33 protein-coding genes and 2 pseudogenes (2 of these 35 cut by a window edge) are annotated in these 57,671 nt (G+C 59.4%); 21 read left to right on the plus strand and 14 right to left on the minus strand.

Annotated features, from left to right (window positions below; translation table 11 throughout):
• The 4 genes from ACIX9_RS27505 to ACIX9_RS20615 form a co-directional block, all read right to left on the minus strand.
• A protein-coding gene (locus ACIX9_RS27505) for a glycoside hydrolase domain-containing protein (protein WP_013582133.1) crosses the window boundary here: on the minus strand, positions 1 to 2,884 show its 5' portion. Its footprint begins 74 nt before the window's first position; only the first 2,884 of its 2,958 coding nucleotides appear in the window; it begins with the start codon at positions 2,882 to 2,884; the stop codon falls past the left edge of the window.
• Between the two features lie 84 nt (positions 2,885 to 2,968).
• Positions 2,969 to 6,364: a TonB-dependent receptor gene (locus ACIX9_RS20605; protein ID WP_013582134.1), complete on the minus strand. Its 3,396-nt coding sequence runs from the start codon at positions 6,362 to 6,364 to the stop codon at positions 2,969 to 2,971.
• A 381-nt stretch (positions 6,365 to 6,745) separates the two neighbouring features.
• The gene (locus ACIX9_RS20610) at positions 6,746 to 10,117 is read right to left on the minus strand and encodes an FG-GAP-like repeat-containing protein (protein ID WP_013582135.1); all 3,372 of its coding nucleotides are present in this window, start codon (positions 10,115 to 10,117) and stop codon (positions 6,746 to 6,748) included.
• A gap of 110 nt (positions 10,118 to 10,227) precedes the next feature.
• Positions 10,228 to 13,782 carry an Ig-like domain repeat protein gene (locus ACIX9_RS20615; protein ID WP_198152242.1) on the minus strand — a complete coding sequence of 1,185 codons (3,555 nt, stop codon included), beginning with the start codon at positions 13,780 to 13,782 and terminating at the stop codon, positions 10,228 to 10,230.
• A 359-nt stretch (positions 13,783 to 14,141) separates the two neighbouring features.
• On the opposite strand from ACIX9_RS20615, the gene ACIX9_RS20620 reads away from it, so the two are divergent.
• The 6 genes from ACIX9_RS20620 (at position 14,142) to ACIX9_RS20645 (ending at position 24,920) form a co-directional block, all read left to right on the plus strand.
• A complete protein-coding gene (locus ACIX9_RS20620; RefSeq protein WP_198152243.1) occupies positions 14,142 to 16,151 on the plus strand; it encodes a winged helix-turn-helix domain-containing protein in 2,010 nt (669 codons plus the stop codon).
• Positions 16,152 to 16,380: 229 nt separating this feature from the next.
• The gene (locus ACIX9_RS20625; protein ID WP_157478226.1) at positions 16,381 to 17,841 is read left to right on the plus strand and encodes an amidohydrolase family protein; all 1,461 of its coding nucleotides are present in this window, start codon (positions 16,381 to 16,383) and stop codon (positions 17,839 to 17,841) included.
• A 10-nt stretch (positions 17,842 to 17,851) separates the two neighbouring features.
• Entirely contained in the window at positions 17,852 to 19,201 is a 1,350-nt protein-coding gene (locus ACIX9_RS20630; protein ID WP_013582139.1) for an acetamidase/formamidase family protein, read from the plus strand.
• Positions 19,202 to 19,530: 329 nt separating this feature from the next.
• On the plus strand, positions 19,531 to 23,013 hold the full coding sequence (locus ACIX9_RS20635; protein ID WP_232298939.1) for a TonB-dependent receptor: 3,483 nt from the start codon (positions 19,531 to 19,533) through the stop codon (positions 23,011 to 23,013).
• A gap of 169 nt (positions 23,014 to 23,182) precedes the next feature.
• Positions 23,183 to 24,277 (plus strand): PAS domain-containing sensor histidine kinase, encoded by a 1,095-nt coding sequence (locus ACIX9_RS20640; protein ID WP_013582141.1) that lies wholly within the window; start codon positions 23,183 to 23,185, stop codon positions 24,275 to 24,277.
• The gene (locus ACIX9_RS20645; RefSeq protein WP_013582142.1) at positions 24,270 to 24,920 is read left to right on the plus strand and encodes a response regulator; all 651 of its coding nucleotides are present in this window, start codon (positions 24,270 to 24,272) and stop codon (positions 24,918 to 24,920) included. Before ACIX9_RS20640 ends, ACIX9_RS20645 begins: the two co-directional genes overlap by 8 nt.
• A gap of 13 nt (positions 24,921 to 24,933) precedes the next feature.
• On the opposite strand, the gene ACIX9_RS20650 is transcribed toward ACIX9_RS20645, so the two are convergent.
• Positions 24,934 to 28,329 (minus strand): DUF4450 domain-containing protein, encoded by a 3,396-nt coding sequence (locus ACIX9_RS20650; protein ID WP_049789467.1) that lies wholly within the window; start codon positions 28,327 to 28,329, stop codon positions 24,934 to 24,936.
• Positions 28,330 to 28,396: 67 nt separating this feature from the next.
• Positions 28,397 to 32,092: a TonB-dependent receptor gene (locus ACIX9_RS20655; protein WP_013582144.1), complete on the minus strand. Its 3,696-nt coding sequence runs from the start codon at positions 32,090 to 32,092 to the stop codon at positions 28,397 to 28,399.
• Between the two features lie 287 nt (positions 32,093 to 32,379).
• Between ACIX9_RS20655 and ACIX9_RS20660 the strand changes: the two genes are divergently transcribed.
• Together ACIX9_RS20660 and ACIX9_RS20665 are read left to right on the plus strand one after the other, a co-directional pair.
• Entirely contained in the window at positions 32,380 to 33,783 is a 1,404-nt protein-coding gene (locus ACIX9_RS20660; RefSeq protein ID WP_013582145.1) for a glycoside hydrolase family 28 protein, read from the plus strand.
• Position 33,784: 1 nt separating this feature from the next.
• The gene (locus ACIX9_RS20665) at positions 33,785 to 34,654 is read left to right on the plus strand and encodes an IclR family transcriptional regulator (protein ID WP_013582146.1); all 870 of its coding nucleotides are present in this window, start codon (positions 33,785 to 33,787) and stop codon (positions 34,652 to 34,654) included.
• An 11-nt stretch (positions 34,655 to 34,665) separates the two neighbouring features.
• Here the strand turns inward: ACIX9_RS20665 and ACIX9_RS20670 are convergent, their stop codons facing one another.
• Positions 34,666 to 35,478, minus strand: coding sequence for a fumarylacetoacetate hydrolase family protein (locus ACIX9_RS20670; RefSeq protein ID WP_013582147.1), 813 nt, complete (start codon positions 35,476 to 35,478; stop codon positions 34,666 to 34,668).
• Positions 35,453 to 36,796 (minus strand): enolase C-terminal domain-like protein, encoded by a 1,344-nt coding sequence (locus tag ACIX9_RS20675; protein WP_013582148.1) that lies wholly within the window; start codon positions 36,794 to 36,796, stop codon positions 35,453 to 35,455. Before ACIX9_RS20675 ends, ACIX9_RS20670 begins: the two co-directional genes overlap by 26 nt.
• Before the next feature lie 217 nt (positions 36,797 to 37,013).
• Between ACIX9_RS20675 and ACIX9_RS20680 the strand changes: the two genes are divergently transcribed.
• The 4 genes and pseudogenes from ACIX9_RS20680 to ACIX9_RS25075 all read left to right on the plus strand — a co-directional run.
• Positions 37,014 to 37,766, plus strand: coding sequence for an SDR family NAD(P)-dependent oxidoreductase (locus tag ACIX9_RS20680; RefSeq protein WP_013582149.1), 753 nt, complete (start codon positions 37,014 to 37,016; stop codon positions 37,764 to 37,766).
• A 20-nt stretch (positions 37,767 to 37,786) separates the two neighbouring features.
• Complete coding sequence (locus ACIX9_RS20685; protein WP_013582150.1) at positions 37,787 to 38,569, plus strand: L-fucose dehydrogenase; 783 nt, start codon at positions 37,787 to 37,789, stop codon at positions 38,567 to 38,569.
• The gene (locus ACIX9_RS20690; protein WP_013582151.1) at positions 38,566 to 39,432 is read left to right on the plus strand and encodes an amidohydrolase family protein; all 867 of its coding nucleotides are present in this window, start codon (positions 38,566 to 38,568) and stop codon (positions 39,430 to 39,432) included. Before ACIX9_RS20685 ends, ACIX9_RS20690 begins: the two co-directional genes overlap by 4 nt.
• A 103-nt stretch (positions 39,433 to 39,535) precedes the next feature.
• A pseudogene (locus ACIX9_RS25075) lies at positions 39,536 to 40,629 on the plus strand (IS3 family transposase); the annotation flags it as partial.
• Between the two features lie 236 nt (positions 40,630 to 40,865).
• Here ACIX9_RS25075 and ACIX9_RS24205 read toward each other — a convergent pair.
• Together ACIX9_RS24205 and ACIX9_RS20710 are read right to left on the minus strand one after the other, a co-directional pair.
• Positions 40,866 to 42,335, minus strand: coding sequence for an alpha-amylase family glycosyl hydrolase (locus ACIX9_RS24205; RefSeq protein WP_013582154.1), 1,470 nt, complete (start codon positions 42,333 to 42,335; stop codon positions 40,866 to 40,868).
• A gap of 98 nt (positions 42,336 to 42,433) precedes the next feature.
• A complete protein-coding gene (locus ACIX9_RS20710) occupies positions 42,434 to 45,844 on the minus strand; it encodes an outer membrane beta-barrel protein (RefSeq protein WP_013582155.1) in 3,411 nt (1,136 codons plus the stop codon).
• A gap of 244 nt (positions 45,845 to 46,088) precedes the next feature.
• Here ACIX9_RS20710 and ACIX9_RS20715 point away from each other — a divergent pair, with 244 nt between their 5' ends.
• Positions 46,089 to 47,594 (plus strand): winged helix-turn-helix domain-containing protein, encoded by a 1,506-nt coding sequence (locus ACIX9_RS20715; RefSeq protein WP_013582156.1) that lies wholly within the window; start codon positions 46,089 to 46,091, stop codon positions 47,592 to 47,594.
• A 19-nt stretch (positions 47,595 to 47,613) separates the two neighbouring features.
• Entirely contained in the window at positions 47,614 to 48,354 is a 741-nt protein-coding gene (locus ACIX9_RS24210; protein ID WP_013582157.1) for a TolB family protein, read from the plus strand.
• 399 nt (positions 48,355 to 48,753) lie between these two features.
• On the opposite strand, the gene ACIX9_RS25080 is transcribed toward ACIX9_RS24210, so the two are convergent.
• Both ACIX9_RS25080 and ACIX9_RS20725 read right to left on the minus strand, forming a co-directional pair.
• A complete protein-coding gene (locus ACIX9_RS25080) occupies positions 48,754 to 50,337 on the minus strand; it encodes an ISL3 family transposase (RefSeq protein WP_013572755.1) in 1,584 nt (527 codons plus the stop codon).
• Between the two features lie 220 nt (positions 50,338 to 50,557).
• Entirely contained in the window at positions 50,558 to 50,986 is a 429-nt protein-coding gene (locus ACIX9_RS20725; RefSeq protein WP_157478230.1) for a hypothetical protein, read from the minus strand.
• A 281-nt stretch (positions 50,987 to 51,267) separates the two neighbouring features.
• Here ACIX9_RS20725 and ACIX9_RS27165 point away from each other — a divergent pair, with 281 nt between their 5' ends.
• The 4 genes and pseudogenes from ACIX9_RS27165 to ACIX9_RS20740 all read left to right on the plus strand — a co-directional run bounded on the left by ACIX9_RS27165 (position 51,268) and on the right by ACIX9_RS20740 (position 54,198).
• Positions 51,268 to 51,564, plus strand: a complete 297-nt coding sequence (locus tag ACIX9_RS27165; protein WP_232298947.1) for a transposase family protein — start codon at positions 51,268 to 51,270, stop codon at positions 51,562 to 51,564.
• Between the two features lie 85 nt (positions 51,565 to 51,649).
• The gene (locus tag ACIX9_RS27170; RefSeq protein ID WP_049789469.1) at positions 51,650 to 52,153 is read left to right on the plus strand and encodes a transposase; all 504 of its coding nucleotides are present in this window, start codon (positions 51,650 to 51,652) and stop codon (positions 52,151 to 52,153) included.
• The gene (locus tag ACIX9_RS27175) at positions 52,150 to 52,770 is read left to right on the plus strand and encodes a transposase (protein WP_041598084.1); all 621 of its coding nucleotides are present in this window, start codon (positions 52,150 to 52,152) and stop codon (positions 52,768 to 52,770) included. The genes ACIX9_RS27170 and ACIX9_RS27175 overlap by 4 nt, the downstream gene beginning before the upstream one ends.
• Positions 52,771 to 52,878: 108 nt before the next feature.
• Positions 52,879 to 54,198, plus strand: a pseudogene (locus tag ACIX9_RS20740) (ISNCY family transposase).
• Positions 54,199 to 54,348: 150 nt separating this feature from the next.
• Here the strand turns inward: ACIX9_RS20740 and ACIX9_RS27180 are convergent.
• Positions 54,349 to 54,789, minus strand: a complete 441-nt coding sequence (locus ACIX9_RS27180; protein ID WP_041598085.1) for a hypothetical protein — start codon at positions 54,787 to 54,789, stop codon at positions 54,349 to 54,351.
• Between ACIX9_RS27180 and ACIX9_RS27805 the strand changes: the two genes are divergently transcribed.
• From ACIX9_RS27805 to ACIX9_RS20755, 3 genes are all read left to right on the plus strand, one after another.
• Positions 54,718 to 54,888, plus strand: a complete 171-nt coding sequence (locus ACIX9_RS27805) for a transposase (protein WP_408609739.1) — start codon at positions 54,718 to 54,720, stop codon at positions 54,886 to 54,888. The genes ACIX9_RS27180 and ACIX9_RS27805 overlap by 72 nt on opposite strands.
• Positions 54,889 to 55,229: 341 nt before the next feature.
• Positions 55,230 to 55,418: a hypothetical protein gene (locus tag ACIX9_RS20750; RefSeq protein WP_041598124.1), complete on the plus strand. Its 189-nt coding sequence runs from the start codon at positions 55,230 to 55,232 to the stop codon at positions 55,416 to 55,418.
• A 269-nt stretch (positions 55,419 to 55,687) separates the two neighbouring features.
• Positions 55,688 to 56,695 (plus strand): glycosyltransferase family 2 protein, encoded by a 1,008-nt coding sequence (locus ACIX9_RS20755; protein WP_157478232.1) that lies wholly within the window; start codon positions 55,688 to 55,690, stop codon positions 56,693 to 56,695.
• A gap of 396 nt (positions 56,696 to 57,091) precedes the next feature.
• Here the strand turns inward: ACIX9_RS20755 and ACIX9_RS20760 are convergent, their stop codons facing one another.
• Positions 57,092 to 57,671 carry the final stretch of an O-antigen ligase family protein gene (locus ACIX9_RS20760; RefSeq protein ID WP_041598086.1) on the minus strand. Its footprint extends 713 nt past the window's final position, so the window shows 580 of its 1,293 coding nt (coding positions 714-1,293); its start codon lies off the right edge, out of view; its stop codon occupies positions 57,092 to 57,094.

Raw genomic sequence — 57,671 nt, forward strand, 5'->3', positions numbered from 1 at the left:
TGCCGCTGAAGGGAACGCCTGGGGGGACGGTGGAGTACGGAGCCGGGTTACCGGGGGTGCAGCCGGTGAGGAACTGCGATGCCCCAAGAGCCAGGACGCAGATGCTCAGAAGGATAAAACGCCGAAGCTTCTGTGCCGATTGACGGATGAAGCAAAACGGGAGGAACAGCGCGGGAAAGAGCAGGCCGGCCATGACGAGCTTTGTGGGCTCAGCGATGGAGGCTGTGAAGACAGGGATGGTCGTGATGGTCAGGGTCGAGGTGAGTTTGGCTCCATCCCCGGCTGCGGTGAGGGTGGTGGGGCTGAAGGTGCAGGTGGCGGAGGTGGGGAGTCCGGAGCAGGCGAGCGGGCTGAAGGTGCCGGTGTAGCCGACCTGGGGGCTGATGGTGAGGGTGTCGGTTGCGCTCTGGCCGCCGACGATGGCGAGTGTGGTGGTCGAGAGCGCGGCGGCGAAGGTGGGTGCCGGATTGAAGGTTGCGGTGACTGTGGATGCGGCGGTTCCGGTGGTGACGCTGCAGGTCGTGCCTGAGGTGCTGGTGCAACCGGCCCAGTTGCCAAAGAGGGAGCCCGTGCCCGGGGTCACGGTGAGGGTTACGGAGGTGCCGGCGATGTACGAGGCCGAGCATGTGGTTCCGCAGGAGATGAAATTATCGCTGCTTTTGACGGTGCCCGTGCCGGTACCTGCCTTGGCTACGGTGAGGGCGAAGGTGGGGGCGGCGTTGAAGGTTGCAGTGACTGTTATGGCAGCGGTTGTGGCGACTGTGCAAGTGGTGCCGGAGACAGAGGTGCAGCCAGACCAACTGGCGAAGACGGAGTTGGTGGCGGGTGTGGCCGTGAGCGTCACTGTATCGGTGGGGGCGAAGCTGGCGGTGGCGGAGGTGCAGCCGGTTCCGCAGGAGATGGCGGTATCGATGCTGGTGTCGAGCGAGTTGTTGATGGTGGCGGTGGCGATGGTGCCGCAGCCTGCCCCAGTCTTTTTGGCGGTGAGGACGACGTTGGTGGCGACTTCAAAGGCTGCGTCTGTGTAGTCCTCATCGATGTTCAGGGTGAGGCCTCCGTAGGTGCTGTTGAAGGAGCTGGAGGTCTGGCGGGAGCGGTGGTGGTTGAGCCAGTAGTTGGCGGGTAGATCGATGGTGGTGGGGTAGACGGTATTGCAGGTGGTGCCGCAAGTGACGCCGCTGCTGAAGAAGTAAGTGAACCAGATGGTGTCGATGGCAGGCGTGACCGTGGTGGCGGTCCAGGTGTCGAACTCATTGTGGCCGCTGTAGACGGCGGCGAGATAGCCTTTGGCGTGGAGCTCTGAATCCCATCCCTGGATGAAAGCCTGGGTGGTCGCGACGTTGGCGGCGACTGTGTAGGAGTACGCCTCCATGTCGTACGCGATGGTGGAGCCCTGGTTCATGCCGAGCGAGATCATCTGGGCTACGGCCGAGTCCGCCTCCGCTACTCCCTGAGCGGTTGCGGTGGCGGGGGTGGTGCTGATGCTATAGGTGAAGGTTCCGCCGGGTGCCTGCGGTCCGACCCAGATGGGAACGATCTCCCAGCCTTGCGTGAGGACGCTTGAGACGTAAGCGGGAGTGAGGTTGGAGAGGCCACTGGCGCAGGCGAACTCATTGCCGCCGATATAGGTTCCAACGGTCTTGTATGGGCTGCCGGTCCACCAGGTTTGAAGCTGCGCGACGGTGGGGAGGGTGCAGGCGTCGAAGCCGAGGACGCCGGTGACGGGGAACGATGAGGCGGGGGTTGGCGCGGCGGCGCTTGATGAGATCTTCTTTGGAACGTTGGTCTGCTGGGTGGACTCCAGTTCAAGGCCGGGGATGCGGCCGAGCGAGAGGAAGGTGTGGCCGCCATCCTGCGTGGCCATGAGGGACCTGGATTGAGTGCAGACGCCGGTCTGCGGGATGCATGTGCCGGCGGAGAAGAGAACCCAACCGTTTGCCTCCGTGCTGAAGCTGGAATGCAGGGGCGTGAGGGTGGCTGGCGTGGAGGTGAGACCGGTTTGCTTCGAAAGGGCGATGGTTGGGAGGCTTTGCGAGAGAGGCGCGAGTGTTGCGAAGGTTGTGGAGGCGGGCAGGACGGTGGGCTGCCATGTGGCTCCGGCGTCCGTAGTGTCGTAGCGGATGACGGTGGTGCCGGTATCGCCGAGGTAGGTGCGGAGGAGAGAACCGTGAGCGGCATCCGTGAAGATGGGCAGGGTGATGGTGCTATTGGTGTGGGCTAAGGCGGCTGAGGGCTTGGGCAGATTGGAGGCGTGCCAGGTTTGTCCTGCGTCCGCGGTGGCGAAGAGTTCGTCGCCGTTGGGCCCGGGGCCGGTCCAGCCGTGGGTGGTGTCCGTGAAGAGGAGGTCTGCGCCTACGGGTGGGTTGGGAGTGGGGGTCCAGTGGAGGCCGCCGTCTGTGGTGTGGAGCAGGAGGCCGCGGCGGAAGGCGGAGCTGGATTGGATCGAAAGCGAGATCCAACCGTTGCGGCTGTCTGCGAAGAATGGATGAGAGATGCCGTTGAAGACTGAGGCCTCCGTGAAGGGGGAGGCGATGGAGGAGTAAGACCAGTGAGCGCCCTTGTCTGGTGTGTGGGCGATGGTGAGGGCGGTTCCGTCAGCGGCGGATTCTACGGTCCAACCTTCGCCCTGCTGCGAGAAAAAGGCTCCGCTGACGAGAGGTGCGTTGGGCTGGGTTAGCGTGATTTCAGACCACTCGGCACCGAGAGAGTCTGTCCAGAAGAGGCGGTTATCGGCGAGCAGCCAACCAGATCGCGGGGCTACGAGCTTCAGGGCCTGGATCGTGTCCGCGGACGCGGTCTGGGCGAGAGCAGGCTGGAAAACAGCGAGAGACGACAGGGCAGCGACAAGGACCTGGAGCAGCTTTACGTGAGCAGGCTTTTGCATCTTGGGTCTCCGTTACGGGTAACGACTGTTTTCATTTCAGCGATTGCAGGTAAGAAACAGAAGCGCGTACTAAGCGTAGGCAGACTAGAAGCGGTATTTAGCCGCAAACTGGAACTGCCGGGCAGGAGACAAGGTGCTGGTGATGAGGCCGAAGGTGCTGGTACTTACGGAGTTTCCGGGAGCTGCGTAGCTTGCCATGTTGAAGGCGTTGAAGGCGTCTGCGCGGAAGACGAAAGCCTGCTCGCGGAAGGTGCGGAACTCCTTGAAGACGGACATGTCAATGATGCGGTAGCCGGGTGCGCGCTCCGTGTTGACGTGTGCGGTGCCGAACTGCAGGCTGGTTCCCGGGCCGTAGGCGCAGGTGCCGTTGGAGGCGCCGGTGCAAGGCAGCGCGGACTTGTCATTGCCGAACCAGTTGGTGAGTGTACGGTTCTTTATGATGAGGGGGAGATACTGATTGGCGCGAGCTGTGCCGTTGTTGGCGTTGGCGACATTGGTGGCGATGATGGTGATGGGGAAGCCGGAGTAGAGGATGGCGTCGCCGGAGATCTTCCAGCCGCCGAGCGCTCCATCGACGAGGCGGTTCCAGTTGCCGCCGAAGTCGCGACCGTGGCCGAAGGGAAGGGCGTAGACGGCGGTGAAGTTGACGGCGTTGCGGGAGTCAGTGGCGGCTACGCCGTAGTCTCCGTGGGGGTTATAGATGTTCTGTGGGAAGACGCTGGCTCCGTCCACTCCGCTGACTCCGTAGAAGCCGGGGTTGTTGGTCATGGACTTCGACCAGGTGTAGTTGAAGGTGTACTCGAGGCCGTGACTTTCACGTTGGCGGATGGTGACCTGCATCGCGTTGTAGTTGGAGAGGCCTTCCGACTGGGTGAGATAGACGAGGCCGCCGGTGCCTACGAGCTTGGCGTAAGGCGCGGTGGAGGCGACGCCGTTGGTGGTGTACTGGTTGACGTTCTCAGGGACGATCAGGTGCTGACCGACCTCGCCGACGTAGCCGATCTGGAAGGTCGTCTTGTGGTTCAACTCCACCTGGCTGGCCAAGTTGTACTGCTGGATAAGTGCCGGCCGCAGGTTGTGGGACCAAGCCTGGTAGCGGGTGCTGGCTACGCTCACGTTTCCAGGTGCCTGGGCGAAGCCATTTTCAACCGGCACGGGCGTTCCGCCTGAGGTGGCCGTGGGGGTAAGGCTGGTGTTCGCGAACTGGAAGATGAACGGTGCGTTCTGCGACATGCGGAGATTGGCTCCGGTGCCTTCAAGATCATCGGTGATGCCGTACCCTCCGCGGATGACGACGCCGGGATTGAGCTGATAGGCAAAGCCTACGCGCGGCATGAACTCTTTGTAGTAGGGCTTGTAGAGGGCTTCGCTATTGCCGTTTTGTCCGGCGAACTGGAGACATACGGGACAGGTGGAGGGGTTATCGGTGTCCACGTTGACTTGCTTGTTGTTCACTTCGGTGATGGGCTGGTCAAAGCCATACCGCAGGCCGATGTTCAGGGTGAGATTGGAGCGAAGCTTCCAGTCATCCTGAGCGTAGAAGGCGAGGCGATACTGGCGCTGACCGACCGGGCCTGAGACTCCGCCAACGGCCTGCGAGGACGACTGGTCGAGCACGAAGTCGGCAAAGCCGTAGCCGGCAACCTTGGTGCCGGTGGGGACGGTGCTGGCGGCCGAGGTATCGGCGGTGAAGGTGCCGTTGTAGGAGAAGAGGCCCATTGCTCCGTTTGCGCTGGGGTAAAAGTTATTTTCCTGGTAGCGGAGTGCCTGTGCGCCGAACTTGAGGATGTGCTTGCCGCGCAGCCAGGTGACGTCGTCGCCGTAGTCGAAGATGTTGTCGTGGTAGGTTGTCGCTGCGCCACGGGTTCCAATGTTGCTTTCTACGCTGGAGAGGTTGACCTGGCTGAAGCCTGAGTAGGGTTGATTCGGGAAGGGAAGGCCAAGCATCGAGTCGCCGGAGCGGCCGAACTGTCCTGTCGCGTCCACGGGCTCGCCCTGCAGCCAGCCGATGCGGGAGAATCCGGCACGGAATGCGTTCTGGAGGGCACTTGAAAAGGTGTGGACCTCATTGATGACGCCGCCAGCGAAGGGATACTCGCTACCGCCGGGGAAGGTGATCAAGAGGACAGGCTGGGGAGTCGCGTCCCAGGCGTCGCCCATTGAGAAGCGGGCGTTGATGGCGTCATGGGTGCCCAGGGTGTAGTCGCCGCGGACGTCGCCCTGATTGTTGACGATCACCGACTTGGTGTTGCTCTGGTAGTTGGACGAGTCGGGCGAGGTGGTGGGGTTTACGCCTACCCGGTTGGGCAGAGGATAGACCTCGGGGTGAGCGAAGAGATATTTGGCAACCGGGTTGGTGATCGGGATTTGATTGTTTGCGTAGGGGGTGGCGGGAGAGAGACCGTTGTGATCGTTGAACAACTGAATGTGCGTCGTCACGGTGGAGTTCACGCCGAGGAACTCCGAGAAGTCTCCGGTCCGCATTCTTGCCGTTGGAACGCTGGCGATTCCGGTGCCCGCCGCGGTATTGCGGAAGCCTTCAAAGTCCGCAAAGAAGAAGAGCTTGTCATGCAGGATGGGACCGCCGATGGTGGCACCGAACTGGTTTTGGTGGAAGATACCCTTCGCGACGTGGTTGTAGTTGTTGCTCCAGAGGTTGGCGGTCAGGTCCTGATTTTCATAGTAGGAGTAAAGGCTGCCATGGAAATGGTTTGTGCCACCCTTGGTGACCATGATGATCTCGCCACCGTTGACGTTGCCGTACTCGGCGTTCGCGTTGCCGGTGATGACGCGGATCTGCTGGAGGGCCTCCGGTGCGGGGTTATAGCCGATGACGTTGTTGATGACTTCGTTGATGTCCGCGCCATCCAGGATGTAATTGTTGGTCTGCTGGCGATTGCCATTGAATGACGGGATTGTGGAGGCGGAGGTATCGCGTTCAGATCCGTTGGCGCCGCCCATGGCGCTGTAGGTGGGGTCGACTGCGCCGGGCACGAAGAGCGTGGCCGAGGAGAAGTTCTGGCCGCTGAGCGGCATGTTCTCCAGCGTGTTGGCGGTGATGGTCGTGCCAAGGGTCGAGTCTTCGGTCTGCAGGAGCGAGCCGCTATCCGTGACCTCAACCGATGTCGTTACCTCCCCCACGGCCAGGCTGAGGTTAACACGGGCGATCTGATCGATTTCAAGCGAGAAGGGCTTATCCGTGGTGACGCTGAAGCCTGGCTTGGTCGCAGAGACTACATAAGTGCCGATGGAAAGAGTCTGCAGATTGTAAGTGCCGCTGCGATCCGTGATGGTTGTTTTGATGACGCCCGTGGCTACATCCCGTGCGGCGACGGTCGCTCCGGATACCACGGCTCCGCTTTGGTCGACGATCGTTCCGCGGATCGAGCCTGTGACGGTTTGAGCGAAGACTATAGAAGCGTATGAAGAGAGGATCAGCAGAAAAATGAAGACAGGGAAGCGGCGGCAGAGCATCGACATGAAAGGACTCCCAAGTAGCCTCTAGACAAAAGCGATGTCACCAAGTTTGCTTGTCTCGGGCATCATCAACGCTTTGGAGACGGGGAGGTCCGTGAGAGCAGGCATTAAGTGGTGTTTGAAGTTGTGTGAATTGTTGCGAAAGTAATTCACTGTCTCTTCAGTGTCAAGGTACGAGGTGGCCGCGAGTGCTAAATCGTTGACTCTTATAGAGCGCCTGTATTCGACGCACGCTAATGAGCATTTACGGGAATCTATTTCAAACTGGTGGTTCAGAAGCTGGAATCTGACGATAAAACATGCTTCCAGCAGGCGGATCTAGATTCGCAAATGGCGCGCGGCCCCCAGCGAAAATTTCGCTGGGGGCCGTTGCGCCTGTTGGAGTTACCTGTTTGCGACTGTGACTGCGACGAGGATGGAGTTGACTACCTGAGTTGTACCCGAGACGCCGGTTGCAGTGATGGTGACGAGGGCCGTGCCGGTTGGTGTTCCGGAGTTGCCTGAGCCCCCGCAGCCGGAGAGTGAGGCAGCGCCGGCCAGCGTTACAAGAAGCATCATGAGGCTGTAAAGCTTCTTCCTGGAACGTCCCGTTGGCAGCAGCAGAGCGAAGAGACCGGCGAGCGAAACTCCGGTGCCGATGCTGAGTGGACCAAGCGTTTGCAGTGAGGCCGAACCCGTGGTGGCGATCGTCACCTTTGTGGCTGCGCTTGCGCCTGCTGCAAGTGTGAGGGTTTGCGAATCGAAGGTGCAGGTTGCACCGGCAGGCAGGTTGGTGCAGGCGAAGGTCACTGGCCCTGCGAAGCCGGCGTTTGCCTGCAGGGTGAGGGCTACGGATGCTGAGCTTCCCTGGGTAACGCTGACGCTCTGCACGGCTCCTGTGAGGCTGAACGCGGCAGGTGGAGCGGTGATGGTGACCGTGATTGGAGCGGCACTTGCGGCAGCATGCGTGCCGTCCCCGGGGAAGGTTGCTGTGATCTTGTTGGCTCCGAGAGGGAGTGAGGATGTGCTCAAGAGGGCTACGTTGGAGTTCCAGGATGCGGTGCCGATGGAGGCGCCGTTGGAGGCGAAGGTTACGGTTCCGCTGAGATTGCCGGTGCTGAGCAGGTTCGGTTCCACGAAGAGATTGACTGGAGTTCCCTGAACGACCGAGGTTGAGGTTGCGCCCAAGGTGAGGCTCAGACCTGCGTTGTTGAGGAAGAGCATGCTGGGGACGAGACCTGCGCCGCCGCCCAGGATGATGTCCTGTGCGCCATCGCCATTGAAGTCTCCGGCGAAGATGAGCTTATCGCGATCGAAGAGGACGTCCAACGGCTGGGTGTAGAGGATGGGAGCGTTGAAGGCTCCGCCGCCCGCGTTGATCAGCACGGTTACGCCGGAGATGAGGGTGGTCTGCGTGCTGAGCGGGATGATGTAGTCCGGCAGTCCGTCGCCGTTGACGTCCGAGAGGACGGCGGTCTGTCCAGCTACGCCCTGGAGCGCGTATACGGGTGACTTGAAGGTGAAGTCCCCATTTCCGAGGAGATTGAGAACCCCGGACGGAGCGGTGGTGCTGGCGATCGACTGCCCGGCGTAAGCCATCATGAGATCCAAAGAGCCGTCGCCGTTGGTGTCAGCGATCTGCACGTCCGAGACGCGGTAGATGCCGGTCCATACAACGTGCGCGGCTGTCGTGTTGAAGGTGCCATCTCCGTTACCCGGGATGACGGTGATGACGTTCTTTCCGCTGGCGAGGTCGTTGAGAACGAGGTCAAGCTTGCCGTCCTTATTGATATCCGCGAGGCTGGCCTGATAAAGATCCCCGCCAAACGCGGTGAAGAGCGAGGAGGTGAAGCCGCCTTTGCCGTTGCCCAACAGGACGGCGAAGCCAGAGGGTGTGGTTCCGGTGGCGTAGCAGGAGGCGTTGCCGCCATAGGCGATAACCAGATCGGCGAATCCATCGCCGTTGAGATCGCCGGCTGAGGCGAGGTTGAGTGTGCAGCCAAGGCTGATGGGAATGGTCGTATTGACGGGCGTGCTGAGGGTTCCATCTCCCTTGGAGAGGAAGACACGAACGCCGGTGAGGGTTGCCATGACGATGTCGTCTTTACCGTCACCGTTCAGGTCTACGTGGAGCGGCTCGACGAAGTCTACGCTGGTGAGGTTCTGGCTATCGAGGCTACGCGTGAAGACGAAGCCGCCCTTGCGATCGCTGAGACCGATATCGACATATCCCGACTCCTCAGCGAAGATGTCGGTGCTGCCGTCTCCGTTGTAATCGCCAACGGCGAGGACCTGAAAGCCGAATGCGGATTGGGTGTTGTTGGGTAGCGTTGCGGTGGTGTTGGCGGGAGCGATTGCGGGTGCGCCGCGAAAGGTTCCGTCGCCTTTTCCGAGGAAGATGTTGATGGAGTTGTAGAACGGATCGACCCAAAAGAAGTCCAGATTTCCGTCACTGTCAAAGTCCACGGCGCTTTCCACCTGATTGCCGCCCTGGCTGCCTGCGTATTGTGCGGTGGGTGTCTGCTTGAAGCTGCCGCTGCCGGTTCCAAGGTAGACCTGTGCTGCTCCACCACGGAAGGTGATGATATCCAGGACGCCATCTTTGTTGAAGTCGCCGGCGGTAAGACTGGAGACGCCTACATTGGCAATGGCGCTGACCGCGGGTTGCAAGGTGCCATCGCCAACGCCATAGCAGATATCAACGGTGGTGTAAGCATCCGCGAAGAGTACGTCCGGGTTACCGTCATTGTTGAAGTCCCGGACCAGCAGGCTACCGCGTCCATACTGAGTGCTCGCAATGCTTTTGGCGGCAAAGACGAGGGGACCGAAGGTGCCATCGCCGTTTCCTTTAACGGTGGCAATGTCGAAGAAGTAGTTGGTTACGCCTGGAGGTGGTTGATACATTTCAAGGACCGCATCCAGTGCGCCGTGGTGGCTCAGATCCGAGAGCGCGATGGAACGACCTCCCTGGAAAATGTAATACCCCGGGATTGTGTAGAGGGTGGATTTGGGGACTGCTGCGAAGGTGCCATCGCCATTCCCCGTGTACGAATACAGGACCATGGTGGTGGTGTAACCAACCGAGCCGCTGCCGGAGATGTAGCTGATGGGGAGAACGAGGTCTGCCTTTCCATCACCGTTCACATCGCCGACAGTCATCGCACCCATGATGGGCCGTACGGTGATGCCAGTTGGCGCTGTGATGGCGACCTTGGTGACGGTGCCGAAGACTCCATTGCCCTGGTTCATCCAGACGAAGTAGCCGGGTAGGGTATTGCTGGTCGCTACTATATCCGGAAGGCCATCTCCATTCAAATCCTGTACGAATGCCTGGACGATGTTTGCTCCCGATCCGGAGGTATTGAGCGACGCCTGTGAGAGGTTGCCTTTGCCATCATTGAGGTCAACGGTGAGGATGCCATCGCCCTGGATGGTGACGACGTCGATCCCATTCTTCCCATCGATGTCCGCCGACAGCACACCGCCAAAGGTCTCGGAGCCGTCACCGTTTCCAATGCCTGTGCGAAGCGGAGCTACGAATCCCGGGAAGGTGTATCCATTCACGGCTTTGGGCTGAGGCGCCATGGGATAGGCGGTTGCCGAGGTGCGATCCACGAGAGCTTGAGTGGACGGCGTCTCCGTGGCCAGCCGCGTCCAGGGTGCGGGGCGACCAGAGAAGGGAGTCGCCGAAGTGGTCTGCTGCGCGGTTAGATTGCCGGCAAGGAGCAATGTAGCGAAGAGAGCTGCGAGTCCGTGGCGAGAGATTGTCTTGAACATAGAACCCCTTTGCGTAAAGGAAGAAGCTGAGTCACCTGATTGGCGGACGAGTGAGCCGGAGGACGGCTGCACCTCTCCGGAGACGATGGAGATCTGCCGAGGAAGACCGGTCATTGGATCACCACCGGGATGTTCAACGTGACGGCGTTGCCGTTGTTGTCCGTGGCGAGCACGGGCACGGTGAGGCTGTAGGTCACGGCGGCGGATGCAGCGGTCGAGGTAGCCGTTGCGAAGTTACTATCTCCTGAATAAACCGCAGTCACGCTATGCACGCCGACTGCCAGCCTGGTGGTCGTGAGGGTTGTGGTGCCGCCGCTCAGGCTCTGGGTTCCGAGCTGTTTGCCTCCGTCCACGAAGGAGATCTGTCCTGTGGCCGTAGGGGCGTTCGAGATGCTTGCGGTAAATGTCTCCGACTGACCGTAGGCGACCGTTGGCGCGCTGGCGGTCAAGGCGACAGATGAGGTTGCGGGGCTTCCTTTTCCAGCGCAGCCCGAGAGCGATAGCAGGCCGAGGCAGATGGTGAAGGCGACTAGGAAGACGAGACCTCTTGAAAGCTTGCGAAGCCCAAAGCTAAGACCGAAGAACAAGCCGGCCAGGGCGATGCCCGCGATGGCGGAACCCGGTACCGGCGGTGCCGTCACCGAGGCCTGCGCCATGGGAGCTGCGTAGAGGGTCAGAGTCGTTGTTGTGGTCTTGGTTCCGACAGGAAGGACGGCGGGGCTGAAGCTGCAGGACAGGAACGCGGGCAGGGTTGTGGGGCACGAGAACTGCACGGCCGAGGTGAGCGCAGTGCCTGAAGGGGTGAGGGTGAGAGCGATGGATGCGGAGCTGTTGGTGGGGACCGCCAACTGCGTCTGCGCGGCTGTGAGGTTGAAGGCGGCGACGTAGGTGACTGTGACCGAGGAGGCAGAGGAACTCGTGTAGTTGCCGTCTCCGGCGTAGGTTGCCATGATGATGTTTTTACCGCTTACTAACTGGTTGGAGTTGAAGGTGAAGCCTGCGATGGCAGTCGTATGACCGGCTGTGTCGTAGGAGGACTGTGCGGTAGCGGTGCCGAGTGTGGCACCGGTGGTGGAGTTTGTGAAGGTGACGAGGCCGGTGGGTGAGCTGCTGGTGACCGCGGTGCCGATGGTCGAAGAGACCGTGATGAAGTCTCCGCTGGTGACGGAGGTGCGGGTCAAGGCCATGGAGAGGGTTGAGGCTGCTTTGCTTACGACGACGGAGACGGCGGCCGAGGTGCTGGGGAGGTAGGTTCCATCGCCCGCGTAACGAGCGGTGAAGGCGTGCGTCCCGGCTGGGAGCCCGGGGGCGGAGAAGGATGCGGTGCCTGAGGCGAGGGTGTATGGACCGTTGGCGTAGCTATCGGTCAGGACAGAGCTATCACCGGTGGGAGTGCCGGATGTGCTGGCGACGGTGATGGTTCCGCTGATGGGTGAGCCATAGCCAATGGTCGCCTGAGAGAGCTTGACGACACTGGTCGTTGCAAGGGTTCCGGTGGTGACAGCGCTCCAGTTGTTGACGAGGTTGCTGACGTTGAGGCTTCCAAGACCGGTTGCGAGGTCATACCCAGTGCCCGCATTCCAGCCGGACTGGATGCCGTAAGAGTTGGCGCCGATCGTGACGCAGTCTTTGGAACCCTTATAGCAAGGTGCCGCGTTGTTCGCCTTTGTCGTGTCGTAGAAGTAGCAGGAGTTTCCGGTTGCGGCGTTTTCAGCAGTGCAGCTTCCGCTGGTGGTTGAGTTGTTGTACTGCCTGGCCGCCAATTGATAGAGGACTGGATTGGGATTGCCCTGGAACGAGCTTTGCTTCTGATTGACAAGCGCCATGATGCCTGCGAAGGCCGGGGTGCCGAAGGAGGTGCCGCCCGCGGCAAGGTAGGCGACGTCAGCGGGATTGGTGAAGTCGCATGTGCCGTCGGGCGACTGATCGGACTCGCAGATGGCGTACGCGCTGCCCCATAGACCGGAGCCGGCGAAGAGGGATACGTCCGGGAGGTCGCGGACGCCGTCGGTTGGGATTCCGGGAACGGCGGTTTGCCAGGAAGGTTTGGCGACGCCGCTTGTGCAGGTGAAGTTGGAGGAGGAGACGTAGGTGGAGACCGTGCAGTTACTCGCGCCGCCGCTGCCACCTTCCACTTTGTGAAAGCCCGTGTAGTACTTGGAATCGTTGCAAAGCGCTGCCGTAGTTGCGTCCGTCACGCCCTCTGCCTGCAAGGCTGCGAGGATGAGAGGGTTACCGCAGCCGTCGTTCCAGGGAACCTCCGGGATGTAAGACTTTGCGGACTGCATGGTGCCGCTGGCGTTTGTGGTGTTCCAGTAGGGTGCGGGGTTGGTGTAGCTGACGTTGAGGTCTGTTCCTCCGAGTGCGACGTTATAGGGTGTCGACGCGAAGCCGTTGACTGAGAGTCCGTAGACGCCATAGGTTGAGCCTTGATCGCAGACGTCGGAGCCGGCGTCGCCGGTGGCGACGATGACGCTGACACCCTGAGCGGCGGCCTGCTGCCACAAGGTGTTCACATACTGAGCCTCCGAGGCTCCCATGCCCAGTTCGCACTCGCCCCAGCTCATGCTGAGGATGGGCGCGACGTTGTTATCGACGATGTATTGAGCTGAGAGGATGATGCCGTCGGTGGTTGCGCTGTCAGAGGCTACGACGAGGTCGATGGTGGCGTTCTTGGCGACAGCGCCCGACCACTCGACGTCAAGGACGGCTTCTACTTCAGAGGAGGCGAGTCCGGGGTTCTGGCCGCCTACATAGATATGGTTGAGCTTGGTTGCGGGAAGGCCGAAGCTGGAGCGGAAGCTATCCACGTCGGAGTTGAGGACGTCGCTCTTTGCGACGATTGCGATGGTCTGGCCGGTGCCATCGATACCGGCGTTCCAGAGCGGCGTCACGTTGTGCATGGTGGCGAAGTCTGCGGGAGCGATCACGTACGCGGGGCTGCCGGCGTTCGTCAGTTGAGGGACGGACGCCTGGTTCCCCTCGGCCTGGTCGCGGACGGCGGTGCTTTGTGCCACCAGGCGAGAAGCGCCGGTCGCACGATTACGGGAGACAACGCCAAGGGTCTTGTGCATCGCCTTCAGACGGAAGTCAGAGAGGCTGGCGATCCCCTGGACGACCGGAGTGAGAGCTTCCGGCATGGAGAGCTCGCTGTTGGCCGCATGATGACGTGTGCCATCCGTGGTCAGATATTGATGCATCTCCGTGCTGAAGGCACTCTTCAGTTGACCGGCGGTTCCGGAGAATGAGATGGACATGCGGCTTCTTGCGACAGAGTCAACTTTGAACCCTTTACTGCCCAGCCAGGAGCTGACGGTGGCGAGATCCTGATCCGCTACGCCGAAGCGTGCACCGAACTCGTCCGGTGTCAGCCAGTGGTGATATTCGGGAGAGGCGGGGGTCTGCTGTGCTGCCATCAAGGCCTGGAGCACCTGCTCCTGAGCGTCGGTGCGCTTCAGCATCAGGATGATGCCGTCTAGGGGTGCTCCGTCAGCCAGCGCGCCCTGATCCGTGGCGGTGGCCGTCTGAGCGGTGAGTCCACCGGAGATCCTGGCACGCTGAGACTCATCGACTGCGTGAGTGATCTGAGGAAGAGGCTTGGCGGCTGTCCGCTGCGACTGCGCGACCCCGAGGGTGGCCGTGGTGAGCAAAAGGGCTGCCTGCACGAGCCGAGTGTAAAAACCTGAAAGCAGTGCCATCGTCATCTCCTGGTGAAACTTTCCCCTCGCTTCGCATGGGAGTGGTCCGAATGCGAAACATTTACGATCTCGTCATCACAGGCAGAGACGCCTGCGGTACAAGTGGATTGAGGGTAGCGATTAGGACGATCATGAGACATGCTCCATCTCCGGTCAATTCCCGCGATCTCCTTTCGGCAATAAACAACATACCCGCTTATATCAATTAGAATGAACGAGTTGCATGGTATCCTCCTCCGGGAATGATTGGAGTGTGAGGGGTCCTTCAAGCCTCAAGCTGCTGAAGTCCGGGCCGGCGCCTGCTAAAATCTGCTCACAACACACAGATGATTCAAGCGAGGTCCTTCACGCAGATGGAAGGCATGAGCCAAGTTGCCAGATTCTCGATCTATTCGCTGGATCTTGTGACGCTGGAGCTGAGACGTAAAGGCCAGCGATGCGCGCTGCAGGAGCAGAGCGCTCGCGTGCTGGCGGTGCTACTGTCTCCGCCGGGCGACCTGGTCACCCGGGAGCGGCTCCGCGAGGAGCTGTGGCCGGATACGGCTTACTTCGACTACGAACATGCCATCAACAAGGCGATCAGTCAGATTCGCAAGGCTCTGGGAGACGACTCGCGCTCCTGCCGCTTCATTGAGACCGTGCCGCGCCAGGGATATCGCTTCTGTGGCGATGCACATATGGATGCTGCGGCGTCCGTGGAACGGACCGTTGAACCGATTTCCATGAAGGTGCTTTCAGGCACAGAGCACTCCGTGCCGGCGCGACTGGTTGTGGCCGAAGCGGTGCCTGTGGAGGGAACCGAGGTGTCGGTCGGGGCGACGTCTGCCTGGAAGAGATATGCCTTCTTGTCTGTCGCTATTTGTGTGCTGGTGCTGATTGGCTTGTTCGCGGCTCGGCACATTTGGCGAAGCCGAGCTGCTGTCAGCCCGGAGTCTCCGCTCATCCTGGGGATGCTCCCTTTCGAGACCGAGTCTGACGCAGCGAAGGCGATCGCTGAAAATCTTCGCTTCGATCTTTCCGACTCACTGGGGCAGGTGCCCGGACTGCAAGTTCGTGCGGCGCACAGTTTTACGACAGCCCCGCGCGACAACGCCAGTATGAGGTCGCTCGCTTCTACGGCCGGGTTGGATGTGATTCTGCTGGGGCGGCTCGAAGTGAATGGCACGAACTGTCTCTTACACTTCGAGGTCGTTCGGGCGAAGGATAATAGCCATATCGCGGATCTAAGCTTCGTGGGGAATGTGAATCAACTTCACTCCCTTCGTGATCGGGTACAGTATGCGGTCTACACCACGTTGGGAGGAAAGCCGGGCACGCTGCAGCACATTCAACAGCGGACTGCCAATCCGGAAGCCTATGAGGCCTATCTCGACGGCCGCCATTATCTCCAGGCTAGAACGGACGATTCACTGAATCATGCGATGGACCGATTTCAGCATGCGGCCGCGCTGGACCCAAAGTTTGCGAGCGCTTATGCGGGGATGGCCAACGTTTACCTGATCTTTGCCGATCGTGGCGAGATTCCGAATGGCTTCGATATGGCACAACGTTTAGCCAACAAGGCCCTCAGCATCGACCAAAGCTCGGCCCAGGCTCACGCCATTCTGGGCTGCACGGCGCAGTCCAGGGGCTGGGATAGTGTGACTGCCGAGCGTGAACTGCGGCTTGCCGTGGATCTGGACTCGGGTGAAGCTGTTTATCACATATGGTTGGCGACGCTGCTTTCCATCCAAGGCAAAGCAGACGAAAGCTTGCAGCAGATTGCGCTGGCTGAGAGCGACGATCCGTTCTGGCCACCGGTCTACCAGGCTGCGGCTTTTGTCGCTGCCAACGCAGGCAAGAATCAACTCATGCTGGCCGATGCAGGGAAGATGGTTGAGCTGACGCCTCGGTGGCCTATTGCGGCTGATCAGCTTGCGTGGGCTTTCTGGTACTCGCACCGTTACTCCGACGCCATTGCGGAGTGGCAGCGGATGGCGCAGCTTTCGAACGACGCCGACCGGTTGGCCCTTGAAGCTGCGGGAGAGCAAGCTTTCAGCAAGGGCGGAGCAACGGCGTATGCGAAGGTTCGGCTGGCCGCACTGAACACCAAGTCTGGCCATAATTATCACGACAAGACGATTGAACAAGCGGAGTGGAATGTTTACGCCGAGCAACCGGGGCGTGCGCTCGAGATACTTTCCGCTATGGTTCAAGAGCACGATCCAGCTGCCATTACCATGGCAGTGGACCCTGCCTTCGTATCGCTTCACACGGACGGACGCTTTCTCGATTTGCTTCAGCGAGTCGGACTTCCGAACGTGGTTCCGATCGAGTCGAAGCGGACCTCTCGTTAGCCTTTCGGTGATTTGGAAGTGGCGATGTTCCTCTCAGGTTTATCGACCTGTTGAGCCCAACGAGATGCAAGGGCTGTCAGGTTGCCAGGGAGAGGTCTCCGTATGGCTGCTTAGGTAGAAGTACGGAGGCATTCAGGATGCCTGGAGAATGGTCCGGGAGAGGCGTGGTTGCTGGGTTATAGTACATTCCATCCGGTTGCAAATCCTCGGTCTATTGAGCGTATCGTTCATGCGAAAGTCTCTTCTTCTTATGCTGGTTTGCCATGCCGCGCTTTCGAGCGCGCAGCGGACAAACTCAAGCCCGATCAGCACGAAGTATCTCTACGGTAAGAACTCGCAGATCAAGGTGTTTCAGCATGTGCGGGTGATCGACGGCACGGGCGGGGCGGTGCTGCAGGATCAGACGTTGATCGTTGATGGGACAAAGATCAAGAGCATGGGTCATGATGCGGCTGTGCCTGCGGGTGCGGAGGTGTTCGATCTGAGCGGGTACACGGTGCTTCCTGGACTGGTGGGGATGCACGATCATCTTTACTATCTTCAGCGGCCTAATGTGGATGCGAATGGATCTGAAGGGCCGACGCTGCTGCCGCAGATGACGTTCTCCGCTCCGCGGATGTACCTGGCGAATGGCGTTACGACGATTCGGACAGCGGGGTCGGTTGAGCCTTATGCGGATATCAATACGCGGCACTTGATCGAGGTGGGGACCTTGATAGGGCCGCATGTGGAGCCTACGGCTCCTTATCTGCAAGGGCCGAGCGATCTGTTCATGCAGATGCACTCTTTGAAGGGGCCTGAGGATGCGAAGAACTTTGTGAACTTCTGGGCGGACTCAGGCTCGACGAACTTCAAGGCTTACATGCACATTACGCGTGCGGAGCTGGGGGCGGCGATCGAGGCTGCCCATGCGCGGCACTTGAAGGTGACGGGGCACCTGTGTTCTGTGACGTATCCGGAGGCGGCTGAACTTGGCATCGACAATTTGGAGCATGGGTTCTTTGTGAACACGCAGCTCGATCCGGGTAAGGAGCCGGATCAGTGCTCGCGTGAGACGGGGAATGCGACGCTTGCGAAGATGACGCCGGATAGTCCGGAGGCTGCGGCTTTGATCAAGCTGCTGGTGGCGCATCATGTCGCGATTACGAGTACGCTGCCGGTGTTTGAGGCGAACCTTGCGGGCAAGCCTACGCTAAGGCCGAAGGCTCTGGCGACTTTGTCTCCGCAGGCGCTGGAGGCTTATCTGTATGGGCGCAACAGGCGCAATACGATGCCGGAGTCTGCTGCGACACAGCGAGGGGCGGCTAACTACAAGAACGATGTGGGACTGGAGCACAAGTTTGTGGAGGCCGGCGGGTTTCTGATGGCGGGGCTGGACCCTACGGGGAACGGCGCTACGTTGCCCGGCTTTGGCGATCAGCATGAGGTGGAGTTGCTGGTGACGGATGTGGGTTTCACTGCGGCTGAAGCGGTCAAGATTGCGACGTTGAATGGGGCGATCTATCTGGGGCAGCAGGATCGTATTGGGTCTGTGGTGGCGGGGAAGGATGCGGACCTGATGATCGTGAAGGGCGACCCTTCGACGCAGATTACGGATATCGAGAACGTCGAGATCGTGCTGAAGGATGGGATGGCTTATGACTCGAATAAGCTGCTGGATTCAGTTAAGGGGCGCTATGGGCAGTACTAAGGAGATGACGATGCGGATGCAATGGATGGCGGCTGTACTGATGACGGTGACGGGTGTGCTGCCTTGTGCGGCCAGGGCGGCGGAGACGGAGGGCAAGTGGGTTGCGGAGGTTTCTGGCGTGACTCTGCTGGAGCCTGTGTATGCGCGTGTTTCGCTGGAACGCTCAGGCGATACGCTGACGGGCATGTGGGGCAGTGAGACGGTCAAAGGCACAATCAAAGGCTCGGCGGTCACGATTATGCTGACCGGCAATGATGGCGAAGGGGGTAGCCTTACGGGCAAGATTGTAGCGGACGCCGGGGAGGGGGCTGGGACCATGACAGGGCTGGGGCGGAGGCCGGGAAGTGCGGGCGGAGGACGTGCTCCGGTGCCGCAGGAGATCAGTTGGAAGCTGACGCGGGAGCTTGTGCCTCCGGCCAAGCCGCGTGAGGTGAACTATGAGCCTACGACGTTCCAGGCTTACTACTATGCGGGGAACAAGCCGGGGATCCATATCTTTCCGGGGGACATCGTGCATACGTGGGCTCCGGACTCCGGGGGGACGGATAAGACTTTGAAGCGGGTGGCGCTGGGGGGCGACCCGAACATCGGGCCGATCTATGTGGAGGGTGCACTGCCGGGGGATACGCTGGTGGTGCACCTGATCAAGATTGCGCCGAACCGGCCGACGGCACAGCAGGGGAGCCGGCTTATGCAGTACTCGGTGATGCCTGCTTACAGTCTGGCGGCCAAGTATGATCAGCGGTTCAATGGGGAGTATCAACTGGACAATGCGACGGGTATCGCGACGTTGACTGCTCCTACGCCTGCGCTCAAGAACTTCAAGGTGCAGATGAAGCCGATGCTGGGATGCATCTCCGTCGCACCCCCGGGTATGGAGGCGTTTGGGGGGACGCACCTGGGGCCGTATGGGGGCAACCTGGACTATAACGGGGTGGTGTCCGGGGCGACGATGTACTTCCCGGTGTCGCATCCGGGGGCGCTGTTCGGGTTTGGGGATGGTCATGCAGCGATGGGGGATGGGGAGGTGACGCAGACGGGGCTGGAGACGTCGATGGCGGTGGATTTCAGCGTGGAGGTGATCAAGGGGTACCAGACGGCTCAGGTGCGGGAGGAGGATCCCGAGTACATCATCTCGTTTGGTGTGGCGGGATCGCTGCAGGAGGCGCTGAAGGTGTCTACGGCGCAGTTGGCGACTTGGATCAAGCACGACTACGGTCTGACCGACAGCGAGGTCGCGCTGTTCCTGGGGGCGGAGATGAAGTACGAGGTGACGGAGCTGGTGGACCCGGAGTTCGACGTGGTGTCCAAGGTGCCGAAGAGCGCTTTGGCGATGCTGGTGTCGCAGAATAAGCAGTAAGTGCAGATGAGGCCTTCGCGATGCGGAGGCCTTGCTGCGTGGAATCGACCCCTTGACCCCATTCTCTGTTTGTGGTTCCAAAGTCTTCAAATAGGTGACTTAGGTCTGGACTTCCCGCTCCGGGCGAGACAGGGGGTTGCAGTCTGTTTTGGAGTTACGGGAACTGCTTTCCAAAGGCTTGCTGATATATCAGTAGTCTTACGGATTTCCCAATTGGGGAAGTTACTGCATAGTGAAAAGACCCTTACAGAAGAGGTTTCACTATGACATGGGCTTGCTCTCCCTCCAGCCGTCGCAGACTTGTATTCGGTCTTGCAGCTTCCGCAGCGTTGTTTCAAACGGCAAGTGGTCAGACTTCTACGACCGGTGCGATTCGCGGCACGGTGACCGACCCGCAGGGCGCGGTGATTGCGGGCGGAATTGTGACGATCAAGTCGCAGGGGACTGACGCGGTGCGGACAGCCCTGACGGACAAGGGCGGGCAGTACACGGTTGGGCTTTTGCCTCCGGGAATGTACACGGTGACGATTACGGCTCCGGGCTTCAAGACGGAAGATCCGGGGTCGATCACGGTGACGGTGACCGAGACGGCGCGTGTGGACGCGAAGCTGGAAGTCGGGAGCCAAAGCGACACGGTGGAGGTGAGCACGGCGACGCCGGCGCTGCAGATGGAGAACGCGACGCTGGGTACGGTGGTGGACGGCGACGTGATCAACCAGTTGCCGCTGACGAACCGGAACTACACGCAGGTGCTGACGCTCTCGGCTGGTATCACGGGCGACCTGAACAACGCGGCGACGCTGGGTAAAGGCACGCCGGACGTGTATGTGAACGGCGCGAGCAATATCAGCAACAACTTCCACATGGACGGCGCGGACATCAACAACTTTGGGTCCGGGCGCGCGGGCGACTTTGTGCAGCAGGCGGGAATTCCGATTCCGAACCCGGATGCGCTGGAGGAGTTCAAGATCCAGACGGCGAACTACGATGCCGGCTTTGGACGTGATGCGGGCGCGAACGTGGACGTGGTCACGAAGAGTGGGACGAACAGTTTTCATGGCTCACTGTGGGAGTTTTTGCGGAACGACGTTCTGAATGCGAACGATACGTTTCTGAAGATCAATGGGCAGAAGCGTCCGGATATGAAGCAGAACCAATTCGGCGGAACGCTTGGCGGACCGATCCTGAAGGATAAGCTGTTTTTCTTTGGTACGTATCAGAACACGCGGCAGATCAACGGGTTGAGCTCGACGTCGTTGCAGACGATCAGTTTGTTTCCGATCACGAACGACCGGAGCGCAGCTGCGATCGGTGCGGCTGCTTGCCCCGCTAATGCGGGTCCAACCCCACTGGCGCAGACGCGGTGGCACCCCTACGTGGGCGGAACCTATACGGGCGGCGTGAATGTGGCGTGCAACGGATCGAACATCAACCCGGTGGCGTTGAATCTGCTCAACCAGAAGCTGCCGAATGGCACTTACCTGATTCCAACTCCGCAGCGGCTGCTGACGGACTCGAATGGCAATCCGATTGGGCAGTCCACGTTCAGCATTCCCTCAACGTACTTCGAGACGCAGTACATGATCAACACGGACTATACGATCTCACCGAAGAACACTTTGTCCGAGCGTTACTTCTATGCGAACTATCCTGAGGACCAGCCGTTGGGCACCGCGGGCGATACGCCTGGGAACGGTGTTTCGACCGTCTTCAACGACCAGATTGGTTTGCTGAAGCTGACCTCCGCACTGACCCCACACCTGCTGAACGAGGCGCTGGTGGCTTATATCCGCAGCAGCGGTCATCTTCAGACCGAGTCCACGCTGACGGCGAGCCAGATCGGCATGACGGCTCCGAGCGACCCGACCTATCCGTTGTATCCGGTTACGTCTGTTACGGGTTACTTCAACCTGGGGGGCGGCGGCAACGATGAGTCGTCGTCCGTGGTGAACACGTTTGAGATCGACGACCAGATCTCCCTGACGCATGGCAAGCAGAGCATACGGGCGGGGTTCATTGGAGAGAAGAATCAGTTCGACTTCAATGACCCGGAGCAGAAGCGCGGCAGCTTGAACTTTTCCACGTTCCAGGACTTTATCCTGGGGCAGAGCGCGGCACAGAACGGGACGAACTACAGCAATGTGAACACGGCCGGGAGTCAGCAGGGCAGCTATTACAAGGGCTATCGCGGAACGGATCTGGCGATGTTCCTGCAGGACGACGTCAAGCTGCGACCGAACCTGACGGTGAACGCGGGTATCCGGTGGGAGCTGAACAGCAACGTCAGCTTTGGGCATGGAGAAGAGAGCAGCTTCTGGCCTTCGCTGGTGACACGGTTCCAGCCGCTGCCGGCAGCGGGTACGCTGAACGGCTTCATCGTCCCGAACAACTATCAACTGCCTCTGCCTGCTGGACTGACGAAGATCGGCAGCCGGAGTCTTACGAAGAACGATATTCCGCTACATAACTTTGGGCCTCGCCTGGGCTTTGCCTGGCAGCCTTACGGCGCCGCCGCGACGACCGTCTTGCGCGGCGGCGTGGGCATGTTCTTTACTCTGCCGAATGGTAACTCCGTTCTGCAGACGTTGGGCGGCCAGCCGTTTGTCAGCTCCGCGAGCTTGTCCAATGCGGTGGATCAGGCGTCTACGTTCCAGACGCCGTATACCGCGACGCTCACTCCCGGCGTGTGGCAGGTGCTTTCACCAACCGCAGTTCCGAGAACGGTGACTGCCGTCGCGGAGAACAGCGATTCTCCGCTGACGGTGCAGTACAACCTGGAGGTTGAGCAGCAATTGCCGGAGAAGCTTGTGCTGGAAGTGGGCTATGTGGGAACGCGCGGCACACGTCTTGCTGAAGGCCGGAATATCAACGCCGCGGCGCTGGCGAGCCCGACCAATCCGATCAATGGGGTCACGACGAACTCGACGCTATCGTCCAATGTTCAGGCGCGCGTTCCTTACCAAGGCTTCTCACCGACGGGCGTGACGTTGATCGAGACGTATGGATTTTCCAACTACAGCAGCTTGCAGACGACCGTGAAGCGCCAGGTGAGCCGAGGGATTTACGTTCAGGGGGCGTACACCTGGAGCAAGGCCATGACAAGCGTCTATGGCGGCGACGGGACCAATGGCGTGTTCGAAGGCGGCAGCGGTAACAGCAACGATCCGAACAACCGGTATGCGCGATATGGGCTGGCGGGATTCGACCGAACGAACCGCTTTGTGGTGGCTTACACGTATCTGTTTCCAAGCTGGCAGAAGGGTAACTGGTTTGAGCGTGCGGCGACCAGCGGATGGCGGGTGAATGGGACGTCGACGTTCCAGGGCGGCAAGCCGTTGACGATTACGGACAGCCGTAACGGGACGGCTTACGGCGAGACCGACAGCCGGGCGCAGTTCCTTCCGGGTATGGGGAATCGCAATATCGTCAACAAGGGCGGGGGGACGATGCTGAACCGAGTCAAGAGCAATACCTATCTAAATGCGGGTTCGGCTGTGTTCGGACTGGCACCGGCGGTTGCGAGTGCGGCTTTGAACGGGACTGTGAACGCACTTGACTACGGCAACAGCTCCGTGAGCGCGGCGCGTGGACCAGGAAACGACAACTGGGATATGGCGGTGGTGAAGGAGACGAGGGTTGGGGGGATTCGCGAGAATGCGACGTTGGACTTCCGGACGGAGTTCTTCAACGTGTGGAATCACCCGGAGTACTCGGCTCCTGCGACGGCCGTGAGCGCTGCAAGCTATGGGCAGATCACGAGTTCTGCAGGGTCACCACGGCTGATTCAGTTTGCGCTGAAGTATCAGTTCTAGTCTCAGGAACAGCGGAAGTGTTTGCCCGGCGCCGATGGTGCCGGGCAATTGCTTTCAGAAGATGTGAGATTTGGTGGTTAGGCAGCGTGAAAATCTGGTTATACTTTGGGCACCGAGCCCATTCCCCGGCCCCTTATCCACTATAGGCAGATGCACGATCGAGGCCATCATGAACGATCATGAAGTCTACGAAATTTCTACCTCATTTCCATTTGGGCGGATGGATGCAAGTACATCCGCTACGTATCTGAGGGCGTTGATCGGGAATAGCCCGATCGCGATCATTGCGCTGGATGCGCAGCATCGATACACGATGTGCAACCCTGCGTTTGAGCGGTTGTTCCAGTACACATCGAAGGAACTGTTCTCAGAGGATCTGGACTACCTGATTGCAGGGCCGGAGATGATGGAGGAGGCGCGCGACCTGAGCCGGCGGGTGCTACAAGGCGATAAGGTGCATACCGTGACGCAGCGGCGGCGGCGGGATGGAATGATCGTGGATGTTGAGTTGTACGGGATTCCGCTGGTGGTGGATGGCGAGTTGGCGGGTGTATACGGGCTTTACCAAGATGTGACCGAACGCAACAAGGCGCAGACGGCGTTCCGTGCGATCTCCGATCAGATGGATAACCTGCAGCAGGAGGAACGGCGCAGGATTGCGCGGGATCTGCATGATTCGACGTCGCAGGAGCTGACGGTGTTGAACTGGAACCTGGCCAGGCTGAATGCGCTGGTGACGGATAAGGATGAGGCGCTGCAGAGGCTGGTGCAGGAGACGCGGGAGATTGCGTCGCAGTGTTCTGCCCGGATACGGAGTGCGTCTTACCTGCTGCATCCGCCGCTATTGGGGGAGGGTGGGTTGACGCGGGCGCTGCCCTGGCTTGTGGAGGGTTTCGAGCAGAGGAGCGGGATTCAGGTGGGCCTGGAGATGAGCGCGAACCTGGGACGGTTTCGGGATGGGGTGGAGATTGCAATCTTCCGGGTGGTGCAGGAGAGTCTGACGAATGTGCTGCGGCACTCGGGCAGCGCGGTGGTGCAGATTGCGCTGCGCTGCGATGAGGACTGGCTGCTGCTTTCAATCAGTGACGAAGGGGCGGAGCAGGGAGGGCCGGCGGTGTCGCATGAAAAGCGGATGTATGGCGTGGGGGTGAGTGGGATGCGAGAGCGGGTGGAGAAGCTTGGTGGATGCTTCAGCATCGATGGGACGAAGGGCGGGACGACGGTGATGGTGACGATTCCGCGGAATATGGGTGTGCATGGCTGAGCTACGGATTATGATTGCGGACGATCACGACCTGATCCGCCGAGGACTACGGACGCTGCTGGGAACTCGGAGCGGATGGACGGTTGTGGGCGAGGCTTCCAATGGCGTGGACGCGGTGACGATGGCTGCGAGCCTGATGCCGGATATTGCGATTCTGGATTTCTCCATGCCGGGGCTGACCGGGCCGGAGGCTGCTGCTCGCATGCGGGTCTGTGCGCCGCGAACGAAGGTGCTGGTGCTGACGATGCATGACTCCGAAGAGGTGCTGCGGGAGGTGCTGCAGGCTGGCGCTAAGGGGTTCATGCTGAAGAGCGACGCGGATCGTGACTTGTTGATGGCTGTGCAACGGATCTCGGAGAGTGATGAGATTTTTGTGAGTGAGCGGGCGGTATCGCTTCGTGGGGGGCCGCTGAATGTAAGTGGGGCGGGGAAGGCTAGTCTGGCGCAGTTGACGGTGCGCGAGCGCGAGGTGATGCGGCTGCTGGCAGATGGAATGACGAGCAAAGAGGCGGCGGCGCGGCTTTGCATCAGCACGCGGACGGTGGAGTCGCACCGGATCAATATCAGCCGGAAGATGAGCTTTGGGTCTGTGGCGGATCTGGTGCGGTATGCGATTCGCAATGGGATTGCGGCGCAGTGCTAGGGATGGGGACACGCTAATCGCTGATTAGAGTTGCGGCCAGCAATGCGACGATGATGCCGTAGAGGTGGACGGTGATCTCCAAACTGGACAGGGTTTTGGAGGGGTCGAGTGGGATATGCAGGACGGTGGCCGCTCCGCCGGGGATGTGGCCGCCGTTGCCTTTTGCCTGAGTTTGGATCTGAGTTTGGATCTGAGCTTGGGTGAGGGAGCGGACTTTTCCGGTCTTGAGATCGACGCGGGTGGGGGGGAGGGTTTCGTCCACGAAGAGATAGTCGTCGATGAGGTAGTCCTGCTCGATGGGCCACCAGTTTTCCGGGTTGCGAAGCGTTAGGCTTGAGCGAGTGCCGTCCGTATAAGACACATGGACGTGGGCGTGATCCGTACGGCTGCATTGGGGGAAGGTGCTTCCGGCCAAGAGGAGGGAAAGCATCTTGGCAGAACCTTTCAGGGGGATGCGGATGGTGGGCTTGTCCTGCTGCCAGTGGGAGAGGTAGAGGCAGTTTGGAGCTGCGCCGCCGGGTGTGCGAAAGGTGGGACCGTATGGAATGCGGAGCTCGCCGTTGAGAGAGCGGAGGCCGGTGTCGTCGATCGAGGGTCGGCGATCAAAGGCTGCCCATGCTCCGATGCCCTGCTGCGGGATTGAAAGGGAGCAGTAGGGTGAGCGGGGTGAGGCGTAGTCGCGTTCAAAGATTTCAGTGATGGAGGAGTTGAGGTGAGCGGTGAGGTCGATGGGCCGTGAGGTGCCGAGAGGTTGAGTGGCCGGGGCTGGCGATGGGTCCAGGACAAGGAAGGTGTGTGGCATCCACCATTGGCAGTCCGGGGTGCCTGCCTGGGTAAAGACGGTATGGGTGCCGGGGCGGGTGGCTCGACCTTGATTCAGTGCGCGCTGTGGGTCGTCGATGATCTGGGACGGAGGGAAGACGATGTCGTCGCGGTGAACGATGCGGTGTGCGGGACGCGGGGCTGCGGCAGGGCCTTTCCATTCGATGGCGACGGTCCAGTGAGTCTGGGCCTGAGCCTGAATGTGCAGGGATGGTGCGCCGACCGCTTCGGCAATGAAGGCTCCGGTTGCGGGAGTGCCGTTGATGCTGACCCTGGGTTGGCCAGTGCTGGGCGCGCGCAGCTTTAGGGAAAGCGCGACCGGACGGCCCAGACGGGAGGTGATCTCGCAAGATTCACGGTTGCCTGTGCGCGTCCACGCGAGGTCCAGGTCAGGGTGGTGAAGGCTCGCATTGTTCCAATCCGAAGGGAAGCCGGGGGTAATGTGGAGTGTGTTGTGGAGGAGATCGGGCTGGACGCCGAAGAGGCCTTCGATGAGGGCGCGTGCTGTGATGCCGATGGGGTCGCCAAAGTCTCGCTGGGCTTCCTGGCGGTGTGCGTCGAGTTGTGAGGTCATGTGGAAGTTGCCGGGGCAGAGACCCTGAAACATGGAGTCGAGCAGGTTTCCCTTGAAGAGGCTATAGGCCTCATCGACCATTCCGGTTTGCCACAGCGCGAGCGCCATGTGCATGTTCTCCGCGAGCAGCAGCAGGTTCAGGCTCCACTCGTACGGCAGCCAATCGGAGCAGGAGAGCATGGTTCCGCCGGGGGGAACGGACAGGCCGGATACGGGTACGGAACGAATGGCGGAGAGGCGCTCCACGGCCATCTGCCATGACTGACGAGGAGTGGCCGCGCGGGAATCGATGGCGTGGTATACGGACCAGAGCGCTGGGGAGGTGTAGACGGCCTGGGGTCCGAGCAGGTCCTTGCTTTCGGCGTAAGTGCCTTGCGAGCCGATCCAAAGATGCGTTTGCATCGCCTTCTGGATAAGGGTGGCTTCGCGCTCGTAAGGGGCTGGGTCCTTCTGGATCATGGCGGCAATCTGTGCGGCCATGCGATTGGCGAAGAGGTTATAGGCCGTGCTGTGGGTGGCACCCCCGCCGTTGTATTGCAGGTTGTCTGAGGCCCAGATGCAGGCGTAGGCCTCGTATAGCGGAAGCCCATCGTAGAGGCGACGGAAGAGGCGCTGCTCCCAGGCGAGATGCCGCTCGAGTGCCGGCCAGATCTCGGCTGCGAACGCCAAGTCAGCCGTCCACTGCAGGTGGCGCAGCAGGGCGTCGAAGAAGACGAGGTTCATGTCGTAGTGGTTGTGAGAGAGATCGCCGTTGCTGTGCAGGAGATTTTCTGTCCGGCTGAGATGGGAGCCGGGGTCAGGCTGGCCGATTGCTGGAACTGCTGTCGTGACCGGTGCGATGTTCTGTTTTGCGATCCAGTGACGGGCGTGCTGGATAAAGCGGTCATGCCATCCCAGGGCATCGAGGACATATGGCCCACGCCAGCCGGCGAGAGGGTTTCGCCATGCGACTGCGCCGTGCATGACGCAGTGTTGGGCTTCATCCCAGAGTGCGTCACCTGCTATGCCTACTGCCGGGCCTATGGCATTGATAAAGGGATCTGGGGTCTGGAGGGAGACGCGTGAGGCGACTGCATCAAGTTGCGCGCAGCGCCGGACGTAAGCCTCCTCTGCATCAATGGTCACGTCACCATTGATGCGGAGGTGCAGCGGCGTTGCGCTTAGCTTGACGGATGCCAGGAGGGCAGGAAGTGCCGGGCCGGAGGCGGCGGAGTCCGCGAGTGCTTGCCAGCCGTCGTTCCAGCGGCTGGCATCGCCGATGAGGGCGGTGGTGCCTGGGGGGAAGTCGAAGGAGAGGTTGACTGCCTTGCTCGTGAGCCTCGCGGTGTGTCCTTCGATGGTGTAGTTGTTACCGGCGCACTCCATGGGGCGAACCTGGAAGAACTGAGAGACGGGTTCGGACTCGCAGCCGATGTCTCCTCCGCGCTTGCCTTTACGGCCGCTGGCACCGGCGAAGGCGTAGAGCATCTGCACCTCATCCTTCGCGAGCGTCGACTGGACGCGGATATGGAGACCGGGGCCCTGAGCCGCGGTGACCACGTCGAGACGGAGTTGATTCGAACCAAGGGCTGCATCGTTGATGGTGTACGACATGCGACCTGCATGGTAGGTCGCCACGATCTCATCTGCCTGGGAGAGCCACTTGGCCGTCCCCCGGGCGGTGAAGCCCAGGCGCAGATTGCCGCCGTGTCCCGGCATGTAGAGCGAGAACTCGGGCAGGTCGCCTGCATCGACACGGAAGGCGATGTTCTGGCCATAGAGCGGACGGTTGAAAAATTCCGAGCTGTTGCGAATGGTGAAGCCGCCTTGTTCCGGGCGATAACGGAGTGGACGTTCAGTTTTGCCATGCATCAGGCCACGGACGCTGCCGGCGATCTCTTCCGGTGAGGTTGCGGCGGATTGGGGCCTGGCAGCCTGACCCGCGAGGAGGCTCGGATGATGAGCAGCCAGCAACGCACTGGCGGAGCTGTGCGACAGGAAGCGGCGACGAGTCCAGAGTGAAGGCATACTCATAAGGGTTTAGCTTAACGATGCGCGCCCGGCGTTTCCACCGGGCTCGCTGGTTGTTTGACTTACGGGGCTAGAAGTTGATCCGTGCTGCGAGTTGAATATCACGCGAACCATTGTTCTGTTTAGAGAAGGTGCCGAAGGCTCCGCTTGCGAGTGCTGTGCCGAGGCCACCGAACTGCGTGTGATTGGTGACGTTGATGACGTCCGCCTGCATGGTGAGCTTGAAACGCTCAAACAGGGGGAACTCGCGTTTGAGGCCGGCGTCCAGGTTGGCGTTGCCGAGGTTATAGAGATTCAAGGGAGCACTGCGTTGGACGTTGCCGAAGTTGTAGCCGTTGTTGCCGGGTGTGGCGATGAAGGCTGTGGCATCCAGAAACTTGACCGTGCTGGCTGTGGTTGCGGTCAGACCGTGGCCGTAACCTCCTCCGATACGAGGCGAACCGGAGAATGCCGGGTTGAAGGATGGGTAGCAGGAGCCAGGGGTCTGGCAGCTTGTGCCGGTGATGGAAAGCGGCGCGCCGGAGATCTTGGTGTAGATGTATGAGACCTTCCAGCCGCCGATGATGGCGCGAACGGCCGCGTGGCTGCCGCCGAACTGGCTTTTGTCTCCAAAGGGAAGCTGATACACGCCGAAGATGCGCAGGTTGTTGGGAACATTGTTGGCACTGACGGCGCGGTCGATGCGGTTAGCCTGGGTAGAGCCGAAGCCTCCGTCAATCACGTTGTTGGGGATGGGGTAACCGCTGCGTACGCCAGAGATATCGTCGATGGTCTTGGAGTAGGTGTAGTTCAGGGCGAGGTCCAGGCCGTGCCACTTGCGTTCCTGCAGGGAGATCTGGAGTGCGTTGTAGTTGGCGTTGCCGATATCGCCCCAGGTGTCCGTGACGCTGGAATACTGCGGGAAGGGCTTCAGCATCTGCGAGATCGTGGCAGCCGAACCGCCGAAGGTTGTGTACGGAAGTCCGATCCCGGGGATGATCGCCTGAGCCTCTTGGAGGTAGGTCTTGCCGGTCGCCTTATCCATCCCGCCGGGCAACTGCTTCAAGAGCGCACCCAAAGCCTGATACTGAGGGGCGAGCTGATCCTGGTAGAAGCCGCGGCTGTTGGCAACGAGGAAGTGCGACTGGTTGCCGGCAAAGTCCGCGCTCAGGGTGAGGGTGCGAGTCAACGCCTGCTGGATGCCGAAGTTGAAGCTGACGGTATACGGTGCGCGACCGGATAGGTATGGGTCAGCGTAAGAGACGCTTGAGGCGGTTGGGGAGACTCCGTTGACGAGGTAGTTGCCTGTGTTAGCGATGGCTGTGGGGCTGATGGTGAGGCTGTAGTTGGGGATGCTGGTATTGCTCAACGCGCCCAGGTTGGAGTTGAGGTAAAAGGCTGGCTGGCCGCCCTGGCCTGAATCCACGAAGGACTGCTGGGCCGTGAGTCCGAGCTGCCCGGTTCCGTTATAGTTGCCGGCGTTTGAGCCGCCTACGCCACCGCTATGCGTATACATGATGGCGAACGCTCCGCGAATCACCGTGCGAGAGGCTGCCTGATAGGCAAAGCCGAGGCGTGGGCCGATGTTCTTGTACCAAGTGTTGACGGTGGTGCGGCAGTTGCAGGTGCCCGATCCATTGCCGTAGTAGAAGAGAGCACCGGGAGTTCCGGTAGCGGGGTTGATTTGTGTGGGGCTGAAGCCGCTCCAACGGTCATTCTTCTCGTGGAAGGGCGTATACAAGTCCCAGCGCAGACCGAGATTGAGGGTGAGGTTCTTCGTCACCTTGTAGTCATCCTGAACGTAAGGCGAGAAGGCCCGGTAACGTGCGCCTAACGTGGAAAAATTCTGGAAGTAGATGGACGATGAGTCCACAGCGCCAAGCAGGAAGCTGGCATATGCGAGCCCGCTCTTGGTGTTGATCGACCCGCTGTTGTAACCCGCGGTGGAGCTTGCATTGAAGGCAAAGCTGAGGGGTTTGCTGGAGCTGTCCGAGATGGACTGGTTGAACTCCAGCCACTGATAGGTCCCGCCGAAGGTGATGGAGTGACGCCCCTTGGTCAGGACGAACTCGTCTCCAAACGTCAGGGTGTTTACGCCCTCATGGTAAGCAGTGGGCGCGGAGAAGCCGGAGGGCGCGTCTACACCACCCGCGAAGCTGGCTCCGGGAAATGTGCTGGAGGCGAGACCAGCCGGCAGGTTGCCGATGCCGAGGGTCGACGCTGTGACCGAGCCTCCGTCTGTTGCATTGCCGATGGGCGCGGAGAAGCGGGTGAAGCCGTAGCGCAGCTGGTTTACTGCGTGTGGGCTGAAGGTATAGGTGTGCTTGACGATATCGGTGGTGGTTGTCTCCGTGACAATCGTTCCGTTGGTGTAAGGGTAGGGAAGGACGGAGGTCGCGCCGTAGTCGTACGGTGGAATGTGCTTGACGCCGGAGGTGGAGATGAAGGCGAGTTGCTGGCGGGGCGAGAGGTCGTAATCTACGCGGCCGGTGAAGCCCCAGACCTGCAGGCCCGTGACGCGTCCGGCCAAATAGTTGCTGGTCAGGTTACCGTTCGCGACCGGCGGAAGATAGGACTGCATGGCCTTTGCGATAGGTGAGATCTCAGCGGTTGGGATCACGTCCTTGGTGGGGACGCCATTCTTAACGCCCATGAAAGGGTAGGCACAGGTGACGCCCTTGTTGGCCGTAGTGCAGGCTGTAACGGTCGTTGGGTCGTAGATGTCGTAGCCCGGGTTGGCCGCTGCATAGGCCGTAAAATCGCCGTTGCGTGCATCGACCGTGGGGATGGTCTGGTAGGTGGGGTTGGTGATGCCGTTGTAGTGGTAGCGGTCGTAGTTGGCGAAGAAGAAGAGCTTGTCCTTGAGGATGGGACCGCCGAGGGAGAGCGAGAGCTCATCCTGATGCTCGGGATTCTTCTTGGTCGGAAGGCCGGTTGTACCGTCTGCGCGCACGATGGGGACCCACGGCTGGAAGTATCCCCAGGTATCGAAGGCCGTGTTGCGAATGTAGAAGTTGGCGTTGCCGTGGAAGGTGTTCGTGCCCTGCTTGATGGAGTAGTTCTCCACGCCAAGGCCCTGGTACTGCGCGGAAGAGCCACTGGTCTGTACCTGAAACTGGTCGACTGCTTCAATGGCAAGGTTCTGGTTGAGCTTACGGTTATCGCCTTGCGAATCGACCGTCGTCTGGGGCACGCCTTCGATGTACATCTCGTTTGAGTTTCCGGAGCCAGAGCCATCGAAGATGCCGGCACGACCACCACTATTGACACCGGGAAGCAGAGTGACAAAGCTGGTTGGATCACGCGGGCCGCCCGAGGTGATCTGCAAAGGAAGTTCGGAATAGGTTGCGTTCTCAATGACGCCGCCCAGAGTGGCGTTGGTGGTCTGCAGTGCGGCAGGGGCGGTGCTGACGGTGATGGTCTCGCTCTGTGCGCCGACCGTGAGCTTTGGATTGAGGCCGACTGTGGCCAGCGCATCTACGGTCAGGTTTTCCTGGCGGAAGACTTGGAATCCTGGCGCTTCCACGGTGACGGTGTACACGCCGGGAATCAAGGGCGAGATGACGTAGTAGCCGGAGCCGGTGGACTGCCGCACGGTCGAAACCCCAGTGGCGTTCTCCCTCACTGTGATTTTGGCTCCGGGAATCAACGCGCCGTCCTTGTCCTGCACGGTCCCGGAGATGCCACCTGTCCCAGCGATCTGTGCCTGGGCGGCGAAGGTCGCGAGGGAGAAGCAGGCGGTGGTTGCAACGAGGGAAAGACTCCTGGAAGGGCGGCGGGTTTTCATGGCGTAGGAGCTCCAAAAGGGTTCTTGAGGTAACGGCGAGAATCTTAGTGAGCCGCTGCGAATTCTGTCAATGGAAAAATTGTTTCGCCAAAGGAATTAGATAGAACCTGTTCGTAAGGTAGCTTCGATGACTGGAAGTTCTTTGTTTGCAGGGGTCTCGTGATCATTGATTCGCGCGGGGTGATCGTGTGGCGGTTCCTTCGTCACGTCCTTTTGCGAGTACACGGATTAATTTTGAAAAAATAATTTTACTGATGAGAACTTGCCGGACTATAAAAGAAGCGACTATGACCGAGCGAATGAATGCATCCCCGAGACGAACGTTTCTGAAGACGATGTTGCAGGCCGGGGCAGCCGCAACGTTCACATCTCCCGTCTTTGCTCTCGAAAAGAAGGCTCATACTACGCCCGTTACCGCAGCCCCGTCGGTGCAACTGAACGTGCGAGACTTCGGCGCAATCGGTGACGGAATCACGCTTGAAACGGAAAGCCTGCAACGAACGATCGATCGGTGCGGCGTTCTGGGTGGAGGAGAGGTGATCATTCCTGCGGGTCGATACCTGACTGGATCGGTTAGCCTTCGGACTAAGGTAACCCTGCGGCTGGCTGCTGAGTGTGTGATCCTTGGATCGCCCGACCTGGCGCACTACGCCGTCTCCCAGGTGCGCTGGGAGGGCAAGTGGATTCCTGGCTACCTGGGCCTCATCCATGCATTGGACGCGAGGAAGATTGCGGTCCTTGGCCCTGGCAGCATCGAGGGAAATGTGGCTGTGGCGGGCCGACCGACAAAGGAAAATCCGTTGCGCCGGCCGGCGCTGATCGAGTTTCTCTACTGCGATGACGTGCATCTGGAGGGCTTCTCCACCAGCTACGCGCATATGTGGTCCATTCATCCCACCTGCTGCGACAACCTGGTCTTTCGCAATCTGACCGTCCGCAGCACGCTGACGAACGGCGACGGCATCGACATCGATTCTTGCCGGCATGTCCTGATCGATACGTGCGACATCGCGTCCGGAGACGACTGCATCTCGCTGAAGTCCGGACGTGGTGAAGAGGCTTATCAGCTCGCGCGGCCAACCGAAGATGTGCGCATCGTCAACTGCACGCTGGAAGGGCGAGGTTTTGCTTGTATCGGCATCGGCAGCGAGACCTCAGCAGGCATTCGCAGGGTGCTGATCGAAGGTTGCCGCGTGACCAGTGTGTACAAGTTCGCGGTCTACATCAAGAGCCGTGTCGGTCGCGGGGCGTTTATTGAAGACCTTACCGTACGGGATATGAGCGCAGCCAAGATGCGCATGGGCTTCCTGAAGATCAGCCAGACTAGTGCCGGTGTGCAGGATGAGAACCCGGTGCCGGGGCTGGATGGGTTGCCGCTCTTCCGCAACATCAGCTTTCTGCGTATTCACGTCGACGACGCACCGGTGCTGGTGGAAGCCAAGGAGATCAGCGCCGACAAGCTGCTTGATGGCCTAACGCTTGACGGCTTTACGGGGACTTGTGCCAAGGGCCTGGAGCTTGCGAACATCACGCACGCTACGCTTCGGGGAATTGCTGTCTCCGGTTTCACTGGCCCCTTACTGCGAATCGATAACGTCACCGGTAAAGGACTCCAAGGTGCGGAGAAGCTGCCACCGCGCGGCAGGACCGAGCTCGTCGCCACACCAGCGGTTCCATACAAACTGCATTGAGATGCAGGAGAGCAAAAGTCGGCACTGTGAAGGCAACCGCCGGGAGGCGGTGGTATATGCTGATCGTTCACTGGTGAAAAACATGACGACAAAAAAGAAGGTTCAGCCCAAGCCGAAGATACAGCAGTATGCGACCCCTGCACTGGAAAAAGGTCTTGATGTTCTGGAGTTATTGGCGCGGCAGCCGGAAGGCCTGACCAAGAGCCAGATTGCGCGCGAACTGCAACGAACCGTCTCCGAGATCTTCCGCATGCTTGTCTGCCTTCAATCGCGGGGGTACATTGCGCAAGCCCGTGATGAACGCTTCGTCCTTACCCTGAAGCTGTTCAAGCTGGTGCAGGAGCATCCACCCACGGAGTTGCTGGTGGCCAAGGCGTTGCCCGTCATGCATCGTCTGGCGCACAGCACGCTTCAGTCATGCCATCTTGGTGTGGTGGAAGGGGGGCAGGTCGTCTTTCTGGCCCAGGTCAATGCTCCTACCAACCTCGGCTTTTACGTCAAGCTGGGCTCTACTGCCGATCTGATGGAAGCAGCCAGCGGTTACGTGCTACTGGCGCATCAGTCTCCGGAGCAGCGTGTGCGGATGGTTCAGGCGTGGAGCGCGGAGACGGGCAACAAGCCTCCCAAGGATCTTGAGTTACACCTGGCCAGCATCCGCAAGGGCTGTTATGAGAAGCGAGCGAGCTACCTAGTGAAGGGTGTCGTCAACGTCAGCTTCCCGGTGTTCGATGATCGCGGTGCAGCCATCGCTGCGCTGACGGTACCTTTTATTCAGTACACGGGCTCTCAAGTCGGGGTTGCGGACGTCATCTCCGCGCTGCGCGTGGCCGCGGCAGAGATTACCGAAACAATAGGCGGCGCGCGCGGGTAGAGATTATGGAGTTATACGGCGCGGGTTCGATTGCGGAGCGTACCCAGTTTCTCAATTTCGATCACCATCTCCTCATCTGGAAGGAGCCACCGTTGCGGTGTGCGGCCCAGCCCCACACCCGGCGGGGTGCCAGTGCTGATGATGTCTCCCGGCATAAGCGGCGTGATGGAAGAGAGGTAGGCGATGAGCGCAGGGATGCGGAAGATCAGGTCGCGCGTGTTGGCTTCCTGCATGACTTCACCCTGAAGCGTCAGGCGAATGTAGAGTGCGTGCGGGTCCGGGACCTCATCTGCCGTGACGATCGTCGGCCCCAGGGGGGTGAAGGTAGGGAAGCTTTTGCCCAGCGTCCACTGGGTTGTTGCCAGTTGCACGCCGCGTGCGCTGATGTCATTCAGGATGGTGTAGCCAAAGACATGCTGCTGCCAGTCCGCCTCCGCAATGCGATGTCCCCCGCGACCGATGACCACTGCTAACTCGGCTTCGTAGTCAGGCTGCGTCGCGTCCGATGGCAGGAGAACGTCATCGCCGTCACCGCACAAGGACTGCGACAGCTTCAGGAAGACGGTTGGCACGTCCTGTACCTTCATTTTGGATTCGGCCGCGTGTTCGCGGTAGTTGAGACCGATCCCAAAGATACGTGGCGGGTTTAACAGAGGTGCGGTCAACTGCACGGAGCTCAAAGGGATCGCGGCACCGGTCAGCGCAGGCTGGGTGTCACCGCTGGCGATGTGAGAGAGCAGATCTCCGGTAAGCGGATAGACCTTCTCATCGCGCAGGACGCCGCTTCCTGCGCTACCTTCATGCGTGAATGATATGAACTTCATCGACCTTCCCATTCTGCTCTGACGAAGCCTGCCATGTCTGACCGTACGGGAAAGAAAACTCCGCAAGGGAAGCAGGGAGAATCTGTGCGCTGTACCCTGGCGCTTTGGGCAGCAGATAATGTCCCCGCCGGATTGCGACCGGAGCGACGAAGTGTTCATGCAGATGATCGACATACTCGATCACACGATTTTCAAGCGAACAGGAGACGCTTAAGAAATCGAAAACCGAGAGATGCTGAACATATTCGCACAGGCCGACGCCGCCTGCATGCGGGCAGACCGGCACGCCAAACTTTGCAGCCATCAGCAGGATCGCGAGATTTTCATTGACGCTGGCCACGCGGCAGGAATCGATCTGGCAGACATCGATCGCCTCTGCCTGTAGCAACTGCTTGAACATTACCGCGTTATGGCAATGTTCTCCTGTGGCGATGCGTACTCCGGACTCCTGCCTGATCCTCGCATGCCCCAGGATATCGTCCGGACTGGTAGGCTCCTCCATCCACCATGGATTGAGCTCCGCCAGCAGCCGCGTGCGGCGAATGGCCTCTTCCACGCCCCACCGCTGGTTGGCGTCGACCATCAGCTTATTCGTCCAGCCAATCTGCTCTCGCACGATGTGTCCGCGGCGTAGATCGTCTTGTTCCGCGCCACCAACCTTCAGTTTGAAGTGCGTCCAACCCTCCGACAGCGCCTGCTGGCAGAGTGTTCGGATCTTGTCGTCCGAGAAGCCAAACCAACCCACGGAGGTCGTATAGGCTGGATAGCCCTCACGCTCCAACTGCGCAAGACGTTCGCTCTGACCGAGTTTGCCGCGCGTAAGAAGTTCGATCGCGTCCTCGACGCTCAGGGCATCACTGATGTAGCGAAAGTCGATGCAGCGCACGATCTCAGCCGGTGTCATGTCAGCTAAAAGTGCCCACACCGGCTTACCTTCGGATTTGGCGTAAAGATCCCATACTGCGTTGAGCACTGCGCTCACGGCCAGATGAATGACGCCCTTCTCCGGTCCAAGCCAGCGAAACTGGGTATCGCCCGTCAGGTTCAGATAGAGGGCATTCAGGTCGCGGGTCAGTTCCTCAAGGGTCCGTCCACGAATGCCGGTAGAGATATGCTGAATCGCACTTACGACCAGGTCCGTCCCACGGCCCAGCGTGAAGGTGAGACCGTGTCCTTCAAGGCCGGAATCGGTTTCAAGGATGCAATACGCAGCCGAGTAATCCGGATCGACGTTCACCGCATCTGACCCGATGTGATCGCGCGAGGTAGGAAAGCGAAGATCGATGACGCGGACCTGGGTGATCGTGGTGCTGTGCAAGAGCTTCCTCGATTTAGTGAGTCTCTGAGCGGGGCCGGAAATGGATGGCGCGTGAGGCGATTTTAGAAGAACTCGTGAGTTTTCGTCAATGAAAAGCATCCTCCATTAGAAGATTAGGCGGCACGATGTCACTTTGTGGACGACTCGACGTATTCCTATTTGACAGGCGTGGATTACGCCCGGTAAAACTCGAGTGACTTTACCGGGAAGAGGAATCATGTTCGACCTGAATGGAAGACGTGCCGTGGTCACTGGAGCAGCGAGCGGTATCGGTCTTGCCGTCGCGCAGACGCTTGCACGTGCCGGAGCAGAGCTTGTCCTGCTGGACCTTGACGCAGGCAAGGTGGCCGAGACTGCGGCGACGCTGCCTGGAGCCGTTGCCATTCAGTGTGATGTCGCGTCAGAGGAGAGCGTGACGGAAGCTTTTCGGCTCGCCGGTTTGCCTATCGATCTTCTGGTCAATTGCGCGGGTATCGCTCATGTCGGGAGTCTGGAAACCACGTCCGTGGCGGACCTGGAACGCCTATACCGCGTCAATGTTCAGGGAACTTACCTCTGCATGCGCGAGTCGGTGAAAGGGATGCTCGCGGGCCAGGGCGGAGCGATTGTGAACATGGCATCGATTGCTGCAACGTCTGGACTGAGCGACCGCTTTGCCTACTCCATGACCAAAGGCGCCGTGCTGGCCATGACCCTGTCGGTTGCCAAGGACTATCTCGCCCGCGGTATCCGCTGTAATTGCATCTCCCCGGCACGCATTCACACGCCCTTCGTCGATGGCTTCCTGGCAAAGAACTATCCAGGAGCGGAGGCCGAGAAGATGACAGAGCTGGCTGCTGCACAGCCAATTGGCCGTATGGGACGGCCGGAAGAGGTGGCCGCGCTGGTCGTGTACCTTTTGAGTGATGAAGCGTCGTTTGTGACCGGTGTGGACTATCCACTGGATGGCGGCTTCTTCAACCTGCGCTAATGAATTCGTGTGAGGTCAGTATGGATTTAGATCTGCGTGGCCGTGTTGTGATCGTGACGGGAGGCGGAGCAGGCATTGGCGAAGCCATCACCCGCGCGCTGCTGGACGAGGGAGCCAAGGTGGTCGCAGTTGGCCGTATGGGTGAGAACGAGCAGCGCTTTGCAGCGGAGATGAAGGTATCCGGGGCAGCCTGCGACTTCGTCGAAGCAAGCCTTGCCGAAGCGGAGCAGTGCAAACGCGTGGTGGAGTTTACCCGCAGCACGCACGGACGCCTTGATGGACTTGTCAACAACGCCGGAGCCAACGATAGCGTGGGCCTGGCGAGCGGCGATCCGACCCGCTTTTTCGAGAGCTTGAGGCAAAATCTTGTCCATTACTATTCCATGGCCCACTATGCCCTGCCCATGCTCAGGGAGGCGAAGGGCGCTATCGTCAACATCAGCTCGAAGGTTGCGTTGACCGGCCAGGGTGGGACCTCGGCGTACGCGGCTGCCAAAGGCGCGCAGCTCGCCCTTACGCGTGAGTGGGCTGCCGAATTGCTGCCTGTTGGTATCCGCGTCAACAGCGTTCTGCCGGCTGAGGTGCTTACCCCGCTTTATCAGCGCTGGCTCGACACCCGCGCAGATCCCGTGGCGGCTTTGCGCCACATCACGGAACGCATTCCTCTGGGCCGCCGCATGACCGAAGGGGCGGAGATTGCGGCTACAACGGTTTTTCTGCTTTCTGCAAAGCAGTCTGGCCACACCACGGCTCAGCATCTGGTCGTCGATGGCGGCTACACGCATCTCGACCGCACGCTATGAGTCTCCAAGAGAACGCAGGCGAACGGATCGACGCTCATCATCACCTTTGGCGCTATGACGAGGCCGAGTTCGGCTGGATCGACGATACCATGAACTTGTTGAGGCGAGACTTTCTCGCCCCGGATCTGACACCGCTGCTCCAAGTGTCGGGTGTGACCGGCACTATCGCCGTCCAGGCTCGCCAGACAATCGAAGAGACTCACTGGCTGCTCACCACAGCACGGCAATTTCCCTGGATTCGCGGAGTCGTCGGTTGGCTCCCGATCTCGGACGTGCGCTTTGAGGATCATCTGGACTTGCTTACCGCAGAGCCAATGCTGAAAGGGCTGCGGCACATCGTGCAAGCGGAGCCTCCCGGCTTCCTGGATGATCCTGGCTTCAACCGTGGAATCCGCCAACTCACACGGTGCGGCTTGACCTATGATCTACTGATCTTCTCAAAGCAGTTGGAGGAGGCTCTTCGCTTTGTGCGCCGCCATCCGCAACAGTCTTTTGTCATCGATCACATCGCTAAACCCAATATGGAGGCGGTCGGTTTTGCTTTCTGGTCCAGACTGATTCGAGAGTTCGCCGATCTATCGAATGTGACTTGCAAGATCTCTGGAATGGTTACGGAAACACGGGGAACACCGTGGAACCCCGAGTTCCTCAAACCCTACTTCGATGTCGTACTCGAAACCTTCGGCCCCAGCCGCCTCATGACCGGCACGGACTGGCCTGTCTTAACAATGCGATGCGGCTACAGGCAATGGTGGCAAACCGTGGAGGAATGGATAGCTCCACTTTCCGCGTTTGAACGCTCAAACATACTGGGTGAGACAGCCTTAAGAGTGTACCATACGATTCCTGCGCAGGTGCTTTAGATCTTGTCTCTCTAAAACCCGTCATTAGTAATGAGAGACTTATGGAGTGTCCGGCTTGAAATGTGCCAGTGGATAAGAGAGACACTGGACAAAGAGAGGGCATATGGGACGAGGGAAGAAGTACCAGCCTGAGCAGGTGGTAAATCTGTTGCGACAGATCGAAGTAGCCGTAGCGAACGGGAAGACGACGGCTCTGGCGTGTAAGGAAGCCGGGATCGTGGAGCAGACCTACTTCCGCTGGCGCAAGGAGTACGGCGGGTTGCAGGTGGACCAGGCGAAGCGACTGAAGGGGTTGGAGCAGGAGAACTCCAAGCTGAAGCGTTTGGTAGCGAACCTGAGCCTGGATAATCTTGCGTTGAAGAACTTCGCCTCGGGAAACTTCTAAGCCCTGAGCGACGACGGATCGCAGCAGACCATGCACAGCAGCAGCATGGGATGACAGAGCGCAGGGCATGCCGGCTGGCCTCCCAGCCGCGCGGCACGCAGCGCTACCGTGCGATCCGGCGGGAAGACGAAGATGCGCTCACGCAGGCGATCGTTCGGCTTGCCAGCCAGTACGGTCGTTATGGCTATCGCCGGATCACGGCGCTGCTGAAGCGAGCAGGCTGGCGGGTGGGCAAGGATCGCGTGGAGCGTATCTGGCGTCGCGAGGGGCTGAAGGTCCCGCAGAAGCAGAAGCCACGAGGACGCCTGTGGCTCAACGATGGCTCGTGCGTGCGGCTCAGGCCGGAGCGGCGGAACCATGTATGGAGCTACGACTTCGTCAGTGCTCGGACGCATGATGGCCGCAGCGTACGGCTTCTCAACCTGATCGACGAACACACCAGAGAAAGCCTGCTGGTGCGTGCGGAACGCCGCTGGTCAAGCTCCAGGGTCATCTCTGCGCTGGCCGATGTGATGGTGATGAAGGGAGTGCCGGAACACCTTCGCTCGGACAATGGGCCGGACGTCGTCGCGAAGGACCTACGAAGATGGCTGGCAAAGACAGGGGCAAAAACACTGTACATCGCGCCCGGTTCACCGTGGGAGAACGGCTACTGCGAAAGCTCTAACTCGAAACTCAGAGATGAGTTCCTCAACGGTGAGATCTTCTACTCGATGAAAGAACTGCGCGTGCTGGCCGAACGCTGGCGCGTCCACTCCAACACCGTCAGACCACACTCCTCGCTCAGCTACAGACCACCAGCACCGGAGGCATGGTTCACCCCCGACGGCGGCTACTTGAACTCAGAAGAAGCTGCGCTAACCTCATCCAACGGCACAAACGATCGGGCACTCCACACGAAGTCGCTGCTTAGCAACGCTTTGAGGAAGTTCGACGACTCGCTACCAGGCGAAGGGACGATCAGAAGTGAAGTCGGGCGGTATTCGTCTTCGCTTCGCTGGCGGATAGCGCATGCAGTAGATTATCCACTCATGAAGAGTCTGGTGGATTATTCGGCGGAAGCGGTCTTTGCGACAGGCGTTAGAGAGCGATGGAAGATGCGGAAGCCGAATGGCTCCAATGAGAGTGCAGGCAGGGCTGCTTCGGGATAATCGGGATGGTGCTCGTCAGGTTCCCCGGTGTTTGAAGGTGGTTTGCGAAGTGGGATGCTGACCTCCGTCCACGGGGCTGAAGACTCGATGGTGCCGCGAAATGGCGTGCTGGATAGGTTGATGGCTATGAGGAATTCTTCGTTCGGGGTCGAGCGTTTATAGCTGACGACGTGAGCTTCATTGGAGTTGTGGAGCCATGAGGTCTTGCCGTGAAGCAGGGCTGGTTGGCGTTCGCGGTAGTGGATCATGAAGTCGTAGAAGCGGGGGAACTCGGGGCGCATCTCGCCGGCTTGCCACCAGATCTTTAGGGGCTCAAAGAGGGCGGGTGCACCGGATTCGGTTGGGTCGCTGACCTCCATACCGTTGTAGAGCATGGGGACGCCGTCGTAGGTGAAGATGAAGGCGGCGGCGGCGAGGGAGCCGTTGATGCCGTAACGGGCGAGGGCGCGCTGCTCGTCGTGGTCGTCAAACATGCGCATGTGGGCCGCGTTCTGGGGGAAGAGCTTTTGCTCGTGCTCGAGCGTGGTGCGGAGGGTGCTTGCGGGGGCTCCGTGCTCGATGATTTCGTTGAGCGAGGCCATCATGGGCCAGGAGTAATCGAAGTCGAAGGCGCTGCGGAGCAACTCTGGCTTGCTGGCTTCTGCAAGCATGATGAGACCGGGGTGGACGCGGTCAAGCTCCTTGCGTGCATTCTCCCAGAAGTCGGTGGGGATCTCGCCAGCGGCGTCGCAGCGGAAGCCGTCGAGGTCGAAGTCCTTGATCCAGTAGAGGAGCATGTCCGTCATGTAGCGGCGGAGCTCGGGCTGGGTGTAGTCGAGTGCGGCGACGTCGGTCCAGTCGTAGGGCGAGAGGATCTTGCCGGTGGAGTCATGCTTGTAGAAGTTGGGGTGCGACATCATGACGCTATCGAAGGAGGTGTGGTTGGCGACGATATCGACGATGACCTTCATCTGGCGGCGGTGGGCTTCCTGGATGAGGTGATGGAGGTCGTCTTTTGAGCCGTACTCGGGGTTGATGGCGTAGTAGTCCTGGACGGCGTATGGGCTGCCTGAGGAGCCCTTTTTCTTGACTTGCCCGACCGGGTTCAAAGGCATCAGCCAGAGGACGTTGACGCCGAGTTTTTGCAGGCGATCGAGGCCCTTGGTCACGCCGGCGAGGTTTCCCTCTGGAGAGAAGGAGCGTGGGAAGATCTCGTAGACGACTGCGGATTCAAGCCAAGGCGGTGGGATGTGGCCCTGCGTTGCGCCGAGCGGCGTGGTGGATGGGGTTGTGGGGACGGCGGGCATCTGCGCGAGCGAGGCGGGCAGAGAGGCGCACAGGCAGAGGGCAGTCAGCAGGAGAGACCTGCGAAGGGCTGAGGCTGTCATGGTGCTCCTGAGGATGAGATGTGGATTGGCGTTTCGCGAGGAGAAGAAAGAATTGCCCAAGCGTGACAGCAACTGCAGCCACGCTTGGGGTGAGTGGTTTAGAACACCAGGCGGGAGGTCAACTGAATCTGCCGGGCGGAGTTCTGACGCGTCCCGGTAATTTCACCGAAGGTTCCGCTGGTGACGGCGGAGCTTGGATTGGTGAACTCGGGCGTGTTGAGGACGTTGAACGCATCTCCATGCAATTCGAGCGAGATGCGGTCCGTAAAGTGCAGGTTCTTCTGTACGCCAAGGTTTACGCTGCGGTATCCAGGCCCATAGACCTGATTGCGTCCGAGCGTTCCGACCCGCGTGTAGACACCGGTTCCACTTACGTTGAGAGTGGGAATATTGTCTGAAAACGCCGCCGTATTGAACCACTGTCCGATGATCTTTTTGGGGTAGGAGATGGGGGCAATCAGATCTGGGCGATTGCCGGGGCTGTTGACGCCAGTCGAAATATCAAATGGCTGGCCGGTCTGGAAGAGGCCGACGAGATTGGACTGCCACCCGCCGATCAGCAGATCCATGAATCGATTTGCGTTGCCACCGAAGGCCTGTCCCCGGCCAAAAGGGAAGTTGTACACCGCAGAACCTGAGAAGATGTGACGCTGGTCCTGAGCCGAGTTGCCGTAAGAGGCGAAAGGGTTCGATGCGATGGAGACAGTTGACCCCGCGCCGAAGGCATCTGGCGAATCATCCAGCGCATGCGACCAGGTGTAAGAGGCGGTGAGCAGGGCATTCCCTTGACGATGTTCGTAATGTGCCTGAAGACCGTTGTACCAGGAGATGCCGTTGTACTCGTTCAGGCTGATTCCGCCTAAGGTTGGGAAGGGCAGCGCGGTGGTGTTGAAGTTGTAGCTGTTGATGGGATAGTAGGTGGAGAGCCGATCAGCGTGGGTGCCCACGTACGCGATGCTGAGTACGTCTCTGGAACCAAGCTGCTGCTGCAACTGGAGGTTGTACTGCTGGAGACGGCTGTGTTTGTTGTCGCGGTCAACTGCGAGGCCGCCCAGGCCGGCCGGAGGAGCTGCGGGATTGAAGTTCGGGAAGCCCGGCAGGGGAAGGGCGATCTTTGCGGAATTACCGGTCGTATATCCGGGGCAGGTATAGGGATTGCCCAGGGTCGTCTGGCCGGTGAAGGTCACGCAATACCCGTTGCGGGCGTAGTAGGTTGCGCTGCCGCCGAAGGGAGGCTGCTGCCCAAGCTGGTTGCTGATGCCGCCGTAGTCAGGGAAGTAGAACAACCCGTAGCCACCGTGCAGGGCTGTCTTGCCGTCGCCAAAGACGTCATAAGCGAAGCCGACGCGCGGGGCGAAGTTGAGATAGTCCTGGTTGATGATGCTGCGTGAGATACCGTTCTGTCCGGCGATCATCACGGTTCCGTTGGTGGGATTGAAGGCCGCCTGCTGGTTATGCTTCTCGTAAGGCCAGGTGAGCAGGTCCCAACGGATCCCCAGGTTCAAGGTCAGCCTCGGCGTGACGCGCCAATCATCCTGGGCGAAGACGCCATCTTCATTGCTGATATTGCCGAAGTAGCCATCCTGTGCGCCGATTGCATAGTTGTCCACACCGCCGACCAGCAACTCTGAGGTCTCCCAGCCCGTGAAGTCTGTGCCGTGATAAGCGATGGCGAAGAAGCCCTTGCCGGAGATGGGACGGAAGAACTGAGTCTGCCGCAGGAGGTAGGTGCCACCGACCTTCAACGAGTGCGCTCCACGCTGAATGTTCAAGGTGTCGGTGAGTTCGTAGGTGTTTTGTGGAACCGCGAAGAGGCCATAGTCTCCGCTGTATTCAAGCTGGTCATTGCTGCCACCAATCAATGCTCCTCCGCTCGTCTCCAGATTGCGGTTCGCATTCACGATACCCAGGTCCGCGGAGATGTTCTGGCCGTAGTTCGGTGGTTGATAGCCGTAGTTGTCGCGGTTATAAGCCAGTCGAGCCTCATTCACGATGCTTGGCGAGAAGGTGCGGGTGTAGCCGAGATCGTAGCCGCGCGCATGAACATAACTAGTGCCGGCATTATTGGGCAGGGTCGGCCCAAGCTGCGAGGTGGCGCCGTTGGTCGAGTTGTCATAAGAGAAGCGCAGGAAGAAGAGATCCTTTTTCGTGAGGGAGTAGTCCAGGCGAGCGTCGAAACGGTTGTACTTAATGGCGGACTGCTGTTGCGAAAGATAGTTCTGCAGCGCACGGTCAGACCGGGAGGGTAGTGGGAACGCGTTGAGATAGTTGACCGCGGCCGTGTTCAGGCGTGCCATGGGAATCTGATTATTTTGAAAAGGTGTGCATGTCTGTGGATCGTAGATCTGGCCCTTGCTGTTGCCGGAGATGTTGTTGTTCAGCGTTCCGGCGTTTGGAACGCAGGCGGGAAAGGTGGTGTCAAAGTTTCCGTAGGTCTGGCCGGGATTGAGCAGCTCCGAGAAGTCACCTGTTCTCATCTTCACTGTCGGGACCGTAATGTAAGCCGAGTTGCCGGGCAGGGACTCGCGCGTTCCTTCGTAGTCTCCGAACATGAAGAGCTTATCCTTGAGGAATGGAAAGCCGACGGACCCGCCGAACTGATTCCGGTTGTAGGGAGGATTGGCCACCGGCGGCGCTCCCAGAAAGCTGTAGTTGGGGTTGGCGGCAAACTTCCCGCTGCGGTATTGATCGAACGCTGAGCCGTGCACGCCGTTGGTGCCGGACTTGATCGACGCCACAACCAAGGCACCGCCCGCCCTGCCAAACTGAGCCGGAGCGACGCTGGTGTTGACCTTGAACTCCTGTGTCCCGTCCACCGGCGGGAAGAACAGGATGATGTTTTGCAGACCGTCGTTGTTGTCCACGCCGTCCAGCAGAAAGTTATTCGCCTGAGGACGGGTTCCATTGACTGAAAGTGCAGAGCCGCCGCTTTCGCCGTTACGGTTGGAGGGATCATTGCCAGACTCCCCGTAGGCCCCCTGCGTTACGCCTGGGGTGAGGAGGGCCAGATTGAGGGCGTTGCGACCGTTGAGAGGCAGTTCAGTGATCTGCTTGCCTTCGATCGTCTCTCCCAGAGTGGCGTCCGAGGTGTTTACCAGGGCGGCTGCGGCTGTGACCTCGACTGTCTGTTGCTCGGAGCCGGGGGCCAGCTTGAACGAGAGGGTCTGGACCTGGGTGACGACGACCGTGAGGTTGACGTTCTGCGACTGGAAACCGGTCGCTTCGATCTTGGCCGAATAGTCTCCGGCAGGGACGGCTGAGATGTTCAACTCACCTGAGCCGCTGGATTTGTCTACGCGGATACTGCCGTTCGCGGTGTTGGTAAGGGTGATCGTGGCGTTGGGGATGGCGGCCCCGGTCGTGTCAGTCACCGTTCCGACGACGCGTCCGGTGTCCGATTGCGCCATGGCGCTCGGCAGCATCATCGTGAGCGAACCGGCAAGCATTCCCAGACCTGCTGCGCGGGACAGTTTTTGACTGGTCCGCGTCTGATTAAAGATGTTGGTCATTCTGATCTCCTGAAATCGTTCTTTGCTTCCGGGCCGCCTGCTCCGATCTCGCGAAGTCGCGGCAGCGATCCGTTCGTGACCCTCCTCTCCAGGCTGCGTTGTAAGCAATGCAATCTGTCTTGAACTTGTGTTGATTTAATGTTGATGACTAAGTCTTTTATTTTGATAGTCAAGCTGGCACTTGTTAGGATTTGTACCGGTGACTTTGCTTGAAAATTAACCTATCCAAGGCCGCCAGAAAAGTGTGACTCAAGTGCTCCTCACCGGAAAAGGCGAACGGATTAGCTTCGGACTCTTCGAGCTGGACCCGCACTCCGGGGAACTGTGGAAGTCGGGAATGCGCGTGCGGCTCCCGGGCCAGCCCTTCAAGGTTCTCGTGGCACTGATCAGGCAGGCCGGCGAGGTCGTCACTCGCGAAGAGCTGCAGGCTGAGGTGTGGGACTCCAATACGACTGTCGACTTTGAACGGGCGCTGGCGGGGACGATCAATAAGATCCGTGACGCCCTGGGGGATTCCGCGGATAATCCTCGCTATGTCGAGACGCTGACTAAGCGGGGATACCGCTTCATCGCGCAGGTCACCTATACCCATACCCCCATGGCCGATGCCGCCCCGGCCCGTGCCGCAGCCGATGATCCTGCTGAGGCGAGGGCGGCGCTTCGGCCCTCACCTCCCTATGCAGTTGCTCTACCCGTGCCGGTCGAACTCCTGCTGCCAACCTCAGAGGTGGAAACGGCGCTGCTTCCCGCTGTCTCCATGGACAAGCGAAGAGCCGCCCGTTGGTCGGTCAGGGAACGCGTCCTCGGAGCCGCCGCCGCAATCCTTCTGCTCGCGTTGCTGACAACCTTGTACTACTGGCACCGGCCCCTCCATCCACAGCCCCTGCGCATCGAGCAGATCTCTCACTTCATCCCCATCTTCAGCGGACCGCCCAACGCGGAGAGCTTCCTCACCCTTGCGACGGACGGCGATCGCATCCTGACCTCGGTCTCCGTCGACGGGCGGCCCCGCCTCTCTGCCATCTATATCAGCACCGGGGAGGTTCACAAGCTCGCCACGCCCAAGGAGCTGTCCTCAAATTCTCTGGAAGATATCTCGAAGGACGGGTCCAAGCTCCTGCTGCGGAGTCAGCTTTCATCGGAGTCAGAGCAGCCTCTCTGGGTGACGCCCTCCGCCGGGGGCAGCGGACTGCGTATCGGCAACGTCCTTGCCCAAGACGCCACCTGGATGCCGGACGGCGTCAGCATCCTCTACGCCAACGGCAACGATCTCTACACGGTTCAGGCCGATGGTGGCTCCTCCAAACTCTACGCAACGCTGCAGGGCCGTGCCTTCTGGATGCGCTGGTCGCCCGATGGGAGACTGCTTCGCTTCACGCTTGTGGACCCGGTCACGCATTCCACTAACCTGTATGAACTCGAGGCCGGAAGCCGGACGGCGCGTCCCGTTCGTCTTCCCGGCCTGACGCCGCAGCCGGCTTGCTGCGGAACATGGACCGCGGACGGAGGCGCATACGTCTTTGAGGCCAGCGAGAACCTCTGGGAGCTCGAAGGCGAATACCATAGCCCGACGTTGATCCAACTGACCAACGGCCCCCTGCGCTTCTTCTCGCCGGTGGCCGCCCGTTCCGGGTTCCGCATCTTCTTTCTGGGTCTGGAACCCACCTCCGGGCTTCAGCAGTTTTCCGAGGCGCGCCACGAGTTTCAGCCGGCCCCGGCTTTCCTTGCAGACGCCAACCGTCTTGACTAACTCAAGAGATGGAGTCTGGGTGGCGTGGACGGACATTCAAGAAAAGCTGTGGCGTGCCCGTGCGCTGGATGGTTCCGATAAAGTTCAGCTCACGTCAGACTCGCTGGAGGTCTTCCTGGCCCATTGGTCTCCGGACGGTAAGCAGCTCGCCATCATGGCCAAGGAGCACAACGGGGTCTGGCAGAACTACATCATCGACGCGGCCGGCGGCAAGCCGGAGCCGCTTCTGCATGAGGCTCGCAACGCTGCTGATCCCGGCTGGTCGGCGGACGGGAGCAAGATCGTCTTCGGACGCGAGCCTGATCTGATGGGGAAGGAAACCGGCTCCCACACGATCCAGATTCTGGACCTTGCCACTCATCAGACCGAGACGGTTCCAGGCTCTGAAGGTCTCTTCAGCCCGCGGTGGTCGCCTGACGGCAGATGGATCGCCGCGCTGACGCTCGACCAGAAGAGCCTCATGCTGTACGACGTCGCGGCGCACCATTGGCGGCAGTTGGGCTCGACCAGCGCGGCCGATCCGGTCTGGAGCCGCGATAGCAAGTTCATCTATATCCACGCATTCCAGGCCGACATGGAACCGATCCTGAAGGTCAACGTCCTTGATGGAAGCATGCAGCCGGTTGCGGATCTCAGCAGCTTCCAAAGTGCGGGCGCGGTCAACTACTTCTTCGGAGGCTTGAGTCCGACCAACTTGCCGATGGTCCAGACTCATATTGGAACCGGCAACCTGTATACGCTGGACTTAAATCAGCGCTAGTGATCACGCGCTGGCTTCGCCCGCGATCTCGGTCATGAATTTCATCTTCTTTTGAAGCCGGTTCATCCCGTCCATCTACTCCGCAACATTCGCGAGCACGAATGAGCTATAGGTGTAAATATACTTCGCTAACCCAACTATTCTATAAGTTCCGGGATAGTGGTTTTTAGGGCTTTCGCGATCTTCTCCAATGTGATTCCCGGTGGTGAGCAATGTTTCTGCCTATCCGAACGCATATGTCTTCATGGGGCATTACTGCTAGGGTTTCGCGAAAGTCGCGTGTCGTCCATAGCCGACATTGAGGGCGTATACAACCAGTCAAATACACACAAAATTAGGCTCTTCCGTACATTTGGTGAAGGATGGTTTAGTTGGGGCGGCTGCTCTTGGCCGCCCTGTTCAGGCGGTGTGAAGCACTCTGAGTCTGAGCAGGTCGAAGCCGGCTCTGCCATACATCTGGCGCTTGATGAGCTTGAGCCGATGGACGTGGCCTTCCACCTGGCCCTGGCTCCACGGGAGCTTGAGAGCCGCTTCAACCGCATCTCGATCTCTGGTCAGGTGGCTGGCGAAGCCGGCCAGTGCCGTTGTCTTCGCAGCCTCGAACCACGGTGTGAGGGCTGGAAGATCTCGCTGCGTGATGAGTCGGAAGAACTCCTTGGCCAGCTTGGCCGCGACAGACACCTCGGGTGAAGCCTGGTAGACCTGTTCAAGATAAGTCTGAGCGGAGGGCGTTTCCTTCAGGATGTGCCAGACCGTCTGCCGGACTGAGATACGTGGTGCAGCTCTGTGTGGAGCGGCTGCTGCCGAGGTCGGTTGATAGCCACGCCGGCAGCGAAGCCAGCGTCTCACGATGTTAAGTTGACCCGTGAAGCCTCGTTCCCGCAGTTCGCGCCACAGCCGGGACACGTTCCTGCAGCCCTGCTCAAGCCGTCGGTCGAGGTACTCGGCATAAGGATCGACGATGCCTGGACGTGGGCTCCGTTGCGCTTCGGGGAACGTCTCGGTTCTGAGGAACTTGCGTACGGTGCGATGATCGAGTCCCAGCTGTCGGCCGATCGCAGCATGGGACGCTCCTGTCTGGCCCAGCCGATGCACCTCTTCGTAGCGGCTGAAGCGACGCTCCCGGTTGCGGAGGCTGGCCCGTAACTCCCACGGCGGAACCGAAGGTTGCGGAGATGTGACGACGCCTGGAACCTCCCCCATGCTGCTTCTCGCTGCTTGTGTGAGCAGTCGATGATGCGGACTGAGCGCGTTTTTCAGTGCTTCGCTCAGGTTCCGCAACAGGTGCCAGCGATCCGCCACCTGTACGGCTCCAGGCGCGGCCAACCGTGTGGCTTGAGCGTAAATACCGCCTCGGTCCCGGCTCACGATCTCACTGCCAGGATGCTCCCGAAGCCACTCAGCGACAGTTCCAGCCTCCCGGTCCGGCAGCAGATCGATCACCCTACGGCTCTCCAGATCGCACAGGATAGTGCCGTAGCGATGGCCTTTTCGCCACGCCCAGTCATCGATACCGAGTACACGCGGAGCCACGACCGGCGCACATCGGGCGCGGCAACGAAGCTGCCGCAGTAAGGTGGAGCCACTGACCAGCAGGCCGAGACGACGGGCCAGCCGAGCTCCGGCCTGACCGCCGATCATAACCGTGATCCAGTCCAGAGCTTCACAAGAACGCAGCGTCCGCCGACTATAGCGGAGCACGGTGCCGGAAAGCGGTTCGGTAAAAATGCGCCGGCGGCAAGTCTCGACAACACAGAAGAACTTGCGGGTCTGAAGCAGGATCGAGACCGGAATACCTTCCCACGGCAGATCGCCCAGCCTGCGTAGATACCGGCTGTGAACCCGCCGCGAAGCCGTACCGCAGACAGGGCAGCAAGAGAAAGGGCGAGAGGTTCGAAGCTCAACCTCAATCAACCCAGTCCTGGGCCGCAAACAAACCAATTCAACTTCAGAAGTGCTCGGTAGCAGCGTCCCTCGAACCATCCGGAACCTCCAGCGTGCTACCTCCTTGCTACGCCTGCAAAGAGCCGCTGGAAAGAATCACCAAATGTACGGAAGAGCCATTATCGCGTTGCGCTTACAACTTGACCATACGTAATTCTGCTTATCGGACGTAAACCACTTGCAATGAGGGTCGAACTCAGTGCTCGTTAGGTGCAAACTAACGTCTAAAACCAATTGAAATAAGCTCCCCGGCCATACTTCATAAATTCGTTAGGTCCAGAATTCTTGTCGGACCCTGAAACGGCTTCACCACATATCTCCCATCGGATAAGCGTTCAAAAGTTTCGGGATGCCGTACGACGGAGTTCCTAATCTTTTGCGGCTGGTTTGGTTCAAGTGTCTTCTGAACCAATTTCTCAGTAAGCACACCAGCCTCAGCGAATGTCCAAGCAGGCAAACCGCGCATAGCTGTTGCGATCTGCTGCCAGAGATACTCTGGCTCTTCGGAGTCTTCCGATCCAAAAAGAGAAATTGTAGTGTCTGAGTTTGCTGGCTTGATAACCTTCACTAGTTGATCGACCAGAGCTTGCAATGTTGCGCGTCGAGCCAAGAGTGTTTCTATAGGCCGCTGAAGATTCGCAATCTCTTGCAAAGCTGCTTCCATAGCGTCTTGATAGGTGTTAGCCATATCGAGAGATTACTTCGATAAATCATGGCCGCGTCAACGATAGACGACATTGTTTCAGTTCGTGTTTCATTCGCCATCGTGGTCAAGATAACTTTGTCTGAATCTGACTAATTTTGGGTTCTGGCGCACATTTGGTGATTCTTTCCAGTGATGGCGTTGAGGTGTAAGACAAAGGTAGCTCTGGCGATCTCCGTTCCCCGCCTATGCGCCAAGGAACGCTGGTCCCTGATATTGCCGAAGTCGAGTTGGTCAGCCTGGGCCGTGTCGCGGGTGCGATCGAGATGCGGTTGAAGACGTGTCGTGTGTCGGCCCAGTGTCCGCGATGCGGGACGTCCACTAAGAAGGTGCATAGCAGATACGTTCGGCGTTTGGCCGACCTACCTTGGCATGGCGTTCCGGTCGTAATTCATCTGCAGACTCGAAGGTTCTTCTGCGTGGAGCCGGGTTGCCAGCGCAAGGTCTTCACGGAGCCACTGCCGGGCACCGTAGCACTATGGTCGAAGAAGCTGTCGGTCGGGCGAAGCACTCCGCTGCCTCACGCTTGCCTTGGGCGGCCGAGCGGGAGCGAGACTAGCTGAGCATCTGGGGCTGCTCGCGAGTCGCTCGACGCTGCTGCGCAGGCTTCATCATCGCTGTCCTGCCCCTCTCGTTCGGTCTCCGCGCGTGCTGGGCATCGACGACTGGGCGTGGCGCAAGGGCCATCGCTACGGCACAATCCTATGTGACCTCGAGACGCGCAAGGTGGTCGACCTGCTCCCTGACCGTGACGCCAACACCGTGGCCGCGTGGCTTCGACAGCATCCCGGAACGGAGATCATCAGTCGCGACCTCGGCGGGATCTATGCCGAAGCCGCACGCAGGGCCGCTCCTCAAGCCGTGCAGGTCGCAGACCGCTGGCACCTGTTGCGCAACCTGAGTGAAGCGTTGTGCCGCGCGATCTCACCGCATCACGGCCTGTTCTCGCAAGCAGCAAAGCTAGCCGAGCGGAGCCCCCCGCACCTGTTCCGGTTCCTGTTGCTGCCTGGAGTCAGCGTGAGTTGCTGGTGCAACAAGCCAACCGGCAGAGGCGTTATGAACGATGGAAACAGGTGCGGGAACTCCTCCTCAAGACAGGCGCTCCTGATCAGGAACTCGCACGGCAGCTCGGCATGGATCACCGAACAGTGAAGAAGTTTAGGACCGCTGAGGTATATCCGGAAGCGAAGCCTCGAGTTCGTGAGTCCATCGTGGATGACCATGCGAGCTATCTCGATCAGCGGCTGAAGGAAGGTTGCCGCAGTTCGACTAGACTCTGGCGTGAACTCCGAGAGCGAGGCTTCTGCGGACAGGTCAACAGTGTGCGGTACTGGCTTCAGCAACGCCGCAGCTATCGGACCAGAGCTGCAAGCCCGCCCCAACGACCGGCTCTACGCGCTTCACCACGACAGATCGTCTGGCTCATCCTTAAAGCCGCGCACTCCGCCAAAGACATGTTGAAAGAGGCGTACCGGAGGTCACCCGAGATCAGTAAAATCGCGCAGCTTGCTACAAGCTTCTTCAGCATCTTCCGCGAACGCAGCCTGGAGGCGCTGCCAACATGGCTTGAAGCCGCACGAGGTACCGCCCTGGAGAGCTTCGCCGCAGGCCTCGAAAGGGACATCGATGCCGTGCGCGAAGCCCTCAGACTGTCATGGAGTCAGGGCCACGTCGAAGGCCAGGTCCACCGGCTCAAGCTCATCAAGCGCCAGATGTACGGCAGAGCCGGCTTCGAGCTCCTGCGCCTGCGCGTCCTCCAAAAGGGCTAAGAATCGCCCACTTCAAACATCCTGCGGGGACACAACAGCTCATCACCAAATGTGAGCCAGAACCTTAGAACTGACAGGTGCCCGCCCATTAGAAACGACACTAACGGGATGGGACTAGTCCAGATGAGTGAACGGGATCTAAAACGCATTGAGGTGCTGACGGAGATCCTTGCCGGTCGGCGGACAGTGGAGTCCGGAGCGGCCGTGATGGGGCTGGCGTGGCGTCAGACCTTTCGACTGCTGGCTCGGTACAAGGAGCTTGGGGTCGCCTCGGTGATGCATCAGGCTCGCGGCCGAGCCTCGAACCGGCAGATGAACCCTGACGTGCGAGAGTATGCGGTGGAGCTGGTGCGGACCAGGTACGCGGACTTCGGGCCGACGCTCGCGGCAGAGGTTCTACTCGAGAAGCATGGCATCAAGGTCGGGCGGGAGACCTTGCAAAGGTGGATGGTCGAGGATGGGTTATGGCTGTCGCGCAAGCAGCGCCGTACCTTCCACCAGCCGCGGTTACGGCGTGAGAGCTACGGCGAACTGGTGCAGATCGGCGGTTCCGAGCATCGCTGGTTCGAGCAACGCGGTGAGCCCTGCACGCTGCTGGTGTTCATCGACGATGCCACGAGCCGGTTGATGCAGTTGCGCTTCGTGCCGAGCGAGAGCACGTCCAGCTACTTCGAAGCCTTGCGCGGCTATCTTGAAACCCACGGCTGCCCGGTCGCGTTCTACTCGGACAAGCACTCTGTCTTCCGGGTGAATCGGTCGGAGGCGAAGGGCGGTACCGGCATGACGCAGTTCGGCCGAGCGTTGACAGAACTCAACATCGAGATCATCTGCGCCAACTCCAGTCAGGCTAAGGGCCGGGTCGAACGAGCGAACCGGACCCTACAGGATCGGCTGGTGAAAGAGCTGCGGATCGAGAACGTGTCCAGCATCGAGGCTGGCAATGCGTTCCTGCCGGACTTCGTAGGCCGCTTCAACGAACGCTTCGCGATACGGCCTGCGAAGACTAACGATCTACATCAGCAACTTCGACTCAAGCCGGATCGTCTCGACGATGTGTTGTGCCACCGCGAGCAGCGCCACGTCGGAGAGCAACTTACCCTGGCCTGTGATCGCAAGCAACTCATCCTCGATCGCAGCACGGTGAGCGACGAGTTGAGCGGTCAGTATGTCCACCCCTACGACTTCCCAGATGGGAGACTGGAGGTGCGCTGGAAGGGACGTGTACTTCCCTACCGCACCTTCCACAAGGACCAGCGCGTCAACGCGGCGGCCATCATCGAGAACAAGAGGCTCGGTCACGCTCTCTCACCGATCAAAGCTCAGTAGGATCAGAGACTAGCGCCAAAGGTCCAGACCAACAGCGAAAAGAACGGCTATATGAAACGACCAGCGCGTTCTGTGACGATCGTCGCGGAGGATAGAGGCTAAACAGACCATCGCACTTCGGGGCGAATCGCAATCCCGTTGCGTCGCGATTGGCCGTCGTCACACCACCCGTCGCCAATAGGCTCCGCTGAAAGCCCACCTTGACGTACATATCCTTGTTGATGTGGTAGATCGTATCGATCCCCGGAGAGGTCAGCGGCAGGTAGACATAGCCACCTCAAACGGCAGCGATGCGCCCCCCAGCGAACCCGAAGAGGCCTGTCCGCCGATGGCCGTGCCGATGAACTCAAAGTCGTTGTCGATGTATCCGCTCTTCACCTCCAACTTGCCCGTGAACAGACTCTGTAATAGGTCAATGCGCCGATTTGGGTCGCATACGGTCCACCTGATCTTATGAATCGCACCGATCGCGTAGAAGTGGCCGCCTTTGATCCCAAGCTGACGCATATCCCACGATGTGAGCAAATATGTCGAGGTCTTCCACGTCGGCCGCTGACCGTTATACGTCTGGCGTGACCCAACGCACTGACCGAGGCTGAGCGCGACGATCCGGTCTTCTCCATCAGCCGGCGTAAACGCAAACTCGTCGAGAAGGTCTTCGGTTGGGCCAAGCTGGACCGAGGTCTCAGGCAAGTGAAGCTGCGGGATCTAAGGCGAGTTCACTGGATGATGCAACTGACCGCCGGCGCTCACAACCTCAGAAGGATGCAAACTTTGCTGGCCGCCGGGTAAAATCCTGACAAACGGTGGCTGCGAGAGCCAAAGACCTACCGCAGACAAAAAAAGCCCTTTTCCGCAGCCTGTTTAGCCGGAAAGTGACTCGCAAGCTTTTCAAGGCAGGCCCTCCAGACAGGCAAACAGAGGACGGCGACAGGACGGCAGCTGCATCTCGATTGCATCATCCTTCGATCGAAGACACATCAGAGCCACTTCCGCAGTGTTTGGCCCCGGCGTTCCAGTACGCATGGGCAAGGAGCGGACGTCGCCAGAGCTACCTCAGTCATACACTCCAAAACACCTGCTGGAAAGAAGCACCAAGTATGCGCCAGAGCCTTAGCAACGACACTAACGGGATGGGACTTGCCCAGATGAGTGAACGGGATCTGAAACGCATTGAGGTGCTGAGGGAGATTCTTGCCGGCCGGCGTACAGTGGAGTCGGGAGCGGCGTTAGTGGGGTTGGCATGGCGGCAGACCTTTCGGCTGCTGCCGCGGTACAGGGAGTTTGGCGGTGGTTCGATTATTAGCCAAGCTCGTGGCTGAGCCTCGAACCGGCTGATGAACCCTGGCGTGCGAGAGCATGCCGCGAAGCGGTGCGGACCACGTAAAATGGTATAATCTATGCGAAGTCCACGTCGAGAATGTACTGGCGATCGGCTCTCTGGTTCAGGGTTTAAGAAGGTATTGGGTTCAATGCACGGCGCGAACAGGCGCCATGATTGCAATAGAAGACTAAGCTATCTACTGTATCTGTTGCTCCGATTCATCCACTAAAGGTTAGGCGATTCGAGGTTCTTCTGCCAATGGGTAGTATGGCGTATGGTTCTAGTGATTTGCCCTTAATCAAGAGGGACTGGAGCAAAGTTGGGGTTGTTGTGCCAACTTTCAATGCTGCTCCCCTGTGGGAAGCCCTACGCTCGCGATTGGATCTTCAAGGACTGCCTCCCGAACAGATTTTAATTATTGATTCATCCTCGACAGACGGAACGATCAGTTTGGCGAAAGCAGCAGGCTATCGATGTATCTCTATTACGAAGAGCGATTTTAATCATGGCAGGACTCGACAATTAGGATGCGACCACTTTGATTGGGCCGATATCCTTATTTACATTACTCAAGATGCGCTACCGGCCGACGCGACCAGCTTCTCCACGTTATGCAGTGTCTTCGTAGATCCCAAGGTTGGAGCAGCCTGCGGACGTCAACTGCCACGCCCTGGCGCGAACGCAATCGAGCGGCATGCGCGACTGTTCAATTATCCTGAGACTTCCACTCAGCGAAACTTAAGCAGCAGGGCTTACCTTGGCATAAAAGCTGCCTTCCTATCCAACAGTTTTGCAGCCTATCGCCGGTCAGCTCTTCTACAGGCGGGAGGCTTTCCAAGCAATGTCATCATGGCGGAAGACTCCGTGGTAGCCGCGCGGCTTCTGATGGGGGGGTGGGAGGTCGCATATATAGCTGAAGCTGCTGTCATCCATTCTCACTCGCTTTCCATATGGCAAGAATTTTCTCGGTACTTCGATACCGGTGTTCACCACGCATGCGAGCCATGGATACGCGAGACTTTCGGCGGAGCCGGGAATGAGGGAAAGAGGTTTGTAATTTCCGAACTTTTCTACTTGCGCACTCATCAGGTTGGCCTGATTCCATCTGCGCTCATTAGGACCTTCAGCAAGTTATTCGCTTTTCAACTTGGTCTTCGAGAAAAGTATTTTCCCGTGGTAATCAAGAGAAGCCTTTCTTTGCAGCCTTCCTTCTGGACAACATTAAAACCAGAATGTTTACCTCAACTTCGTGATAAGGAAGTTCGGTTGCATTAAACGCGCTTCGATTGATCCTCATTGAGCCAGAATCGTGCCGGTCGAGCTCGGTGAGCGCTAGAGGCAGAATCAAGACCAAAACGACAGACACGCTTCCGAGTAACAGGCATAACGGCCTACCTCAAGAATGATGGACGGCTGAAATAGAAAGCCGATAGCAGTTCGTGAATTTGTTCCGACGACCCGACCTTACGATCGTACAAGTGATGAGCTCTTGTGCAGTGCGGGGACGTTTCGAAGCCGTTTATTTTGAGCGGAAGCTTCAAGCTGCGATAGGTATTCCGCTTAGGCCATGGTGCTCAGCCGCGCCCAGCGTGGTTCGTCGCCATGAGTAGATCTTACGGGCACGCCGCCCACATCGCTCGATGCGGTTATCTCGACCTCAATACAACACTTTTAGCTTTTTGATGACAACTGCAGCGCCGGTTCGGTGCTCAGATCTCCGAGCATCAGAAACAAGGCATAGGAGACCGAGGAAATTGAGGTGAGCAGCATGGGATTGGTGGTGCCTCCCACAATAAACGTTGTCAAGAGCGCAAGCATGGCCATACGGAAGATGACGTTGTTTTTCCGCCATTGAAAAAGAGACTTGAAATAACGGCCAGCTAGCAAGAATAGGGAAAGAACGCCGACGATGCCGATCTGTCCAAGCAGCGCCAGCAGTTCGACCTCGTAACTATACGGGAAATCCGTGCTGCGGATACAATCGCGGGCGTAGGTTCCCCAGCCATGGCCCAGAAGCGGGGCATTCCAGAAGAATCTGCTGAGGGCGGCTATCTGCACATGGCGTGGCGCGTCGGAATCACTGACGAGATTGCTTGCAAATCTCAGGGCGAGGATGCCGGAAATGGCCGGGATGAAGAGGGCGCTAAGGACAACCGCTGCCACCAGCAATAACAGTATCCACTTCTCGCCCTTTGCGACTGCGAAGCCCAGAACTATCGCCAGGCCACAAAAGGCCCAGTGGAAACGCGAA

The organism is Granulicella tundricola MP5ACTX9 (assembly GCF_000178975.2).
In the GTDB taxonomy this organism is placed as follows: domain Bacteria; phylum Acidobacteriota; class Terriglobia; order Terriglobales; family Acidobacteriaceae; genus Edaphobacter; species Edaphobacter tundricola.

Excerpts from the sequence above, each read along its gene's own strand:
- ACIX9_RS20625 (WP_157478226.1), top strand. The coding sequence starts at position 16,381 with ATGCGAAAGTCTCTTCTTCTTATGCTGGTTTGCCATGCCGCGCTTTCG.
- ACIX9_RS27165 (WP_232298947.1), top strand. The coding sequence starts at position 51,268 with ATGCGGTTGAAGACGTGTCGTGTGTCGGCCCAGTGTCCGCGATGCGGG.
- ACIX9_RS24205 (WP_013582154.1), bottom strand. The coding sequence starts at position 42,335 with ATGACAGCCTCAGCCCTTCGCAGGTCTCTCCTGCTGACTGCCCTCTGC.
- ACIX9_RS20640 (WP_013582141.1), top strand. The coding sequence starts at position 23,183 with ATGAACGATCATGAAGTCTACGAAATTTCTACCTCATTTCCATTTGGG.
- ACIX9_RS20685 (WP_013582150.1), top strand. The coding sequence starts at position 37,787 with ATGGATTTAGATCTGCGTGGCCGTGTTGTGATCGTGACGGGAGGCGGA.
- ACIX9_RS25080 (WP_013572755.1), bottom strand. The coding sequence starts at position 50,337 with ATGGTTCGAGGGACGCTGCTACCGAGCACTTCTGAAGTTGAATTGGTT.
- ACIX9_RS20725 (WP_157478230.1), bottom strand. The coding sequence starts at position 50,986 with ATGGCTAACACCTATCAAGACGCTATGGAAGCAGCTTTGCAAGAGATT.
- ACIX9_RS20670 (WP_013582147.1), bottom strand. The coding sequence starts at position 35,478 with ATGAAGTTCATATCATTCACGCATGAAGGTAGCGCAGGAAGCGGCGTC.
- ACIX9_RS20610 (WP_013582135.1), bottom strand. The coding sequence starts at position 10,117 with ATGTTCAAGACAATCTCTCGCCACGGACTCGCAGCTCTCTTCGCTACA.
- ACIX9_RS20630 (WP_013582139.1), top strand. The coding sequence starts at position 17,852 with ATGCGGATGCAATGGATGGCGGCTGTACTGATGACGGTGACGGGTGTG.
- ACIX9_RS20645 (WP_013582142.1), top strand. The coding sequence starts at position 24,270 with ATGGCTGAGCTACGGATTATGATTGCGGACGATCACGACCTGATCCGC.
- ACIX9_RS20620 (WP_198152243.1), top strand. The coding sequence starts at position 14,142 with ATGATTCAAGCGAGGTCCTTCACGCAGATGGAAGGCATGAGCCAAGTT.
- ACIX9_RS20655 (WP_013582144.1), bottom strand. The coding sequence starts at position 32,092 with ATGAAAACCCGCCGCCCTTCCAGGAGTCTTTCCCTCGTTGCAACCACC.
- ACIX9_RS20605 (WP_013582134.1), bottom strand. The coding sequence starts at position 6,364 with ATGTCGATGCTCTGCCGCCGCTTCCCTGTCTTCATTTTTCTGCTGATC.
- ACIX9_RS20750 (WP_041598124.1), top strand. The coding sequence starts at position 55,230 with ATGGGACTTGCCCAGATGAGTGAACGGGATCTGAAACGCATTGAGGTG.
- ACIX9_RS20665 (WP_013582146.1), top strand. The coding sequence starts at position 33,785 with ATGCAGGAGAGCAAAAGTCGGCACTGTGAAGGCAACCGCCGGGAGGCG.
- ACIX9_RS20755 (WP_157478232.1), top strand. The coding sequence starts at position 55,688 with ATGGCGTATGGTTCTAGTGATTTGCCCTTAATCAAGAGGGACTGGAGC.
- ACIX9_RS20650 (WP_049789467.1), bottom strand. The coding sequence starts at position 28,329 with ATGAGTATGCCTTCACTCTGGACTCGTCGCCGCTTCCTGTCGCACAGC.
- ACIX9_RS20710 (WP_013582155.1), bottom strand. The coding sequence starts at position 45,844 with ATGACCAACATCTTTAATCAGACGCGGACCAGTCAAAAACTGTCCCGC.
- ACIX9_RS20680 (WP_013582149.1), top strand. The coding sequence starts at position 37,014 with ATGTTCGACCTGAATGGAAGACGTGCCGTGGTCACTGGAGCAGCGAGC.
- ACIX9_RS20690 (WP_013582151.1), top strand. The coding sequence starts at position 38,566 with ATGAGTCTCCAAGAGAACGCAGGCGAACGGATCGACGCTCATCATCAC.
- ACIX9_RS20660 (WP_013582145.1), top strand. The coding sequence starts at position 32,380 with ATGACCGAGCGAATGAATGCATCCCCGAGACGAACGTTTCTGAAGACG.